Genomic DNA, 54,796 nt, shown 5'->3' with positions numbered 1-54,796 from the left:
CAGATCGAGATCGGCGAAGACGCGGCGCTTGAGCCGGATGCTGAGCGCCGTGCCGGGCGCAGCCGCGAGCGCGGGCGACACGCCGGCGCCGCCTCCGAACTCCAGGCCATGATCGTTACGCAGGAACAAGGCGCGATGCCCCCCGAAAACCTCGTCGTCGAATGTGCCGAAACCCCCGGCCAGACCCGAATCACTGTGGAAGAGCGCAGTTAAAGTCAAATTAAGCAGCCCCGTCCGTTCCCTTCCCTGCGGCGACCTGTGCCGGCGCTGAGATAAAGGGAGTCCATGGTCAAAATCGCTTATAATCCAACATGGTTAAGCAAGTTCTGCAATCAGGGGGTGTTGCTTAAGGGCTGACTCGGAACGATGTTGGCGGGTGACATGAGCCAGTTCGCGCGTTCGCCGATCACTGCGGTGCTCGGCCCCACCAACACCGGAAAGACCCACCTCGCGGTCGAGCGGATGTGCGGCCATGCCAGCGGCATGATCGGCTTCCCGCTGCGGTTGCTGGCGCGCGAAGTCTATGACCGCGTTGTCCGGATGAAGGGTGTGGAATCGGTCGGGCTGATCACCGGCGAAGAGAAGATCCTGCCGCCCAAGGCCAAATGGCTGCTGTGCACGGCGGAGAGCATGCCGCTGGAGCGCGAAGTGGCGTTCGTCGGGCTCGACGAGGCGCAGCTCGGCGCCGATCCCGAGCGCGGGCATGTCTTCACCGATCGGCTGTTGCGCGCGCGCGGCTTTGCCGAGACGATGATCCTGGGATCGGATTCGCTCAAGCCGATGCTCAAGGCGCTGGTCCCAGACGCCGAGGTCATCGGCCGGCCGCGCTTCTCGACGCTCAGCTATGCCGGCGCCAAGAAGCTGTCGCGGCTGCCGCGGCGCTCGGCGATCGTCGCCTTCTCGGCCGAGGAAGTCTATGCCGTGGCCGAGGCGCTGCGGCGATTGCGCGGCGGCGCCGCGGTGGTGATGGGGGCGCTGTCTCCGCGGACCCGCAATGCCCAGGTGGCGATGTTCCAGGCCGGCGAAGTCGATTATCTGGTCGCCACCGATGCGATCGGCATGGGGCTCAACATGGACGTCCACCATGTCGCCTTCGCGTCGCTTTCCAAGTTCGACGGCCACCGCCAGCGCCGGCTGACCATCGCCGAGATGGCGCAGATCGCCGGGCGCGCAGGGCGCCACCAGAAGGACGGCACGTTCGGCGCATTGCACGAAGAAGGGCCAAGCGCCTTCACGCCCGAGGAAGTGCTGGCGATCGAGGCGCATCAGGTGCCGCGGCTCGAACGGCTCTACTGGCGCGAGGGCGAGCCCGATTTCGCCAGCATCGACGCATTGGTCGCCAGCCTGGAGACCAAGCCGCACGCAGAAGTATTGCGTGCGGCGCCGCAAGCCACCGACCTCGCCGTGCTGAAGCGGCTCGCCGAGGAGGATTGGGTTCGTGCGCGCGTACGTTCGCCGCGGATGGTGGCGCGGCTCTGGGCGGCGTGCGGGTTGCCCGATTTCCGCAAGCTCGGCGTCGATCCGCATGCGCGCTTCGTCGGGCGGCTGTTCGGGCATCTCTCCGAAGCCAATGGCCATGTCCCGCACCAATGGTTCGCCGACGAGATCGCGCGGCTCGACAATATGGACGGCGATGTCGAGACGCTGGCCGGTCGGATCGCCGCGGCGCGCAGCTGGGCCTATATCGCGCATCGTGCCGACTGGCTGCAGGACCCGGTCCACTGGGCCGAACGCACCCGGGCGATCGAGGAGAAGCTCTCGGACGCGTTGCACGCCAGCCTGACCCAGCGCTTCGTCGACAAGCGGACGACGGTGCTGCTGCGGCAAATCGGCGCGGATGTTTCGAACCTGCCGGTGACGATCGGGCCCGAGGGCGAGGTCAGCGTCGAGGAGCATCCGCTGGGCCGGCTCGAAGGGTTTCGGTTCACGGTCCAGCCCGATGCGCGGGCGGGGGACAAGAGGATGTTGCTGGCGGCCGCCGAGAAGCGGCTGGTGGGAGAATTCCGCAAGCGCGGCGAGGCGCTGATCGCGGCGGCGGATGAAGCACTTTCCCTCTCCACCGTTCGTCCTGAGCCTGTCGAAGGGCAGCCCTCGGCTCTTCCGGAGCAGAAGAGCGGTGCTTCGACAAGCTCAGCACGAACGGTGTTGTGGGGGGCAGTTGCGGTCGCCACCCTCAAGCCCGGCGCCAATCTGGTGCGCCCGCAGATCGTGCTCGATCGCTCGCTCGACGTGCTCGACCCGCAGGTGCGTGGCGCAGTGAAGGCGCGGCTGGAGGCGTGGTTCGCGGGACAAGTCGCGCGGCATCTGCCGGTGCTGGCGAAGCTCGACACGGCGAGCCGCGATCCGGCGGCCGGCGGGCAATTGCGCGCGCTGGCCAATGCGCTGCTCGACGGCGGCGGGCTGCTGCCGCGCCGCGCTGCCGGCGCGCTGGTCGAGGGGCTGGATGGCGATGCACGCAAGCGGCTGCGCGCGATCGGCATCACCATCGGCACACTCGACCTGTTCGCCCCCGGCCTGCTCAAGGCTGCGCCTGCGCGCTGGCGGCGCGAGCTGATGGGGCTAGCCGATGCCCCGCCCGAGGGTTCGACGGTGCTGGCGCGCACCGCGGCGGGCGCGGAGCTGATCCACGGCTTTCGTCCGCTGGGCGCGCAGGCAGTGCGTGTCGACCTGGTCGAGCGGATTGCGCGCGCGGCGCATGATGCGCGGCAGGGGCGCAAGCCGTTCGCGCCCGATCCGGCGCTGGCGACGTCGATCGGCCTGACGCCCGAGACGCTGGCGCGGCTGATGGCGCAACTCGGGTTCAAGACCGCCAAGGCGCAGCAAGGCGAATTGCCGCGCTGGATCTGGCAGGGGCTCACCCCCGTCGCCAAGCCCAAGGCGGCGCCGGCCGACAATGTCTTCGCGGCGCTTGCGGGATTGCGCGGTGGCTGACGCGGCGAGCATCCGGCTCGACCGCTTCTTGTGGTTCGCCCGGCTGGCCAAGTCGCGCAGCGCCGCGCAGGCGATCGCCGAAAAGGGCACGCTCCGGCTCGACGGGCGGCGGATCGAGCGTTCGGCAGCCCCGGTGAGGGTCGGATCGATCCTCGTCTTCCCGCTGTTCGGCAAGGTATTGGCGCTGCGCGTGGAGGCGTTGCCGAAGCGGCGGGGACCACCGGCCGAGGCAGCGCAGCTTTACACGCGCTTAGAAACCCAAGCGCCCAGAAACGTTGACGGCGCAGAACCGCAGGCATAGCAGGGGCCCAAGTTCAGACCTTTGCCGCTCGAGGGAGCCGATCTGCCATGACCTATGTCGTCACCGACGCCTGCATCCGGTGCAAGTACATGGACTGTGTCGAGGTGTGCCCGGTCGACTGTTTCTACGAGGGCGAGAACATGCTGGTGATCAATCCCAGCGAGTGCATCGATTGCGGCGTCTGCGAGCCGGAATGCCCCGCCGAGGCGATCCTGCCCGATACCGAGAACGGCCTCGAAAAATGGCTCGAGCTCAACAAGACCTATTCGGAGGAATGGCCCAACATCACCCAGAAGGGCGATGTTCCCGCCGATGCCGACGCGATGAAGAGCGAAGAAGGCAAGTTCGAGAAATACTTCTCGGCGGAGCCCGGCACCGGGAACTGACCGGCGCGCGTTACGCAGCGAATCTTCGCCGCAGTGCACATAAATGCGCAGCGGCGATGACGGGCGGCTGGTAATTTTATTGCAAGCGTGTTAAACAGGCTGCGACGAAGGCGATAAAACGCCCTTCGCGCGGAGAAGCATACGTTGTTGTCCCGAACCGCCTGCCCGACGCCTAGCGCGTCAGGGCCGACGCCGCAATCGTTCGGGACCTGTTATTCACGGAAAGGTCTCTAGCACATGGCTGCCAAGGCGCTGTCCTTCGATGTCGGCGATTATGTCGTTTACCCCAAGCACGGCGTGGGCCGTGTGATCGAGCTGCAAAAACAGGAAATTGCGGGCATGCAGCTCGAGCTCTACGTGCTGCGCTTCGAAAAAGAGAAGATGACGCTGCGCGTTCCCACCAACAAGGCCGAGAGCGTCGGCATGCGCAAGCTTTCCAGCGACAAGACGCTCAAGGAAGCGCTCGAGACGCTCAAGGGCAAGCCCAAGGTCAAGCGGACCATGTGGTCGCGCCGTGCGCAGGAATATGAAGCCAAGATCAATTCGGGCGACCTCGTGTCGATCGCCGAAGTGGTCCGCGACCTGTTCCGTGCCGACGACCAGCCCGAGCAGAGCTATTCGGAGCGCCAGATCTTCGAAGCCGCTGCATCGCGCCTCGCGCGCGAGCTCGCGGCGATGGAAGAGGTCGACGAGCCGACTGCGCTCGAGAAGATCCTCGACATCCTGCGCAAGGCCGCAGCGGTGTGGAACAAGGACAAGGTTCCGGCCTGACGCATCGCGTCACGGTTGGGATCCTAGCAAGGGGCGAGCCGGGCAACGGCCGCCCCTTTTCCTTGATCCGCTCTTGGTGTATTGCGATGCCAATACACAGGTTCGGGAGAAGAGAATGCGTATGTTGCTGATCGTCGCGTTGCTGCCGTTGGCGGCGTGCCAGTCCAATGCGGAAAAGCAGGGCCAGGCGGCGCAGGCGAGCGGCACCGGCGCGACGCGCAGCTTTGCCGCGACGGGCTTCACCGGCGTGGCGCTGCAGAGCTCGGACGATATCGACGTCAAGACCGGCCAGGCCTTCTCGGTGACTGCCGAGGGCGATTCCAGGGTGCTCGACCTGCTCGACATCAGCGTCGTCGACGGCACGCTGCGGGTCGCGCGCAAGGAAAGCGTCGCGGGCAAGGATAGCAGGGACGGCTGGTTCGGCGACGATCACGGCGCGCGCATCCATGTCGTGATGCCCAGGCTGACGGCCGCGGCGGTGGGCGGATCGGGCGACCTCACCGTCGATCGCGGTGAAGGCGATTTCACCGCCGGGGTCTCGGGATCGGGCAACCTCCTCATCGCCGATCTGCGCGCCAATGCCACGAACTTGTCGGTCGCGGGCTCGGGCAATCTCAAGGTGGCGGGCAGCGCGGCCAAGCTCTCGGTGGCGGTCGCCGGATCGGGCGACATCGATGCCAGGAAGCTGACGGCGACCAGCGCGGACATCTCGATCACCGGATCGGGCGACGTGCTCGGCACCGTGAAGGGGCCGGCATCGGTCTCGATCGTCGGTTCGGGAGATGCCGAGCTTGGCGGCGGCGCCAAATGCTCGGTCAACGCCGTCGGTTCGGGTGAGGCGCGCTGCAGCTAAAGCTTGCCTGCGCAGGCGCGACGGGCGAGGGTCGCGCCATGCGCTCGCTGCTTCTCGCTCCGCTGCTGTTGCTCACTGCCGCCGCTCCGGCGCAGGAGCGCCGCTTCATGGTCAGCGATTTCGATAGGCTGCGCGTCGACGGGCCGTTCGAAGTCGAGCTGGTCACCGGGGTTCCGGTGGCCATCGCTTCGGGCAGCCGGCTGTCGCTCGATCAGGTCACGGTGCGCGTCAACGGCGATACGCTGGTGGTGAGCAGCGGGCCGCTGTCCTCGGTCGCGCGCGGCGGCGACGCGACAGCGCTTCCAACGTTGCGCATCGCGGCGCGATCGCTGCGCGGCGTCGTGCTCAATGGCGGCGCCAGGGTGCGCGTGGCGGAGATGCGCGGCGCTCGCGTCGATGTGATCCAGACAGGCGCGGGGACGCTCGATATCGCGTCGCTGCGGGCCGACGACCTGACTGCGACGCTCACCGGCACCGGCGCGATGACGCTGGCAGGCACCGCGGCGCGGGCGCGGGTGCGCAATCATGGCGCGGGCTCGATCGACGCGGGCCGGCTGACTGCGGGCGACGCGACGGTGAGTTCGGACAGCAGCGGCGATATCGTGCTCAACGTCCGCTACACGGCGCGGGCGACGGCACTCGGCAGCGGCGGGATCAGCATCACCGGCAAGCCTGAATGCATCCTGCGCGGCTCCGGGCCGACGACATGCACGGGGACGATCCGGCGCTAGGCGGCGACCGGGAAGCGCAGCAGGCGGTCTTCGAGGGCGACCAGCGCCTCGGCGCCGCGGCCGACGGCGCGGACGATCTCGGGATGGTGCGCGTCGAGCCCGCCGGTCAGTGCGCCGAATGCCGGCAGGATCAGCTTGGTCGCGGTGGCGACGAAGCAGCGCCGCGCGACATGCCGGCCGCGCACGTTGATCCGCAGCTTGGGATGGAAATGGCCCGATAGTTCGGGGCGGCGCTCTCCGGGCTCGGCTTCGTGGCGAAGGATGAGCCCGTCGACCTCGGCTTCCTCGACGATCGTGCCGCCGCAATGATCGACCAGCATCGAATCGTGATTGCCGGTGATCCAGCGCCAGTCGAGCCGGGCGGTGAGTCTGGTGAGCAGCGCGCGGGCGTCGGCGGGAAGCCGCTCGCAGCCCGCCGAATCGTGGAAGCTGTCGCCCAGGCACCATAGCTCCGCGGCCTGCGTCCGGTCGACCAGCGCCGACAACGCAGTGAGCGTCGCCAGCGAATCATAGGGCGGCAGCATCTGGCCCTTGCTGGCGAACCAGCTGCCCTTTTCGAAATGCAGGTCGGCGACCAGCAGGGCGCGGCGCGCAGGCCAGTAGAGCGCGCCGTCGGCGAGCGCCTGGAAGTCGTGACCGCCGAACGAAAGGGGAACCATGCCCTGCCTATCCGGCCTTGGGCCGGGCGCTGTCAACTCCGAAGACGGCTCAGGCGGCGGCGGGTTCGGTCGCTTTCGCCGGCACCATTTCGCCCAGCTTGCCGAGGATGCGCACCCAGGAACGGATGCCCTTGTGGAAGCTGTTGAGGTCGTATTTCTCGTTGGGCGAATGGATGTTGTCGTCGTTGAGCGCGAAGCCGACCATCACGCTGTCCATGCCCAGGATCGAGCGGATCGAATTGACCACCGGGATCGATCCGCCGCTGGCGAGCAGCGCCGACTTGCCCCATTCGGCGTCGAGCGCGGCGCGGGTGGCGGCAAGCGGCGGGCTGTCGCTTGCCAGGCTGATCGCGCGCGATCCCCCGCGGACATTGAACGCGGCGGTGCAATCGGCGGGCAGATGCGCGCGGACATGGTCCTCGAACGCCGCCCAGACCTGGTCGGGATCCTGGTCGCCGACGAGGCGGAAGCTGATCTTGGCATGCGCTTCGGCGGGGATCACCGTCTTGAAGCCCTCGCCGGTATAGCCGCCCCAGATGCCGTTGATCTCGGCAGTCGGCCGCGCCCAGCTCTGTTCGAGCACGCCGACGCCCTTTTCGCCGGCGGGCACGCTGAGGCCGATATCGCCGAGAAAGCCCTTGGCGTCGAAGCCGAGCGCGTCCCAGCTCTGCTGGACCTCGGGGCTCAGCGGATGCACGCCGTCATAGAAGCCGGGAAGCGTGACATGGCCGTCGGCGTCCTTGAGGTCGGCGAGGATATTGGTCAGCACCTGGATCGGGTTGCGCGCAGGGCCGCCATACAGCCCCGAATGGAGATCGCGCGAAGGGCCGCGTACGGTCACCTGGCCGCCGGCCATGCCGCGCAGGCCGATGGTGAGGCCGGGGGTGGCGGTATCCCACATCGACGTGTCGCAGATCAGCGCGAAATCGGCCCTGAGCTCGTCGGCATTGGCATGGAGGAACGGCTCGAGGCTCTCCGAGCCCGATTCCTCTTCGCCTTCGAACAGGATGGTGACGCGGACGGGCAGGCGGCCCTGCGTCTCCTTCCACGCGCGGCATGCCTCGATAAAGGTGCGTAGCTGGCCCTTGTCGTCCGATGCCCCGCGGCCGACGATCGCCTTGCTGCCGTCGGCGCGCGTCTCGAGCACCGGATCGAACGGATCGCGCTTCCACAAATCCAGCGGATCGACCGGCTGGACGTCGTAATGGCCATAGAACAGCACGTGCGGGCCGTCGCCGTCATGATGCGCGACTACCATCGGATGCCCGGGCGTCGGCGCGACGCGGGCGGCGAAGCCGAGCCCGGCCAGTTCGTCGGCGAGCTGCTGCGCCGCGGTCCGGCAATGCTCGGCATAAGCCGGGTCGGTGGAGATGGAAGGCACGCGCATCAGCGCGAACAGGCGGTCGAGGCTGTCGTCGAGATGGGCCTCGACATAGTCGAGCGGGGTTGCGGAGTCGGTCATGGGGGCGGGCTACGCCCGGACAGCCGATGGGGCAAGGGCATGCGTGCGGCGGCTGCCACAGCCTATTCATGCGACATCTGCACGATTAGTGGGGCGCTATAACAATCAATAAAAGCTAACAACTGTTAACCAATTGTTAAACAATTAACTATACATATGTCGTATAGGGTAATTGTTTCAGCACTTGCTTCCGCTAAAGGAATGGCGGAATGTGTATCCCAAGAAATCGATGCTTTCCCGAGCGTTGTTATCTTTAGACGGGTAGTGGCTTACAGTGACTCAAGTTTTATCAGTTTCGCCCGATACGCTGCGTATCAACTTCGATAGGCCCCATATCGCGGCCGAAGCCCCGGCGACTGAGCAGCATCGCATCTTCAGGAACGCTCTTCGTGCCGGCCGGTAGCGACTCGCTCGCCCGTCTGCTGCGCGATTGCGAGGCGCGCCTTATCGAAAGCCGCCGCTCGGTCGACGATGCACTGGATCTCGTCCGGCGTGCCGGGGAGCTGGCCCAGGAAGCGTCCGGCCCCGATGCCGCGCCCGGGATTGAGGCGATGCTCGACTCGCACCGCGAAGAGCTGGTCGGAATGGTGCTGTCCGCGCTCGAGAGTGGGACCAAGACGCGCGATACACGCGCCGAATATTTCAATTCGCTGGTCTATCGCGAAGACGAGAACCAGTATCGCGTCGGCCGGCGCCAGGTCGGGCTGACCGAGTCGGAAAAACATGTCCTCGACTTGCTGTGGCAGGCGATGCCGCAGCCGGTGTCGCGCCGGAACATCCACCAGGCGCTCTATGCCGGCAGCGAGCAGGCGACCATCGGGACGATCGACGTGTTCGTGTCCAATCTGCGCCAGAAGCTCAAGCTGGCCAGCGGCGGCCGCGATTTCATCCAGTCGGTGCGGGGCCAGGGCTGGGCGCTCAAGCCCGAATATTGCCGCAACCGGCCCGCGCAGGGCGATTCGGCCGTGGAGGCCGGGCGCCAGCGCGCCTGAGTCTCGCGACTCCAGTCTCAGGCTTTTCCGCCGTTGACGATGCGAAGCCGGGCCCTGGGCCGGGCGCGGTCGGGACCGGCGCGCTCGAAACCCTCGGCATAACTGCGGATTCGATTGCCCAGCGCGGCGGCGACTTCGGGATGGCGCTGCAGGGGGCTGGCGGCGATATCGCCCAGCGCGTGCAGCCGCCGGCCGGCGGCATCGGCGTCGATCAGCCCGAGATTGACCAGGTCGACATAGATCGACGAGGCAAGCATTGCCTGCGCCTCGATCAGCGTGTCGACGATCTCGGCGAAATCCTTGGGCTCGACGGGCGTTTCCATCCGTCCAACTAAGAACCGTTCCGGAATCCGCGCAAACGGTTTCCGGAAGCCGGCAGGTTCAATCCGGGACAGTCGGGCCCGCCACTCTGCCGGCGCGGGCCCGACCCGGCCCTTCAGGACGCTTCGATGTTGAACTCGAGGCGGTCGGTGTCGAACCCGGCGGCGCCCGGTTCGGCAAAGACTTCGCGGTCGCGGATGCGCGGACCCGGCGTCTGGCTGATCACCGCGCGGCCCGAACCGTCGAGAACGACGCGCTCTTCACCGACGGCGACGACTGCGCCCTTCATCGAACCCGGCGCATAGTTGACGACGAGCGCATAGCCGCTGGGGGCATTGCAGAACTCGCGCAGCGCGCCGAGGCGATAGCCGGTGCCCGCGGCGCTGATCGCGCTCTGGTGGCTCACCGTGCAGACGAGCGGAACGGTCAACCGCACCGAAAACGTGCCTGTCGAAAGCGATTCCGCGCTTGCAGCGGTCCCGCACATCAGCAGGAGCACCGCAGAGAACTTGGGTAGAGATCTGATCGGCATCGTAACACCTTTGCTGATGGATCAGGCCTGATCTCACTTCCCGTTGAAAATATGATTGATACGCAAGGTTAATGATCTAAGGATGTATCAACGCCGGGCGAAAAGAGGCCGTTCCAAAATGGTCCGCCGCCTGCGGTGAAGCGTTAATGCGGCTCGACGGGTTGCCGAGTCGCGCACAGGGGAATTGGGCCGCGACGGTCTATTCCGCCTGCTATCGGTCGTACTTTAAGAAAAAATTTACGCCGCAACCGTTTGAATACGCTCCGTAAAATCCCGGATGTGCGCTTCCGGGACGGCTTAACCACTTAATTCCATCGACTCGTCGCAGATTAAGTCCTTATTAAAGGCTTAATCGGTGAGGGGAGTTGAGGGTTATGTGCTCCGGGGGGAGCCGCCCGCGCCGTCCGCACAATGATCGTCTTCGTGCCTCTGGCGCGTCGGCGATTCGTGTTGTGGACGCAGCGGCGGACTATATAGCGGGGAAGGCGCCTGAGGGCGCGTATCGCCAGACATCGCTGGTTGGATTTGCGGCTCGGGCCCTTGGCCCGGCGCGTCTTCGCCTGTCCGGTGTGGCGAGTGCTGCCGTGCTGCTGGCTTGCGCCCTTGCGACGCCTGCCGCGGCGCAGGAAATCTCCAATGCGAAATCCGTCGACATCTCGGTGCAGGGCAGCATTGCCCAGCGCTGCCAGATGGGCGCGATCCCGACGGCGGACTTCGGCGACCTGACGCGTCCGGGCAAGGTTGCCGCGGCCAAGGTCGCGCTCGACTGCAACGTGCCCTTCACGATGCTGATCAAGGCGCAGAACGGCGCGCTCGTCCATTCCGACATGCCGCACGGCCAGGGCCCCTATGCGGGTACGGTACCGTACAGCCTCGACATCGAGCTGCCGGTGCGCCGCCCGGCCACCGAGATGATCTCCAAGGTGTTCGAGGGGCGTGCGCTGCTCGGCGGCCAGGCGATTTCGAGCGCGGGCGGCATTGCGATGGACGGGCTTCTGTTGAAGCTAAGTCTTGGCAGTGTTTCCAGCGAGGCTGGCCTGTTGGCCGGTCAGTATGGGGAAGTGATCGAGATCACGATCGCGCCCAACTGAAGACCAGTATTTAACCATCCAGAGTAGTGGGTAGAAATTCGGACGTACTGAGACTGTACAGTATTGTCCAAACGGCATCACCATTGTTTCAGAACTGAAATTATGGTGGTTAACGCAAACTAAATAATTGTTGAATGTTTGCGGATACTTGTTAAACGTCAATTGTCGGTGAACGACTCGGCAATGATGCCGGGGGGCGCCGAGACCAGAAGTGGGGATTTGCAAAATGAAGAAGCTTCTTTCGGCAGCCGCTGTTGTGCTGCTTTCGACCGCCGGCGTTGCGCAGGCTGACGACATCGCGTTCTCGGGCCAGACCCCGGGCGTCTTCGGTGGCACGTCGAGCCACTCGTCGGTCCTCGGCTACGGCATCGGCCTCGTCCTCAGCGGCAACGTTGGCTACAACCAGTTCGGCCTGAACTCGGGCAACACGCAGACCGCGTCGCCGACCGTCACCAACACCTGGCTGATCAAGGGCACCGTGACCAAGGATTGCTCCTACTATGGCGGCAGCAGCACGGCGCACACGCTCGACTTCGGCACGATCGGCGTCAACACCAACTCGAACACCAACGTGAACAACGCGTTCGACATGGTCTCGCCGGCAACCGCAGTCGTCAACTCGACGACCGCTGGCTGCAACTTCAACAACACCGTGACCCTGTCGAAGGCGAACGGCGCGCAGGGCCTGCTCAACAGCGCAGCCGGCGGCTATGACTCGAACGAGTTCCAGGCGAACATCCCGTACCAGGTTGCGGCGACGTTCCAGGGCACGACCAACACCTCGGCCGGCGCAGTCGGCAGCACCCAGACCGTGACCGCCGCCACCGGCGACGCGTCGAAGGTCTGGACCGGCGGTGCATGGCGTTCGGACATGTCGCTCGCGATCCTCGCGCCGACCCCGGGCAAGGCGCTGGTCGCCGGCAACTACCAGGACACGCTGACCGTTGAGCTCAAGGCTCTCTGATCCAGCCGTCCCAGCAGTAATGCTGACTTAAGAGAGGGGGGGGGGAGACTTCCCTCCCCCTTTCGAGTATTGCGTAAGAATGCGCGCGTAGTCCGCGCGCAGTCATAGGGGTGGGGGCCTCGCCAGTGTTCAGCAACTTCCAGCGGACTGCCGTCCGCTCGGCCTTTGTCGCGACCGCGCTCGTCGCCGGCGCCGCCTCGGTCTATGCGATGCGCGTCTCGCCGATGATCGTCGAGATGACCACGACCGGCAGCGATGCCGTGGCGCGCGTCGAAGTGCAGAATCTCAATGCCGGCAAGTTGCCGTTCGAGACTCGTATCACCCGCCTGAGCTTCGACGAGAACGGTGTCCCCAGCGAGACGCCCGCCGATGCCGACTTCATCGTCTTTCCGCCCCAGGGCATGCTGCCGCAGGGCGCGCGCCAGGTGGTTCGCCTGCAATGGGTCGGCGGTGCCGATATCCCGACCTCGCAGGCTTATTATCTCTCGATCAATCAGCTGCCGATTCCGGTGGACCAGACCGCAGGCGCGCAGGCCGCGCAGGTGCAGGTCGTCTATCACATGAAGGCGCTGGTCGTGGTCGCCCCGCCGAACGCGCAGCCCAATGTAGCCGCCACCGCAGTCAAGACCATCGACTATCAGCCGCCCGCGGCGAAGCAGGGCGATCCGCTGCCGCCGACCGTGCCGGGCGTCGAGATCACCATGAAGAACACCGGCCGTCGCCACGCGATGATGTCGGCGCTCAAATGGGTGCTCGAAGGCAAGGATGTTGCCGGCAAGTCGATGCGGATCCTGATTTCCGAAGAAGATCTCAATCGCGTCGTCGGCAGCGGCTATGTCCCCGGCGGCGGGGGCACGCGCATCTTCCGCGTGCCGCTGGTAAAGGCGTTCGGACCAGGCCCGATCACCGTCAAGTTCGTGAAATGAACCGATCCAGGCTGCTCAGCGCCACGGCGTGGTTCTGCCTGACCAGCGGTACAGCGGCGGCCCAGGTCTCGGTCCCGCTGCCGCGGACTCAGCCGGGCACGCCGCCTCAGACGGTGCCGCTGCCGACGCAATCGCCGACGCCGCCGCAGCAATCGACGTCGGTGCCGCTGCCCGGCGGCGCCAAGCCCGACATCGACGCGCTGCCGACGGTCGGTCAGACGGGCACGTCGAGCCTGCCGATCGGCAAATTTGGCCGGCCGGACATCAATCCGTACGACCGCGATCTCGACATGACCGTTCCGCTGCTGTTCAAGCAGCGCGCGCTGGGCGACATGCCGGTACGGCTGACCTATGACGACCGGCTCCAGGCCGAGCGCAAGCCGTTCGAGGCTCTGATCGGGCCGTTGCTCAACCAGGAAGCTCGCGACCGGCTGCTCAAGGCCGCGGCCGGCAAGGACCGGCTCGAATCGGACGATCTCAAGCCACTGGGCATTTCGTTCGAATATGATCCGAGCAGCCTCGCCGTGGTCGTGCTCACCATCGATCCGTCGAACCGCGCGCTCGAGCAGCTCTTCTCGCCGCCCAATCCGGGCGACGAGAATATCGATCTGGTGCCCGCCGGGTTCGCCGCGTTCCTGAATATCAACGCGTATTATGCGCGCTCGTGGAACAGCAGCTTCAACAGCCCGCCTTCGGTCGCGCTCAACGGCGCGATGCGCTATGGCGGGATCGTCCTCGAAGCCGACGGCCAGTTCGGAAATCAGGGCTTTGGCGGCGGCGCCTATCGCTTCGATCGCAACTATGCGCGCTTCGTCTATGACGAGCCCGCCGATTACCGCCGCTGGTTCATCGGCGATCTGACGCCCGAGGTTCGCGGCCAGCAGGGCTATGTCCAGATGGGCGGCGTCGGCGTCAGCCGCCAGCGCCAGCGCTTCGATCCGTATCGGTCGTCGGTGCTGCAGGGCAATCGCCAGCTGGTGCTCCAGCGCGACGCCAGCGTGCGGATCCTGCGCAACGGCGTGCTCTATCGCGAGCTTCGGCTCGATGCGGGCTCGTATGATTTCAGCTCGCTGCCGCTGCTGGCGGGCAGCAACGACGTCCAGATCGAAGTGCGCGACAATTCGGGATCGGTCCAGTCGATCGCGTACAGCCAGTATCTCGATCCGATCGATCTGATGCCCGGCGACTTCGAATATGCCGCCTATATCGGCCCGACGAGCAACAATTTCGGCCGTTCGCCGGTCTACAACGGGCCGGTCGCGTTTTCGGGCTTCTTCCGCAAGGCGTTCGTCGATGCGCCGGCGGTCGGAGTCGGGCTGCAGGCGAGCGCGCAGGTCCAGACGCTGACCGGGCAGACCCAGTTCGTGCTGGGCGGCGGATCGCGGCTGCTGCTCGATGGCGGCCTCAGCCATTCGCGCGACGTGGGCGAAGGCTATTCCGCGGGCATCGGCCTCGACCAACTGATCGATCGCGGCGGGCTGGTCGATTCGGCGAGCATCCGCGCTGACTATCTGTCGCGCCACTATGCCTTCCTGTCGTCGCCCGAGGCGGATAATTCGAGCTCGATCTCGATCAGCGGCCAATATACCCGCCAGATCGACCGTCGCCTCTCCGCACTGATCACCGGCAGCTACCTCAAGAGCCGCAACCGCAACGACAGCTACCGGATCGGCGTCTCGGGCAATTATTATTTCGATCGCCGGGTCAGCGTCCGCGCCGGCGTCGAATATTCTAAGTTCGACAGCAGCATCGGTCGCGGCCGGGGCATCGGCTTCAACATCGCACTGGTGTTCCAGCCGACCTTCCGCGATCGCTTCGAGGCGCGGCACGAGAGCAGCACCGACACGAGCTCGCTGTCGTACCTGCACGCCTCGTCGAACCGGATCGGCAGCTTCGGCTATGGCGCAGTCGCGACGCGCGACGAGCGCACCGTCGCCGGCCAGGGCTTTGTCGATTATATCGCCAACCGCTTCGATGCGACGGTCAGCCATTCGAGCTACGGCCCCAACCTTGGCGGGTTCGGCCAGGTCAATGTCTCGTCGGTGCGCGTCGGCACGTCGATCGCGTTCGCCGATGGCGTCGTCGGTGTCGGGCGCCGCGTGAACGACAGCTTCGCGCTGCTCTATCCGCACAAGAACCTGAAGGGGCACAGCGTCGTCGCCGGCCAGTCGCTGGTCAGCAGCGACTATATGAGCAAGAGCGGCACCTTCGGCGCGGCGGTCAACGGCTATCTCAACAGCTACGTCAACCAGCCGATCCAGTACGATGTCGAGAACCCGCCGGTCGGCTATGACATCGGTGCTGGCACGGCGCGGGTAAACCCGCCCTATCACAGCGGCTACAAGCTCAAGATCGGCACCGACGCGTTCGTCAGCGCGGCAGGCGTGCTGGCCTTCCCGGACGGCAAGCCGGTGGCGCTGGCAGGCGGCCGCGTGATTGCCAAGGACGGCAAGGACAAGGAGCCGTTGCCGTTCTTCACCAATTCGGTGGGGCGTTTCGCGATCCAGAACCTGCGGCCCGCAGTCGATTATCGCGTCGAACTCGGCGCCGGCCCGACGGTGTTCGAGTTCAAGGTGCCGGCCGATACCACTGGTCTGGTCGATCTTAAGACTATAGTGCTGAAGCCGGCGAATTGAGGTGACAATGAAGACCCTGATTTCGGCCTCTCTGGCAACCGCCGCGGCGCTGGCTTCGGCCGGCCCCGCCTGGTCCCAAACCGCATCGCTGGCGGCACGTTCGGAGTGCGCGCTGCGCATCGAGGGCGGCGTCACCAACTGGGTCATCCAGGGCTATGATCCCTTCGCGACCAACGTGCCGATCGCGACCTATGACGTGGTGTTCAACAATGAGGGCGGCGCGGCGTGCACCTTCGACCCCGTCTTCGTCGTCGATCAGGAGCCGTTCGGCCTGGCGCCCGACGGCCGGCAGGGCCGCGTTCCCTATACGCTGCTCGACCAGTTCTCGAACAGCAACGCGACGCCCACCTCGGGACGGACGATCGCGCGCGCGACGCAGCGCGCGGTGGTGGTTCAGCCGCACAGCCAGCAGCTGGTGCGCTTCCAGTTCGCCGTGAACGAGGACGGGCTGGTCAATGACGGGCTGTACAGCCAGCGCGTGATGCTGGTCGCCGAACAGAAGGGCCGCGGCAATCTGCTTGCGTCGCGCGCGTTCGTGCTCGGCGTCAACGTGCTGCCGTCGGCGGTGCTCGGGCTTTCGGGCCAGTATCGCCGTAACGGCGGCCAGGCGCTGGTCGATCTGGGCGAGCTGAGCGAAGGCATTGCCAAGGTGCCGCTCAACATGACCGTGGCGAGCACGCGCGCGTATCGGCTTGAATTCGTTTCCAAGAACAATGGCCAGCTTCGGATGGCCGATTCGAACTGGAGCGTGCCGTATCAGCTCATGATCGGCGAAAAGACGCTCTCGCTCGGCTCGACCGCAAACTACACCTCCTCCAACACCGACCCGACCCGCGAATCGCTGCCGATGCGCTTCGTGATCGGCAGCGTCGCGGGCAAGCGCGCGGGTTTGTACAGCGATCTCATCACCGTATCGATTGCGCCGCGATGATGGGTTGAGCGTATCGCGCGCCGGCGGCCGACCAGCCAGCAAGGTGCGCAACGTTCGAGGCGAAGCCGGGGGACTTCGCACATCACACAGGTTTTCCGACAGCTGCCGCGTCATCTCCCCCCGGATGACCCGAGCGCGGCAGCGCGGGCGCTCTCTTGCCTCACCGCAGTGAGAGCGCCCGCTTACTCTTAGGGTCGTCAGGTTAACGGTAGCTTGACGCTCGGACCTACCGGTCCTCGGCGCTGATTGCTCAGCGCAGCGGCTTGCCGCTGTCCTTCCACTTGTCGAGGATCTGCGAGTCGGCGTCCGATGCGGTGTAGCTCGCAGTCGGCGTGCCGCTCTGGACATAGGCGGGCTGGACTGCCTCGCGGCCGGTCGGGACGGGCTGGGCCGCGGCCTGTGGGAGCGCTGGAGCCGCCGCCGCGACCGTCGTCGCGCTGGCGTGCGGTGCCGGAAGCGGTTCGCCGCCCAGATAGGCCTGGCGGAACGCCGCGGCCATGCCCCACCAGCCCTTCCAGCGGTGGAAGAAATGCGCGCCGTAGACGCCGGTCATCACTAGGCTGCGGTTCCACGATGGCGTGACCGCATAGGTGTGATAATGCGTCGCCATGCCGACGGGGGCGAACACGCTGCCGGCAAGGGCGGACTCGGCGACGCGCGCGGCGCGTGCCCATGCGGTGCGCGACGGGATGCGCGCCATCGCGCCGTCACAGGCGAAGCTGAACTGGCAGCCGCGCTTCTCCGAGCCCTGGAACACCACGCCGCAGACGGTGGCGGGGAAGGCGGGATGGCGGACGCGATTGAGCACGACCTGCGCGACGGCGCGCTGGCCGTCATCGGGTTCGCTTGCCGCTTCATAGTAAATCGCGGTGGTCAGGCACTGCAGCGCCCGGGCATTATCGATTGCAGTGCCGGCGACGCGAAACGGCACGGCGGGCTGGATCGAGGAATCGATCACGGCATTTGCGGGCACCGGCATCTCGGGAAGCGCGATCGTGCCGGTGGTGCCGGTCGCTGCGCCGGCTTCGTCGGAGACTGCCGTGTAATAGGCCGCGCCGGGGAAGTGATCGTCGGCTTCATAGCCGGCGAGCGCCGGCTTGTCGGACCTGGTCTCAGGTTCGGGGCTCAGCGCCTGCGCCGAGAAGCCTGCGCCGACCAGCGATACGATCGCCGCCGTCGCCAGCCCGCGCGCCTGCATCCGAGTAAACCGCCGCCAGAACAATATCGCTGCCCCATGGAGCCCCGACGGCTCCGATCGGCAGTCCATATATCGCGAAACGTTAAACGATGCGCCCGTCGATTCCGGGCAGTCCCGCGACGAAACAGAAGATGGTTAAGCTAAGCCTTGGGCGCGGTGCGATAGTCGCGGCGGAAGTCGTTCGCGAAGGCGCTCAGCCGGGATTCGCCGATCGCCGCGCGCAGATCGGCCATGAGCTGCTGGTAAAACCAGAGATTATGCTCGGTCATCAGCATCGCGCCGAGGATTTCGCCGGCGCGGACGAGATGGTGGATATAGGCGCGGCTCCAGCCCGTGCAGGTCGGGCAGGCGCAGGCGGGATCGAGGGGGCCGTCGTCCTCGGCGAATTTTGCGTTGCGGATGTTGATCGGGCCGGTGCGAGTGAAGGCCTGGCCGGTGCGGCCGCTCCGCGTGGGGAGGACGCAATCGAACATGTCAACACCGCGCTCGACGGCGCCGACGATGTCGTCGGGCTTGCCGACGCCCATCAGATAGCGCGGTTTGGCCACATCGAGCTGGCCGGGGGCGTAGTCGAGCACGCCGAACATCGCCTCCTGGCCTTCGCCGACCGCGAGGCCGCCGATCGCATACCCATCGAAGCCGATGTCGAGCAATGCATCGGCGCTGGACTTGCGGAAGCTTTGGTCAAGCGCGCCTTGCTGAATGCCGAACAGCGCGTTGTTCGCGGCATGCTCTCCGCCCGCGTCGAAGCCGGCGCGGCTTCGCTTCGCCCAGCGCATCGATCGCTCCATCGCCGCGGCCTGGACGTCGCGAGTGGAGGTGGTAGGGACGAGTTCGTCGAACGCCATGACGATGTTCGAGCCAAGCAGCCGCTGGATCTCCATCGAGCGTTCGGGGCTGAGCATATGCCGCGAGCCGTCGAGGTGCGACTTGAAGACAATGCCTTCCTCGCTGCGCTTGGTCAGCTCGGACAGGCTCATCACCTGATAGCCGCCCGAATCGGTGAGGATCGGGCGGTCCCAGCCCATGAACTTGTGCAGCCCGCCGAGCTTGTGGACGCGCTCGGCGGTGGGGCGGAGCATCAGGTGATAGGTGTTGCCGAGCAATATGTCGGCGCCCGAGGCGCGGACGTCCTGCGGCTTGACGGCCTTGACCGTGGCGGCGGTGCCGACGGGCATGAAGGCGGGGGTGCGGATCTCGCCGCGCTGCATCGCGATTGTGCCGAGACGCGCCTTGCCGTCGGTGGCATGGATGGTGAACTGGAAGCGGGGCATGAACATTGCCTTGGCGCGAGTGGCGGGCGGAGTCTACTCCCTCTCCCGTTGTGGGAGTGGAAGGGTGAGGGGGCATGAGTCTCACTCCCCCTCACCCTTCCGCCGACTAAAGTCGGTTCCCTCCCTCTCCACAACGGGAAAGGGATCTGGAGTAACGCATGCCGAACGAGACGACCGACAAGCTCCGGGAGATGGCGGCGCATCGTGGGCTCAGCCTGCTCAGTTCGCGGCGGCGCAAGCCGGGCGGCGACTTCGGCAAATACGGGTTGAACGATGCGCAGGGCGCGGCGGTGTTCGGCATCGGAGAGGACGGCCTCACCGCCAGCGCCGAAGCGATCGAGGACTACCTGCGCGGCGCGGCCAGCAACGCGTGGAGCAAGTCGGCGGGCTCGGTCAAGGCGCGGCCGAAGCTCAAGGTTGCGCCCGCGCCGAAACCCAGGCCCAAGCCGCGATTCAAGGTGAAGGTCGCCAATCTTCTGGCGAAGCTGCCCGCGGCAGAGCGCGCCGAGGCATTCAGCGAAGTGCTGGCGCGCCCGGGCATCCGGATCGAGCGGATCGTCTCGCGCGGGCAGGCGACGCCGCAGGACGAACCGATGGTGCAGGAGCAGGACGAATGGGTGCTGCTGCTGGAGGGTGCGGCGGGGCTGCGGATCGAAGATTCGGCTGAGGTCGCGCTCGCGCCGGGCGATCATGTGTGGATCGGGGGCGGGCAGGCGCATTGGGTGACATGGACGGCAAAGGACCGCGCCACCGTGTGGCTGGCGGTGCATCTCGATTGAGCGCTAGGGCCGGTGTGCGGCGATATAGTCGAGAATGTCCTGCGGCTCGCGGAACAGCGCATCGGGCTCGAGCGCGCCCAGCGCGGTCTCGCTGGCATAGCCCCACAGCACCGATCCGGCGCGCATCCCCACTTCGCGCGCGGCATCGACATCGCGGGTCTCGTCGCCGATCGCCAGCGCCTGCGCGGCGGGGATGCCCATCTTCTTGAGGACGCGGCGGAACTTGGGCGCCTTGCCGAACAGCGAGGAGCCGCAGGCATAGAAATCGATCCGCGCGGCATGTCCGTCGCCGAGGATCTTGCGCGCATTGGCTTCGGAATTCGACGTCACCAGTGCGATCTTAACGCCGGTGTCGGCCAGCCGCTCCAACAGATCGGGCGTGCCCGGGAAGAGTTCGATCTGATGCGCGTTCAGGCCGACCAGCTTACGCAGGTGGCGCGCGATCAGCGGCATCTTCCAGCGCGAGATGCCGAGAAAATCGATCACTTCGCGCGAGCTCTTGTGGCGCAGCATCTCGACCTGGTCGGGCGCGACGGTACGGAAGCGGAAGCGCCGGGCAAGTTGATCGACGACCGACAGGAACCAGTCGCCGCTGTCGGACAGCGTGCCGTCGAAATCGAAGATCACCAGCCGGATCGGGGCGGCCCGTGCAATCGGTGAGGCCTGGGCGGATGCCGTATCAGCCATGGGCGTGCCCGTGCATCCGGCACTCGGCGCCGTCGCCCAATTCGATCTGGACAGTGGCGTGGTCGATGCGGAAATCATGCGCGAGGCGATGCTGGAGGTCCCTGAGAAAGGCATCGCCGGGGTGGCCGCCCGGCATGACGAGGTGCGCAGTGAGCGCGGCCTCGGTGGTGCTCATCGGCCAGATATGGAGATCGTGTACCCGCGCCACGCCGGGCAGGCGGGCCAGCGTGGTCCGCACGGCATCGGCGTCGATCCCGTCGGGTACGGCCTGAAGCACCATAGTGAGCGATTCGCGCGCCAGGCCCCAGGTGCTCCACAGGATTACCGCGACGATCACCAGGCTGATCGCTGGATCGATCCATTCGGAGCCGGTCCACAGGATCAGCGCGCCTCCGATCACCACGCCAGCCGAGACCGCGGCGTCGGCGGCCATGTGCAGATAGGCGCCGCGGATGTTGATGTCGTTCTTGCGGCCGCGCGCGAACAGCAGCGCCGTGGAGAGGTTCACGACGATGCCTGCGGCGGCGACGATCATCACCGTGGTCCCCTCGATCGCCGGGGGATCGGAGAAGCGCCCGGCCGCTTCCCAGGCGATCGCGCCGACCGCGACGAGCAGCAGCACCGAATTCGTCAGCGCGGCCAGGATCGAGCTGCTGCGCAGGCCATAGGTGAAGCGCTTCGACGCAGGGCGCTTGGCGAGCTCGACTGCCGCCCAGGCGACGAGCAGCCCGAGCACGTCGGAGAGATTGTGGCCTGCATCGGCGAGCAGCGCGACCGAATCGGTGAGAAACCCCGCAGCGCCTTCGATCAAGACGAAGCCGACGTTGAGGACCGTGCCGATCGCGAAGGCGCGGCCGAAATCGGCCGGCGCGTGCGCGTGAAGATGATCGTGGTCGTGATGTCCGGCCATGTCTGCCGTTTAACCGCGCATGCGCCTGAGATGCTAGACGTTCAGTTGCGCGGTGCCGCGGGGGCCGTGTCGCGGCCGCGGCGGCGCGGGTCACCGAACATCTGCGGCCTGACGGTCAGCAGCTCGTTGCGCGTGATCGTGCCGTCCTTGTTGGTGTCGAAGCGATCGAACAGCAGCACGAAACGCGCGGCGAGCTCGGCATAGGTGATGCGGTTATCGCCGTCGCGATCGGTCTCGAACGGACTGGGCAGGGTGTTGCGGTCGCCCAGCCAGCGCTCCGACCAGTCGGAAAAGGCGATGTAGCCGAGCGCGCCGGTCTTGCGGGTATCGACGCTGTCGAAGCTCTGGCGCAGCCCGGCTTCGAACTCGGCGCGAGAGACCTTCGCATCGCCATCGCGATCGAACGCGGCGATCATCACTGCGACGGGTTCGGCTGCTAGGGTAGGTGTAGGCTGGGCGCGGGCGGCCGGGACGGCCGGAACCACGGGTGGCGCCTGCTGCGCCAGCGCGGGCGTGGCGACGAAAGCGGCGAGCAGCAGAAACAGGCGCATCCTTGTCCTTCCGTCAGGGCAGCAACAGGCTGGCGTCGCCATAGCTGTAGAAGCGATAGTCGGCGGCAATCGCATGGGCATAGGCCGCCTGCATGCGCTCGCGCCCCATCAGCGCCGATACCAGCATGAACAAGGTCGAGCGTGGCAAGTGAAAATTGGTGACGAGCCCGTCGATGCCCCTGAACCGGTAGCCCGGGGTGATGAAGATCGCGGTGTCGCCGTCGAACGGCCGGATGACGCCGTCCTCGCCCGCGGCGCTTTCGATCAGGCGCAGACTGGTGGTGCCGACCGCGATCACCCGCCCGCCCGCGGCACGAACCGCGTTGAGCCGGTCGGCAGTGGCGGCGTCGATGCGGCCCCATTCCGCGTGCATCTTGTGGTCGGCAGTATCCTCCGCCTTCACCGGCAGGAAGGTGCCCGCGCCGACGTGCAGCGTCAGCGTGGTGTGGCCGATGCCGGCGGCGTCGAGCGCGGCGAGCAGTTCGGGCGTGAAATGCAGCGCAGCAGTGGGCGCGGCGACGGCGCCGGGCCGGCTGGCGAACATCGTCTGGTAATCGTCGGCATCGCGCGCATCGGTGGGGCGCTTCGAGGCGATATAGGGCGGGAGCGGCATCCGGCCGCAGCGTTCGAGGAGCAGCTCCACCGGCTCCTCGCCGGCGAAGTCGAGCACGAAGCTGCCATCCCCGGCGCGGTCCGACGCCAGCGCAGTCACGCCCTGGCCGAAATCGACGCTCTCGCCTTCGCGCAGCTTCTTGGCATTGCGGATGAAGGCGCGCCAGCGGCGCGGCCCCTCCCGCTTATGCAGCGTCGCGCCGATGCGCGCCTCGCCGCGAAGCCCCTCGAGCTGCGCGGGGATGACGCGGGTGTCGTTGAACACGAGCAGGTCGCCGCTGTGCAGGAACGAGGGCAGGTTGCCGACCGAAGCATCGTGCGTGCCGGCCCGATCGAGCACCAGCAGGCGCGCGGAATCGCGCGGCGCCGCGGGGCGCAGCGCGATCCGTTCGGACGGCAGCTCGAAATCGAAAAGATCGACCTTCACTTATTGCGGCAGCGTGACCTTGGTCTCGCCCTCCGGAAGCGCGGGCGCGACGACCGGGGCCGGCTGATACGCCGGAGGATTGTCGGCGGCGATATAGGCGTGGACGATGCGGGTCGGGGATGCGGGCGGCTCGCCGCGCTCGATCTTATCGACCCATTGCATGCCCTCCGAGACGCGGCCGAACACGGTATAGTCATGGTCGAAGCCGAGGCGCGGGCCGAACATGATGAAGAACTGGCTGTTGGCGCTGTCCGGTTCCTTGGTACGCGCCGCCGAGACCGCGCCGCGGACGTGCGGCAGGTTGTTGAACTCGGCAGGAACGTCGGGAAGGTCGGATTCGCCGCCGCCGGTGCCGGTCGGGTCGCCGCCCTGCGCCATGTTCTCCGAACCGTCGATCACGCGGTGGAAGATGACGCCGTCATAGAATTTGCGGCGAGTGAGCGTCTTGACCTGCGCGACCATCTTGGGCGCGACATCGGGGCGCAGGCGGATAGTGACGCGGCCGCCCGAAGACAGATCGAGGATCCAGGTATTCTCGGGATCCGCGGCAACAGCAGTTGCGATCGCAGCCTTGGGATCGGCGGCGACGCCCTTGAACGTCTCGATTTCGGGCTTGGCGGCAGGGCCCTTCTGCGCGGCGGCGGGCATGGCAATCAACATGGCGGCAGCAGCGGCCAGGGCGGCAACGAAACGCATCAACATCCCCACTCGGATTCTTCTTGTCGGGCAACGGTCTAGAGCAAAGGTGTGGCGGCGAAAAGGCAGCGTTTCCGCCGGTGCTCAGGACCCCTTGCGGCCGATCTCCGAGACGCGGCGGGCGACATCGGCCTCGACTGCGGCGCTGACGAACTTGTGGATCGCGCCGCCATAGAGCGCGATTTCCTTGACCAAGCGGCTGGCGATCGGCTGGAGCGACACATCGGCCATCAGGAACACCGTCTCGATGCGGTGGTTGAGCTGCTGGTTCATCCCCGCCATCTGATATTCATACTCGAAATCGGCGACGGCGCGCAGGCCGCGGACGATCATGCTGGCGCCCGAGCGCTCGGCGAAGTCCATCAGCAGCGAATCGAAGCTGACGACACGGATGTCGCCTTCGATGTCGGCGGTCTCGCGCTTCACCATCTCCATCCGCTCTTCGATGCTGAACATCGGCGACTTGGACGGATTGGTGGTCACCCCGATCACCAGCCGGTCGACCAGCTTCGCGCCGCGGCGGATGATGTCCATATGGCCGCGGGTGATCGGATCAAAGGTGCCGGGGTAGACGCCGGTGCGGATGGTCATCGGTCTCTCTCCAGCGTGTAGCGGGCGATGTCGCGCAGCAGGTCCGCCTCGGCGCCATAGGGCTTGAGGTGGGCGATCGCCTGATCGACGAGCAGGCGTGCCTGTTCGCGGGCGCGATCGAGACCGAGCAGGGAGAGGAACGTCTCCTTGCCCGCCGCTTCGTCCTTGCGCAGCTTCTTGCCGGCCAGTTCCTCGTCGCCCTCGGCATCGAGGATGTCGTCGGCGATCTGGAAGGCGAGGCCGACATCGCGGGCATAGCCGCGCAGCCCGGTGCGCCCCTCTGGCGGGAGACGGCCGAGGATTGCGCCCGATTCGACTGCGCATGAGATCAGCGCGCCGGTCTTCATCGCCTGCAGCCGGGTAACGGTGGTCAGATCGTAGCTGGCCTTCTCGGCCTCCAGATCCATCATCTGCCCGCCGGCCATGCCCGCGGGTCCCGAAGCATGGGCGAGTGCGCCGACCAACTCGATGCGGACGAAAGGATCGGGATGGGTAGCTTCGGAGGCGAGCAATTCGAACGCCAATGCGTGGAGGCAATCGCCGGCCAGGATCGCCGTCGCCTCGTCGAATGCCTTATGCACCGTCGGCTTGCCGCGGCGCAAATCGTCATCGTCCATCGCGGGCAGATCGTCGTGGATCAGCGAATAGACATGAATGCATTCGAGCGCGGTAGCGACGCGGGCGATGGCCGCGCGATCGACGCCGAACAGCCCCGCAGTGCCGAACACGAGCAGCGGCCGCAGCCGCTTGCCGCCGCCGATCGCGGCGTGGCGCATCGCGCGGTACAGGCCCTGGCGGGGATCGTCGGGGATCGCCAGCAGCAGATCGAACTGGCGGTCGATCTCGGTGGAGACCTGCCGCAGCGCTGCCTGGAGCGCGAGGGACGCATCGGCCACGCCCGCCAACCCGGTCAGGCGGCCGCGAACGGCGCGGTGCCGGCGGCCCGGCCCTGCGCATCGGTGCGGATCGCCTCAATGCGCGACTGGGCGGCATCGAGCCGGGCGGCGCATTGGCGGCGGAGCTGGTCGCCGCGCTCATAGAGGTCGATCGCCTCCTGGAGCTGCGCGTCGCCGCTTTCGAGCCGCCCGACGATCCGTTCGAGTTCCTTGAGGGCGTCCTCGAACGAGAGTTCGGAGATTTGCGCTTCGTCTGCCATTCGCCCGCTATGCGGCAGGGCGGGCGGGGATTGCAACCGCCGAACCACGTCACATGTTGGGGCTGCGTTTCGAGGAGATCCCATGTTCACCAGCATCAATCCCGCGACCGGCGAGGCCGGCGAGACCTTCAAGGAGCTCGACGCGGACGGCATCGAACTGGCGCTGACGCGCGCGCAGACCTGTTACCAGTCGTGGCGTACTTCGCCGCTGGAGCAGCGCACTGCTTTGCTAGGCGCGATCGCCGACCAGTGGGAGGCGAACAAGCAGCATCTCGCCGAGATGGCGGTCAAGGAAATGGGCAAGACGATCACCGGCGCGCTCGCCGAGGTCGAGAAGTGCATTTCGGGGTTCCGGCACTATGCCGAGCGGGGTCCGGGCTATCTGGAGCCGAGCGAAGTCACGACCCCGACTGGCCGCGCGGTGGCGCGCTGGCTGCCGATGGGGCCGGTGCTGGCGGTGATGCCGTGGAATTTCCCGTACTGGCAGGTGATCCGCTTCCTCGCGCCGACGATCATGGCGGGCAATGTGGCGCTGTTGAAGCATGCGTCGAGCGTGCAGGGCTGCGCGGCGCTGATGCAGCAGCTGGCGAGCGCGGCGGGCGCGCCCGACGGACTGTTCCAGAACCTGGCGATCAAGTCCGACAAGGTTTCCGATATCATCGCCGACAAGCGCGTGGTCGCGGTGACGCTGACCGGCAGCGAAGGCGCGGGTGCCAAGGTGGCGGCGGCGGCAGGCAAGGCGCTCAAGAAAGTGGTGCTCGAGCTGGGCGGATCGGACCCGCTGATCGTGATGCCCTCGGCCGATCTCGACCTGGCGGCGAAGACTGCGGTGACTGCGCGGGTACAGAATGCCGGGCAGAGCTGCATCTGCGCCAAGCGGATGATCGTCCATGCGGAGGTGTATGACGCGTTTCTGGAGAAGTTCTCCACGGGGATGAAGGCCGTGAAGATCGGCGACCCGATGGCGAGGGACACCGGCATGGGGCCGCTTTCGAGCGAGGCGCAGCGCGACACGGTGCTGGAGCAAGTCGAGCGGGCGACGGCGGCGGGGGCGACCTTGCTGTTCGGTGCCGAGAAGATCGCGCGCGAGGGCGCGTGGATGACGCCGGGGGTACTGGTCGGGCTCGATCCGGAGAGCGACGTGGCGAAGGAGGAGATTTTCGGGCCGGTCGCGGCGGTCTACAAGGCCGACGATATCGACGCTGCGATCGCGCTGGCGAACGACGTGCCCTATGGGCTGGGCTCGGCGGTGTGGACCAACGACGAGGAAGAGATCGAGCGGTTTGCGCGGGATATCCAGTCGGGGATGACCGCAGTGAATGCGTTGCTCGCCTCGACACCGGAGGCGCCGTTCGGGGGCGTGAAGCTGTCCGGGCACGGGCGGGAGCTCGGGCCGTGGGGGATGCACGAGTTCATGAACCTGAAGGCGGTGATGTACGGCGCGGGGAAGCCGGGGGACTGAGGGCGGATCGCCGTTCCGGGCGCCAGATCGGCGAAGCTGCCTCGCGCGCGCTACCGCGGACAAGCCATGCGGAGGCTATCCCTGGCAGCGGCGATTGGCATATCGAGCAGGACGCGCCTCGACACCGATATATCAAGGACAATCACGTGACCGACCTGGCTTCCCCCGACCAGCTGACCGAGGCGCGCGCGGCGCTTGCCGAAGCGATGGCGCTGCACGAACAGGGGAATCTCGAAGGCGCCGAAGCGGGCTATCGTACGGTGCTGGCGCAGGGGTATCGCGCGGCAGAAGTGCTGCCTTTGCTGGCGGGCCTGCTCGGGAATCTCTCGCGCCCCGAAGACGCCCTCGCCGCGTGGGACCAGCTTCTCGCAATCGAGCCCGACCATGCCGTGGCGCTGCACGAACAGGGGCTCACCCTGCACTGGCTCGGCCGCACCGCCGAGGCGATCGCCACGCTCGAGCGCGCCTGCGCGATCGACCCCGACAATCCGATCGCGATCGGTAACCTGGCCGTGGTCCTGGCAGATGCCGGGCGAAACCTGGAAGCGATCCGGCACTTCCGCCGCGCGCTTTCGCTGCAGCCCGACAATCTGCACCTGCGCCATCAGGTTCGACGGCTCGGCTCGAGATCGGTGCCCTTCTGGCACATTCCGATGATGAACGACGTGCCGCGCAACGACGCGTTCGAGGCCGCCATAAAGGCCGCGATCGGCGCCGCCGGCCCAGCGGCGCGGGTGCTCGATATCGGCGCGGGCAGCGGTCTGTTGTCGCTGATGGCCGCGCGGGCCGGGGCACAAAACGTCGTGGCGTGCGAAATGGAGCCGATGATCGCCGACATGGCGCAGCAGATCGTCGCCCGGAACGGCTATGCCGATCGCATCACGGTCCACGCCAAGCCTTCGACCGAGCTCGCCATTGGCGCGGAGCTCGACGCGCCGGCGGATATCCTGGTCTCGGAAATCCTCTCGAGCGATCTACTGACGGAGAAGGTGCTCGACACGTTCGAGGACGCGCATCGCCGCCTGCTCGCGCCCGACGCGATCGTGATACCGCGCGCGGCGAGTGCGATGGGATGCCTTGTGGCGAGCGAGAACCTGGCCGGCTATTCCTTTGTCGGCGCGGTTTCGGGGTTCGATCTCTCCGCCTTCACTGCCTTCGCGCCGCAGCGCCTGCCAATCCACGGCACGATGACCGCATGGGACCGCCTGTCGGACGATCTGGAATTGGTACGCCTCGACCTGACGCAGAAGAAACATGACGCCACGCTCGCGCGGCTGCGGATAAAGGTCACCGCGAGCGGGCGTGCCATCGGCATCGTCCAGTGGATGCACATCGATCTGTGGCAAGGCGTGGCGTTCGACAACCACCCCGACCGCTACACCGATGGCGGGTGGCTACAGGTCCTGCACAGCTTTCCTGAACCGATCGATGTGGTGGCGGGCGAGACGCTCGATATCGCGGTCGGCCATGATCGGATCACGCTGATCCTGTTGCCGCTCGCCGAGGCGCGCGCGTAGCCCGCACCGGGTTCTGAACGCAAAGGCCGCCGGTCCGGTGTGCGTCCCGTCAATCCCGACGGCTCGTCCGCTGCGTCACGCCGCAGCGCTGGCGCTGACCTCCGCGATCAGATCCTTGCGGCTCAATTTGCCGATCATCGTCTTGGGCAGGCTCTCGCGGATCACGACCTGGGCGACGCGCTCGTGCTTGCCGAGCTGGGCGTTCAGCCAGAGGCTGAGATCGGGGCCCGAGATCGGCTCGGCATCGGCGTCGAGCACGACATAGGCGTGGGGCAGCTCGCCATGGTACGCGTCGGGCAGGCCGATCACGAGGGCCTCCTTCACGGCCGGGTGGCGATACAGGACCGCCTCGATCTGGCTCGGGAACACCTTGAACCCGCCGACGGCGATCATGTCCTTGAGACGGTCGACGATGCGGATGAAGCCGTCCTCGTCGATCGTGCCGACGTCGCCGGTGCGCAGCCAATGGTCATCGACGAAGGTTTCCGCGTCGGCATCCGGGCGGTTCCAATAGCCCTGCATGATCTGCGGGCCGGAGACGACGATCTCGCCGGGCTCGCCGGGGGGCGGGGGACGCGTGGGGTCTTCCTTGTCGACCAGGCGGACGCGGGTGGCGGCGAGGGGCTGGCCGATCGTGCCGGACTTGTTGAGCCCGGCATAGGGATTGGTCGAGACCACGCCCGAGCTTTCGGACAGGCCATAGCCCTCGATCACCCGCGCGCCGGTGATGCGTTCCCACTCTTCCTTGAGCTGGGCGGGGAGCGGGGCGCCGCCCGAGATGCAGTAGCGCAGGCTGGAAAAGTCGCCGGGCTTCATCCCCGGCGCGTCGAGCAGCGCCTGGTACATGGTCGGCACGCCGGGGAGCGAGCGCGGGCGGGTGCGGCGGAGCGTGGCGAGCGCCTGCTTGGCGTTGAAGCGCGGCAGCATTGCGATCTGGCCGCCGGTCAGCACCGTGCGGTTGAGCACGCAGGTGTTGGCGAAGACATGGAAGAAGGGGAGCACGCCGAGGATCGAATCGGGGACCTTGCCGAGATCGGGATCGAGCCGCGCGACCTGCCGCGCATTGGCGGACAGGTTCTGGTGAGTGAGCACCGCGCCCTTGGGGACGCCGGTGGTGCCGCCGGTATACTGGATCAGCGCGACGTCTTTCTCGGGATCGAGATCGAGCGGCGCGCAGGTGCCTTCATTGGCGATCAGCTGCGAGAAGGCGAGGATGCGCGGGTCGTGCGGCCGGGGGGCGACTTCCTTTGCCTTGAACCAGCGATAGAAAAGCGACTTGGCGGGCGGCAACGCGCCCGCCACCGAACCGATCACCAGCCGCTCCAAGCCGCTTTGTTCGAGCACCTTGAGCGCGGTGGGCAGCAGCGCAGTGGCGGAGAGGGTGAACAGCAGCCTAGTGCCCGAATCCTCGACCTGCGCGGACAATTCCTCGACCGAATAGAGCGGCGAGAAATTGACCACCGTCGCGCCGAGCTTGAGGATGCCGTAATAGGCCGCGACATAATGGGGGACGTTGGGCAGGAACAGCCCGATGCGGTCGCCACGGCCATAGCCGAGCGCCTTGAGCCCGCAGGCGACGCGATTGGCGCCGTCCAGCGTCTCGGCGTAGCTGTACTTCCGGCCCATGAAATCGAGCAGCGGCGCTTGCGGATGGGCGCGGGCACTTTCCTCGAACAGCGTGACCATGGTGGTGGGCGGGAACGAATCGTCCCACTTGCCCGGGTGATGGAACGCGGTGCGCCAGACGTGCTCGGGATCAGTCATTGACATTGGTGTAAGCAAGCCTCGCTTGCGGTTCAATAGTCCAGGCGCTTGCTCCACGTCACCAGCAGCGAGACCGAGGCGAGGCCGATATCGACGATCGCCTGCATCTTCTGCGGTGCCAGATCATCGGGCCGGTGCGCGAGGACGCGGATGTCGGCGCGGTGATCGGGTGACGAGACCACGAGCAGAACAAGGGCGGCCGAGGCGGCCACCAGATAGATGCGGCGGCGCTTGAACATCGGCCGGTTCATACGCAGCGATCGCGTGCCGGGCAAGCCGCGGACGCCGCTCAGGCGGCTTCGCGAAATGCGTGGCGGACGCGGTCGCGCCCGGCGGACTTGGCATCGAACAGCGCGGCGTCGGCGACGCGGTACAGCGCCTTCCACTCGACTTCGCTGGTGAGCATGCCGCGGCACGTGCCGATGCTGGCGGTGACCTTGATATCGAAGGGCATGCGCATCTGGCGCAGCCGGGCGAGGACGGTCTCGGGCTCGATCGGCTGGTCGGTGGGCGTGAGGACGGCGAATTCCTCGCCGCCGATGCGCGCGACCAGCGTGCCGGCAGGCAGCGAAGTGCGCAGCATGCGGGCGAAGACGCGGAGGACTTCGTCGCCGCCGTCATGGCCGAGCGTCTCGTTGACGCGCTTGAAGTGATCGAGGTCGATGATCAGCAGCAGCTGCTCGCCCGGCCGGCCAATCGCCTGGTTAAGGAAGGCGCGGCGATTGAGCAGCCCGGTGAGCGGATCGGTATCGGCGAGGCGGCGCATCATCACTTCGCGCTCGATCGCGTCGTCGCGCTCGTCGCGCAGCAGCTTGATGCGATAGGCGACGGCGAGCGAGGACACGACGGCTTCGATCATCATCGCGAGGATGGTCGAATTGTCGATCCAGAAGCTCCACGGCAGGATGTGGAGGTTGGAGAGCGCGCGCAGCGCCGCCGTGAGAATCGGCGCGCCCCACGCGATGGCGAACAGCCAGAGATAGTTGCTGCGCAGCCGCCACGCGCGCCACAGCATCGGCACGACGGCGATGGACAGCGCGACGAACGAGCACGTGAACGCAGTATCGACCGCGTGGATCGCGAACGGCGCAGTGAGGAAATAGAACAGGCCGATCCCGCTCATCGCACAGCCGACCGCCGTGGCGTAGCGGCCGAGCCAGCCGGCGAAGACACGCTCTTCGAAGAAGCTGCGTGCGAAGATCAACGCAGCCGTACCGGTACTGCCCAGCAGCAGGAAATTGATGCGCAGCCGGGTGTTGTTGGCAAGCTCGGGCCAGGCCCAGGCGAGGGCGCCGGAGGAGGAAAAGGTATAGGCCAGCAACAGGGCGACCATCAGGCAATAATAAAGCTGGAAGCGGTGGCGCAGCGCGCCCCACAGCGCCAGATTGTAGATGATCAGCGCGATCGAGAGCCCGGCGAACCCGGCATAGAGCGCGGCCATCGCCAGATTGGCGTGCTCGCTCTGCGCGCCGGTGGACAGGCGCGCGCCGAGCACGATGCCGCGCATGTTGGTGGCGCCTTCGACATGCCACATCAGCCGCACGACATTGGCCTGGCGGCGCGGCAGCGACTGTTCGACGATCGCGCCGAGCTGGATCAGCGGCGCGACGCCGCGCGCGTCGGTCGACTGCGACACGATCTTGTCGTCGGCATAGAGGACGTGGAGCGCCAGCCCCTGCTGCCACAGGCTGGCCAGCCGCACGTTGAGCGGCGCGCGCGACCGCGAGCGCTGGTCGATATCCTGCGAGATCGCCCAATAGCTGCCCGGGCCCAGCCTGTGCTGATCGGTGGTGCAATCGAAGCGGCCGGGCTGGCGGATCAGCGCGGCGGGATCCATCCCGCCGGTATCGCGCAGCACGCAGACCCTAAGCGGCTGCCCGGCGAAGCCGGTCTGCGCATGCGCGGGCACGCCGCACAGCAGCACGGCGCCCGCGAAGCATGCGAGCAATATCCGGATGAGTCCCCCGACCATGGCCGAAAGCTACGCCCGCATCCCAAACAACCCGTAAAGATCGTGGGCATATGTTTGATTTCAGGGGCCCGCCCGCTAAGCCGTCGAAAAAACGGGGAGCAGGGAATGCAGCACGCAGCGACGACCGGAAGCGGGGGCCAGGACAGGCGGCTCGAATCGGTCGACATCGTGCGCGGCTTTGCGCTGATGGCGCTGTTCCTGGTCCATATGATCGAGAGCTACGAGCTCTACTGGGCCGATCCCAAGACCGGGCCGATCTCCGACACGGTGTATCTGCTGTTCATGGGCAAGAGCTTTTCGTTGCTGGCGCTGTGTTTCGGGTTCAGTTTTTTCATCCTGATGGACCGTGCGGCACAGCGCGGGGTGGACTTCACGGCGCGGTTCGCGTGGCGGCTGGCGGTGCTGTTCGGGATCGGTTTTGGCCATGCGGTGATCTATCGCGGCGACATCATCCAGCTGCTCGCGCTGATGGGGTTCGTGCTGCTCGCCTTCCACCGGGTGCGCAGCAACCGCGCGCTGATCGCGGTTGCGATAGTGTGCTTCGTCAGCCCGATCTCGCTGGTCCAGCTGGCCGCGGCGATGTCGGGCGCGGGCTGGGCCAACCAGCCGCCCAACCATTTCTCCGACCCGGCGATGGCGGTCTATCTGCACGGCAACCTCGCCGAGCATCTGCGCGCCAATTTGTGGGACGGGCAACTGCCCAAATGGTGGTTCATGCTCGAATCGGGGCGGATCACCCAGATCCTCGGCCTGTACCTGGTCGGCATGGTGCTGGGCCGGATCGGCTTCTTCGCGCGGCTGGGTGAGTTCGCGCGGGCCCGGTGGATCGCACTGGCGCTCGCCGCGGCGAGCGCGCTGGCGCTCTATTTCCTGCGCGACGGCTTCAAGGCGTGGTTCGCCGCGCAACAGCACGGCGCGGCGTCCGACCGGCTGCTGTCCTACCTGCTCGGCAGCTGGTTCGAGCTGGCGGGGACCGCGGTGTGGCTGCTGGTGCTGCTCGCGCTGTTCCAGAGCCCGGCGCGGCCGCTGCTGCGCCCGCTTGCCGGCGTCGGGCGGACGACGCTGACGCTCTACATCCTCCAGTCGATCGTGTTCGTGCCGGTCTTCTACGGCTTCGGGCTGGGGCTGTACGACGACTGGAACCAGGCAACGCGGCTCTGGGTCGGGCTGGCGGCGATCGCCGGGCAGCTCGCGCTGGCGCATTGGTGGCTGGCGCGCTTCCGCTACGGCCCGGTCGAATGGGTGTGGCGCGCGCTGACCTATTGGCGGCGGGATATCCCGTTCCGCGGCGCCGCTAGCGCCTGACCCGATGGATCGCCGCGGCGATCGCGAGGACGGCAAGGATCGCGCCGGTATCGGCCAGCCAGTCGCGCCAGTCGGCGCTGCGATGGAGCGCGGGGATCGCCTGGACCAGCTCGATCAGCGCGCCGAAGCCCGACAGCGCCAGCAGCAGGCGGAGCCGCGAGGCGGCGGGCCATGCGGCGCAGGCTAGCGCGGTGAGGACGGTGAAGGCGAGGACGTGCTGGATCTTGTCGGTCGGCTCGCCGGGCAGCTGGGGCGGGTGCGGCAACACCGCCATGACGAAGGCGAAGGCGAGGGCGGCCCAGAAGGCGAGGCGGAGCAGGCGTTGCATCGCCGCGCCCATGGCATGGAGGGCGATCGTTGGGCAATCGCAGAGGCGAGCGGCGAAGGCTGCGCCGATCAATAGGCTGAGCCGTTCAGTTCTACCCGATCGAAGCGCCGTGCCGCCAAATCTTCGGGCCGTATCCAGAACTGATACACACCTTCGCCGAAGAAATGGGCGATCTGCTCATCCGACGACATTTCGAACAGCAGCCGCCATTCGCCAAGCCGCTCCTCGGCATCGCCTTGAACATAGCTTGGCGTGCCGAGCAGATGGTCGGGCGTGTTGATGTGGAGACCGTGCTCGCCACGGGTGCCGAGCGCGTGGCGGCTGCTGACCAGCGCCAGGGCTTCGGCGGGCAGGATGCGCTCCGGGCTCGGGTTCGATGCCACCGTCGCGTTGATCGACTCAGTGACGACGTTGCCGAGAGCGAAATGGGCGATCTCCTGAAAATCGAGAAAGACCTGCCACACACCATCGCTGTCGGCAGCATCCAGAGGCGCGGAAGGCGCCGCGCGATCGGCACGCTCCGTCCATTGTCCGATCGCGGCGTGCAGGGCGACCATGAAGGCATCCCGCTCGGCCTCGGACATGTCTCCGCGCGCCACGAAACGGTTCAGGTGGCCGCGCGTCGCCTGTCTCGCCAGTTCAGACATTGCGATGCGAACGGTGTGCCAGTCGTGCGGGAAATTGGCGAATGGCCGCAGCAGGCGACGGTCGCTGTCATAGGCGTTCTGATAGTATCGTGACTCGACGATCCCGCCGTCGATGGCGGCAAGCGCCGCTGGCACGTCGATCGTTCCCGGCCAGAATCGGCGTTCCGCCTCGTCGTCCTCGTCCACGGGAGGGCCCATACCCCCTCCGCTCACCACCATGGGGTCGAAACTCCAGCGCGGCAGCAGGCGCGGCCAATCCTCGTCGCTGCGCACCCAATCCCACACTCCGCGGTCGCCATAGGCGGGCGGGAGCGTGGCCGGCACGGTCGCGGGCGCGAACAGGCGCGGATCCCCTTCCACATGAAGGACCCGGCTTTCCCAAAAGCGGCCCCAGTCCAGATCCACGAAAAAATACAGCACGCCCTGCCCGGGCAGGCCGATCCGGTCTGCGTCCGGAATGGCCGCACAATCGACCTGCATGATGAAATGAAGCGCACGCTCGACACCCTCGGGCGTGGTGAAGGAGGGCCAGGCGAAACCCTCCGGGACGAGGGGAACGCCACCCCAGTAGCTCAATGCCTCGAGCGTCGGGGGAAAATGCCGGCGAAACAGGACCGAGTGATCGGCGTCAGCGACTTGCGCCGGACTGTCTGGCCGGGACGGCGGGATGGGAGTCCCCGGCATGTGGACTTCACGGGATGTCCGGGCAACCAGGCGCGTCAGCCGGGCCTGCATCTCTTCCGGCGCCTGCGCTTCGGCGGGCGATCCGAGCGGTTGCGCCGGCCCATTCGCAGGACGCGCTTCTCCTCTCGCGCGAAGCATATGCCGCAGCGCAAGTGCCGATAGGCCGAAGCCGATCACCAGGAGAGCAAAGACGCCGAGGCTTACGGGGCCGCCATCGCTTGCCCCGACCGATCCGAGCCAGGCAAGTAAACCCGCCTCCACGCGAGTCCGGTCGTAGCGTCCGCATCTTCTTCCGCGCACTTTGGTACTCCCGTCCACCCGGTGCGACAGAGAAACTAAACCGGATTATATGAAAAAAGGTGAAATCACTCGCAAGAGAAGGCGTCCTATCCGCCGAAGGACGGATACAGGTTGCAAGTCGATACTCAGTAGCCTTGGTTGGCCACTTAACAGGATGGCCCCGTTATTATCACGAGGGGGCGAAAGGCGGCTTGAGTCGGGCATGGGATGTGAGCGTTTGTCGGCTTTCGAGCTCGGCGAACTGAAGTGAAGGTCGCTACTGGGGCCCTGGCCACGGTGCGGCGTGGGAAGCCTTCTCGCCTCCTGCCCGATACTTGCGGCGCGGTGGACCCCGGAACAAGTCCGGGGTGACGGAGCGCTTTCATTCGCTGATCGGCGTTTGGTCCGCGATGATCGGTCGTGCCTGCAGTCGAGCGGGAAGGGTGAGGCTGGGTCGCGCTGCGATTCGCCTCACCCTTGCGCCGGCCCGGCCCCTTCGCGGGAGGAAGGGGCGGGCCTTGATTACTTCGCCTCGGCGCGGACGGCGTTGGCGATGTCGGCGTAGAAGTCGCCATGGTAGCGCGAGTTGACGAGCATCCCGACGCTGACGCCGTTGTTGAAGGTCAGCGCCAGCGCGCGCAGTTCGCCGCCATTGGCGGGGGGGAAATAGCCGTTATGGCCATAGGCCGTGAGGCCGCCGCCAAAATCGGAATACATCATGCCCTGGCCTTGCTGGCGCATCTCGGCGACGGTTGCGGCGGGCAGCAGCTTGCTCGTCGCCCATAGCGCATTGGCGAAGGTGGCGAGCTGGCGCGAGGACAGGTTCCAGCCCTGCGATCCGCAGACGGGGGTGTTGTCGCCCCAGTCCACGCCGGGCTTGAGCGTCGTGAAATCATAGTTCGCCGCGACGGTGCTGTTGTAGACCAGATTGTCCTTGGTCGAGACGTAGCTGAGCGCGGGATTGGTCGGCGAAGCGCAATCGGCGCCGCCCATGCCCGCGGGCTTGATCACCAGATCGTTGACGATCACCCAGTAGCGTGGCCCGGCCAGGGTTTCGCTGGGCACCTTGCCATCGACGATGCGGGGAAGGATCCAGCGCAGATAGGCGTAATTGGCGTTCGAATATTTGGTGTAGATGTCGATCGCGGTGTTCTTGTCGGCCGCCTTCCAGTCCTTTGCCGCGCAGGTCTTGAGCTCGGCATTGCTCGGCCCGCAATCGCGGATGCCGCTGTTGTGCGTCAGTAGCTCTCGCACCGAGATCGTCTTGAACGCAGCCGAATAGGTCCAGTCAGCGGGGAGCAGCGTATAGGCCTTGGTATCGAGGCTGGTGCCCTTGGCCGATGCGGCGCGGACGATTGCGACTGCGGTGATCGTCTTCGACACGCTGGCGATGTTGATCCGGTCGCTGTCGGTCCAGGCGCGCGGATTGGCGTCGGGCGCCGATCGCGCCATGCCCGAGACCGTGCTGGCGCTGGCGCCGCCGGGCATCACCACGGTGACGGCGAAGCCGACCGACTTGCCGGCCATGTTCGAATTGATCCGCTTGGCGATGTTCGCGGCGATGGTCTGCGGCAGCATCCGCAGCAGGCTGGGATCGATCTTCCACTGGCTGGGCGATGCTTTGACGTGCTTGCTGAGGTCCGCAATGGGCGGCACGCGCGTCTGGATTTCGGTGACCCGCAGCTTCGGGTTCACCTGGGCGGCGGCGGGCGTGCAGAGCGCGCAGCCGGCGAGCAGGATCGGCAAGGCGTGTTTCATGGATTCCCCTCAGAAATGCGTTGGTTTGGGTGGATGTCTGCCATGCGCGAGCCCGGCGTCCTGGCGGATCGTTGCAGGGTAAGACGGCAGGCGGTCGCAGAAGCGGACATGGCCGTATCGTGCCGGATAAATAACCAAATAGGCACATAATGCTTGACATCGTCACGCTGATATGGCACTAATAGTGAACGCTGAAGAATTGCGAGTCGGGGCCTTCGGGTTTCCCGGATGGGTCGGGCACCGCGGGGTGGGCCGGCCCTTTTCGTTGGGGGAGGGCAGCATGGCGGGACGGAAGGTGCGTTGGACGCGCGCGATGCGCACGGCGTTTCTCGATCACCTCGCCGGTTCGTGCAACGTGCGCGAGTCGGCGGCGGCGGCGGGAGTCGCGGCGGTCAACATCTATGAATTACGGCGCAAGGATGCGCGCTTCGCCGCCGAATGGCAGGAAGCGTTGCTGGCCGGCTATCAACTGCTCGAAACCGAACTGGTCGGCTATGCGCTGGCCGGCGGCAACGCGGCGCAGGACATTGCCGGCGCAACCCGCCGCGTCGACGTGGACATCGCGGTGAAGCTGCTTGGCCTGCATCGCAACGCGCTGCTCGGCCTGCGGCGCCCGAAGCCGCTAACGAAGCGGGCGACGAGCGAGGAGACCGACCGCGCGATCCTGAAAAAGCTGGACGCGCTCGATCGTGCACGGAAGCGTCGTGATGACTCGGCGGCGGCCTGATCCGGGCGCGCTGCTGGTGCGCGTGCTCAACCTCCCGCCCGAGGAGCGCAGCGTCGTGCTACGGTCGCTGAGCTGGCCGCAGAAGCGCGAGTTCGACGAGCGCTGGTGGCAATGGGCGCATATGGGGCAGCGCGCGCCCGCCGGGGAATGGCGCGTGTGGCTGATCCGCGCCGGGCGCGGATTCGGCAAGACCCGCGCGGGCGCCGAATGGGTGAGCGAAGTCGCGCGCGCGGCGCCGGGTTGCCGCATCGCGCTGGTCGGCGCGACGCTCGACGATGCCCGCAAGGTGATGGTCGAGGGGCCGAGCGGCCTGCTCGCCGTGGCGCAGTCGCACGAGAAATTATTCTGGCAGCCGGGGACCGGCGAACTCCGGTTCGACTCGGGCGCAGTCGCGACGATCTATTCGGCCGAGACGCCCGACCGGCTGCGCGGGCCCCAGCATGGCTTTGCCTGGTGCGACGAGCTGGCGAAATGGCGCGGCCGGGTGGCCGATGCGGCATGGGACAATCTGCTGATGGGGCTGCGCGAAGGCGAAGCGCCGCAGCTGGTGGTGACCACCACACCGCGGGCGGTGAAGCTGATGCACCGGGTGCGCGCGCTGCCGGGGTGCCGTGAGACGCTGGGCAAGACGCGCGACAATCCGCATCTGCCGGGCAGCTTCGTCGAGGCTATGCTGGCGGATTATGCCGGGACGCGGCTGGGGCGGCAGGAGCTGGACGGCGAGCTGCTGGAGGATGTGGAAGGCGCGTTGTGGACGCACGGGCTGATCGAGCGGGTGCGGGTGGGCGTGGCGCCCGAGCTGACGCGCGTGGTGGTGGGGGTCGATCCGCCGGCGAGCGCGGGAGGCGATGCGTGCGGGATCGTCGCGGTCGGGCTGGGGCGCGACGGGCGCGGCTATGTGCTGGAGGATGCGAGCGTGTCGGGCGCGTCGCCAGAGGGCTGGGCGCGCGCAGTGGCGGCGTGCGCGGCGCGGCATGGCGCCGACCGGGTGATCGCCGAGAAGAACCAGGGCGGCGACATGGTGGCGAGCGTGCTGCGCGGCGCCGATACCGGGCTGCCGGTGACGTTGGTCCACGCCGCGCGGGGCAAGAGCGCGCGGGCCGAGCCGGTGGCGCTGCTCTACGAGGCGGGGAAGGTGCGCCATGTCGGCGCCTGGCCCGCGCTGGAGGATGAGATTTGCGGGCTGCAGGCGGGGGGCGGCTATGAAGGGCCGGGACGCTCGCCCGACCGCGCGGACGCCGCGGTGTGGGCGCTGACCGAGCTGATGCTCGGCAAGCGGGGTGCGGCGCGGGTCACGCTGATGTAGGGGCGGCGGCAACCAAGGAGTTTTTGCATGGTCCCGCGCGAATTGATCGATACCGCAGAGGTGCCGGGCGGCGATCCGCTGCGGCTGTTCCGGCGGGGCGACGACTTCATGATCGTGCTCGACCGCAACGAGCTGATGAACAGCCGGATGAGCGGGTCGGAAGAGGCGCTGGCCGAGATGACGATCGACCGGCTGCGGGTGCAGGCGCCGCATCTGCTGATCGGCGGATACGGCATGGGGTTCACGCTGCGCGCGGCGCTGAAGCGGCTCGATCGGGACGCACGGGTGAGCGTGGCCGAACTGGTGCCCAAGATCATCGACTGGGCCAAGGGGCCGATGGCCGCGCTGACCGCGGCGTGCCTGGACGACCACCGCGTCGAACTGGTGATCGAGGATGTCGGGGCGATGATCCGGCACGCGCGCGGCGGCTATGACGCGATCCTGCTCGATGTCGACAATGGCCCGGACGGGCTGACCCGGCCGGGCAATGACGGGCTGTATTCGATGCGCGGGCTGGCGGCGGCGCGATCGGCGCTGCGGACGGGCGGGGTGCTGGCGATATGGTCGGCGGCGCCCGATGCGCGGTTCGCGGCGCGGCTGCGCGATGCGGACTTCGCCGTCGAGGAAGTCGGCGTGAAGGCGCGGTCGAACGGCAAGGGGCCGCGCCATGTGATCTGGTTCGCTACCCGGCGGTAGCGGCAACCCTCTCCTGATGGGAGAGGGTGGGCGCCGGCTTCAGTCGGCGGAAGGTGAGGCAGGTTCGCCACATCCTCTGCCCTCACCCTTCCCACCGCCTTCGGCGGCGGGCCCCTTCCCTCTCCCGATGGGAGAGGAAGGACGTTTCAGGAGACAGGCATGAAATGGTTCGGACGCAAGTCCGCGCGCGATGGCGCGCGGCCGGCGCTGGCGCGTGGGGGCGGCATTGCCGGCCTGGGCGAATGGCCGCGGAGCTACGAGGCGCAGGTGCGTGAGGGCTATTGCCACAATCCGGTGGCGCAGCGCGCCGTCAAGCTGGTGAGCGAAGGGGCGGGGTCGGCGCCGCTCAAGGCGAGCGACCCGGCGCTGGCGGCGCTGGCGGCGGCGCGATCGGGCGGGCAATCGCTGATCGAGACGGTGGCGGCGCACCTGCTGCTCCACGGCAATGCCTGGGTGCAGATCCTGACCGACAGCGAGGGCGTGGTGCGCGAGCTGTTCGCGCTGCGGCCCGAGCGGGTGACGATCGAAGCGGATGCGGGCGGCTGGCCGGTGGCGTATCGCTATCGGGTGGGCGCGCATGTCAGCCGGCTGGCGGCGGAGGATGCCGGCGGGCGGCCGGCGGTGGCGCATATCAAGGCGTTCAATCCGATCGACGACCATTATGGGCTGGGCTGCCTGGGCGCGGCGGCGGGGGCGATCGCGATCCACAATGCCGCGACGCGCTGGAACAAGGCGCTGCTCGACAATGCGGCGCGGCCTTCGGGCGCCCTGGTCTATGACCCGGGCGAGGGCGGGGTGCTGAGCGCGGACCAGTTCGCGCGGATCAAAGGCGAGCTGGAAGCGGCGTTCGCCGGCGCCGCTAACGCCGGACGCCCGATGCTGCTGGAAGGCGGGCTCAAATGGCAGGCGATGAGCATGACGCCGGCCGACATGGATTTCATGGGATTGAAGGCGACCGCGGCGCGCGAGATCGCACTGGCCTTCGGCGTGCCGCCGATGCTGATGGGGCTGCCGGGGGACGCGGCGTTCGCCAATTATCGCGAGGCCAACCGAGCGCTGTGGCGGCTGGCGATCCTGCCGATCGCGGACACGATCCTGACCGGGCTTAGCCAGGCGCTGCGGGGGTGGTTTCCCGATGCGGCGCTGCAGGTCGATCTCGATCGGGTGACCGCGCTGGCCGAGGATCGCGAGCGGTTGTGGCGGCAAGTGAGCGGCGCGGACTTCCTGAGCGACGACGAGAAGCGGGCTATGATCGGATTGTCGTGACCGGGAGCGCGCAGACGCGCGCTTCCTGCTCCCAGACGCCGCCGGCGTCGAGGCATTTGTCGATCAGAATATAGTCGGTCGACCAGGCCCAGACGAGCAGCGCGGCGAGCGCGGCGATCAGCAGAACGAGCAGGGGAAAGAGCCAGCGGGGCATCATTTCCGCCTAGGCCGGGACGGGCGGCCGGGCAATCGGGAGAGTGACATGCGTAACGAGACTTTGCTCGCGCAATTGATCGAGCAGGCGAAGGCGGACGGGGCCGATCTCGCGACATTGCGGGCGATTGCCGAGGAAGCGGGCGAGGCCAGCGCGCAGCGCGCGCTGGCGCGGCTGGGGCTGGAGGATGTCGGCGCGGCGAAGGACATGGCCGAGCTGCGCGAACTGCTAGGGGCGTGGCGCGACGCCAAGAGATCGGCGCTCAAGGCGGCGTTTTCCTGGGCCGGGCGGATGGGCGCGGCGCTGGTGCTGGTCGGGCTCGCCGTAAAGCTGGGGTTTCCGGGGTGGCTCAAGTGACGCCTTTGGAGAGGGAGGCTCGCCTTCGGCTCGCACCCAGCCCAGACCCATCGCTTGCAGGGAGGGGAGTCAGATTTGCCGGCTATGCGGCGGTGTTCGACGTGCCGGACCGCGGCGGCGACGTGGTGCGGCGGGGGGCGTTCCGCCTCGCCGGGCCGGTGCCGCTGCTGTGGCAGCATGGCGGCGCGCCGATCGGCACGATCGAACGGTTGGCGCAGGATTCGCGCGGGCTGCGCGTGGTCGGGCGGGTGGCGGCGCCCGAACTCGCCGACGCCGTGGCCAAGGGCGCAGTGACCGGGCTGTCGTTCGGGTATCGGGTGACCGAGGCACGTGGTGCCGCGCGGCGCGAGATCAAGGCGCTGGAGCTGATCGAAGTGAGCCTGGTGGCGAGCCCGATGCAGCCGCTGGCGCGGGTGCACGCAGTGGCGGCGGACTAGCCGGGAAATCATCAAATCGGGGCCTTCGCCTGTGGCGGCCCCTCCACCACCGGCCTGCGGCCGGCGGTCCCCTTTCCCGAGACGAACTCGGGGAGGAATTTTCTGTGTGGGAGACGAACATGGACGATGTGAACCTGGATGGCTTCGAGGCGAGCTTCGAGGCAGTGGAAAAGGCGGGGCTGCCGCCGGTGCGGCCGATGCTGGCGGGCGGGCGGCCGCTGGGCAGCGCGGCGTTCGAGGGGTTCCTGCGCGCCGGCAGCGGCGGGATCGAGATGAAGGCGATGTCGGGGACGAACGATGCCGCAGGCGGCTATGCCGTGCCCGAGGAGATCGACGGGCTGATCGACGCGACGCTCAAGGCAGTGTCGCCGATCCGGACGATCGCCAATGTCGTGAAGGTCGGGTCGAGCGGGTATCGCAAGCTGGTGGCGAGCGGCGGGATCGCTTCGGGCTGGGCGGCGGAGACCGCGGCGCGAGCCGAGACGGCGACTCCGGTGTTCAATGAAATCGCCCCACCGAGCGGCGACCTCTATGCCAATCCGGCGGCGAGCCAGGCGATGCTCGACGACGCGGCGTTCGATGTCGAGCAATGGCTGGCGCAGGAAATCGCGCGCGAGTTCGCCGCGGCCGAAGGCTCGGCGTTCGTGAGCGGCAACGGCACCAACAAGCCGCGCGGGTTCCTCGCTTCGCCGACCGCGGCGACCGGCGATGGCGTTCGCGCGTTCGGGACGCTGCAATATGTCGCGAGCGGCGCGGCGGGCGCGTTCGCGGCCAATCCCGACGAGAAGCTGATCGACCTGGTCCAGAGCCTGCGCGCGCCGTATCGCCAGGGGGCGAGCTGGGTGATGAATTCGTCGACGCTGGCGCGGCTGCGCAAGCTCAAGACAGTCGACGGGGCGTTCCTGTGGCAGCCTTCGCTCGCCATCGGCCAGCCGGCGACGTTGCTCGGCTATCCGGTGGTCGAGGCCGAGGACATGCCCGACATCGCCGCCAATTCGCTGTCGATCGCGTTCGGCAACTTCAAGGCGGGCTATCTGATCGCCGAGCGCGGCGAGACCCAGATCCTGCGCGATCCGTACAGCAACAAGCCGTTCGTGCACTTCTACGCGACCAAGCGGGTCGGCGGGATGGTGAGCAATTCGGAGGCGATCAAGCTGCTGAAGTTCGCGGCGGCTTGATTTGAACGCTTCCCCTCCCTGCTTGCAGGGAGGGGACCGAGGGGTGGGTGCGAGAAGCGCAGCTTCGAGCTGGCGCTATCGGCGAGCGAGGGAGCTCGCCTTTGGCTCGCACCCACCCCCAGCCCCTCCCTTGCAGGGAGGGGAGTCTTTCAGAGGAGACACTTATGCTTGCTCCGCCCTTTCCGGCGGCGGCGATCGCGGCCGTGCGCGATGCTGCCAAGCTTCATTTGCGGATTACCGGGGCGGCCGAGGATGGGCTGCTCGAGAGCCATGCCGCGACGGCGCTGGCGCTGTGCGAGGCGTTTACCGGCCAGGCGCTGATCGTGCGGGCGTGGCAGGCGGTGGTGCCGGCGCACGCCGCGTGGCAGCGGCTGGGCGGCGCGCCGGTCGCGGCGATCGACAGCGTCGAGGGGCTGAGCATGTCGGGCAACGGCTTTGCGCTGCCCGCCGAAGCCTATGCGATCGACATCGATGCGGCGGGCGAAGGCTGGGTGCGCGGCAGCGGCGGGATTGCGGCGGGGCGGCTGCGGGTCGGCTATGCCGCGGGGCTGGCCGCGGATTGGGCCGCGCTGCCGGCGCCGCTGGCGCAAGGCGCGCTGCTGCTGGCGGTGCATTTGTTCGAGGCGCGGGCAAGCGGCGGGGCGCCGCCGGCGGCAGTGGCGGCGCTGTGGCGGCCGTGGCGGCGGGTGCGGCTGGAAAGCGCGAGGCGATCGGCATGAAGAGTCTGGAAGCGCGGGCCGAGGCGATCGGCGCGCGGGCAGCGGTGCGCGCGGCGGCGCGGGTGGCCGATGCCGCGCGGGCGGCGCTGCCCGGGGTCTCGGTCGAGGCCGAGCCGGGGCGAGTGGTGGTGTCGGGACGCGGCCTTGCGCGGCGCTGGCTGCGCGATCCGGCGATCCGCTGGCTGGGAGGGCTGCTGCGATGAGTGCGCACGCGATCCTGTCCGCGGCGCTGGTGCAGGCGCTGGCCGGACATGCGCCGCTGGCCGGGGCGCTCAACGGCGTGTTCGATGCGGCGCCGGCGCGGGCAGTGCGGCCCTATGCCGTAGTCGAGGAGGCAGTGCTCGTCGACTGGGGGACCAAGGACATGGCCGGGCGCGAGGGGCGGCTAGCGGTCGGGCTCTTCGAGGCGGGCGAGGACCGGGCGCGGCTGCGCGTGCTGACGGAGCATGCCGCGGCGGCGGTGGCCGGGCTGCCGCGCGAGCTGGGCGAGGGGTGGCGGATCGCCAGCCTCGCCTTCGTCCGCAGCCGGATTGTCCGCGAGGGCGACGGGCTGTGCGCGGCGGTGGTCGAGTTCCGGGTGCGCATGCTTCGGGTGAATTGACTCCTTCCCGGAACGGGGAGGGTCTTGAAGGAGAAATGACATGGCGGCGGAGAAGGGTAGCGCGTTCCTCCTCAAGGTGGGGAACGGGGGGTCGCCGGTGGGCTTCACCACGGTGGCGGGGCTGCGGACGACGCAGCTGAGCGTCAATGGCGAGGCCGTGGTGATCACGTCGAAGGATTCGGGCGGGTGGCGCGAATTGCTTTCCGGGGCGGGAGTGCGTTCGGTGAGCGTTTCGGGCGCCGGGGTGTTCACCGGATCGGCGGCGGAGGGGCGGGTCAAAGCCAATGCGCTTTCGGGGCTGATCGACGATTACCGGCTGAGCTTCGAGAGCGGCGAGAGCATGACCGGACGCTTCCTGGTGACGCGGCTCGACTATGCCGGGGATTTCAACGGCGAGCGTAGCTATACGCTGAGCCTGGAGAGCTCCGGGCCGGTGGTGTCGGCGTGAGCCTTGGTCCCGGTGAGACACCGACCCACCCCCAGCCCCGCCCTGGGAGGGAGGGGCGTTCCAATCCGGCGCGGGGCGAGGCTGAGCTTCGTGTTGGCGGCGAGATGCTGGTGCTGCGGCCGAGCTTTGCGGCGCTGGTCGCGGCGGAGGGCGAGCTGGGGCCGTTGTTCGCGCTGGTCGAGCGGGCGGCGGAAGGGCGGCTGGGGCTAGGCGAGATGGTCGGCCTGTTCTGGCATTGCCTTCGCGAGCGGCCCGAGGGGCTGACGCGCGAGGACTTTGCCGAGGGGGTGGCCGCGCGCGGGCTGGCGGCGAATGCGCCGGTGCTCAAGGTTCTGCTCGGGCAGATATTGGCGGGGCGATGATGGGGGAGGAATTCGCGGTGGCCGCCGTTCGGCTGGCCGGGGCAGTCGGGCTCGCGTTCGGGTGGGTGCCCGACACTTTCTGGAATGCGACGCCGGCGGAACTGGGGGCGCTGGTACGGGCGCTGCGCGGCGAGGATGCCGATCCCGTGGGTGGCGATGAAATTGCGCGGCTGAAGGAGCTTTTTCCCGATGGATGAGGAAATCGAACGGCTGATCGTCAGCGTTCGCGCCGACACGCGCGGCTTTGCCCGCGACGTGGCGGAGATGCGCGGGCAGATCGAGGGACCGCTGGAGGCAGGGGCCGACCGCGCCGGTCGCGCGATCGAAGGCGCGCTGCTGCGCGCGGCAAGGACCGGCAAATTCGGATTCGAGGATCTCAAGAAGATCGCGCTGTCGGTGCTCGACGAGATTGCGGCGTCGGCGCTGCACCAGGGGATGAAGGCGCTGGGCGGCGGCGGCGGGGGCTTGCTTGGGGCGATCCTCGGGATGTTCGGCGGGGCGCCCGGGCGCGCGACCGGCGGGCCAGTGAGCCCCGGGCGGCCCTATTGGGTCGGCGAGCGCGGGCCCGAGCTGTTCGTGCCGTCGAGCGCGGGGGCAGTGGCGCCGGCCTCGGGCAGCGGACCGCGCGAGGTGCGGGTGTCGATCACGGTGAATGCGGCGGCGAACGAGGCGCCGCGGGCGCTGGCGCAGTCGAGCCGGCAAGTGGCGCGGGCAGTGAAAGCGGCGCTGGCCGGGGTGGAATAGCAGGGTCGCGGATTCAGAGAAGCGACCAGATCGCGGCGAGCAGGAGCAACAGGCACAGCAAGCTGCCCCATGCCAGGCGGGCAGGGCCCATTGTGACGGGGTGGCCGTTGCGGAGCACGCGTGGTTTCACCAGTGGCGGGATCGCGCAGCCCGCCCCTGTGGACACATTCGTCCAGCGATCCGCTTCGCGCAGTTGCAGGACGGTCCAATATGGCTGTTTCCGGCCGACCGCATAATAGAGCAGCGCACGCGCTTCGCCGGTTATCAACCCATCGACCGCGGCACAGACGCGCTCCCAATTTTCAGGATCGTCGAGCGGAAACACGTCCGCATACCACCGGTCTCCACCGAAGGTCAGCTCGTCATCACTGAATGAAAACCAGAGTTCAAAATCCAGGCCCGGCTGGCGAGGCCAGGTGCAGGACAGGGCGACCGGAACGTCTTCGCTCATTCGACGCGAAGCGAATGCCGCGCCGCGATCTCGGCAAGCATGTCGCGGACGCGGGTGAGAAGGGCTTCTTCCCGTCCTTCCTCGCGGACCGGCCATCTAGCCATGGGACAGCGCGTGACGGGCGAACATGTCCTCACCGTAGCAGCCGACGATGAATCGTGAAGAGCGCCAATGCAAAGGGGGCAGGGAATGGCACACTGGCTGGCCGAGACGCGGCGCGGGCAGATGGAGGGCGTGATTTCGCGCTTCGATCCTGCCTATTGGACGGTCAATTTTCCGCGTCCGATGATGGCGAGCGTAACGACGACGGCGCCCGATGCGCTGCGCGTCGATGCGGTGTTCTATCGGCAGGACGATCTTGCCGGGCTGATCTGGGAGAGCGAGGACCGGCACGACCATGTGCTGCTGCGCTACGCGACCGGCCGCGATTATCGCGGGTGCCGGTTGCGATTCCGCTGGCGGTCTTCCGGGGTGGTGGCGCTCGATGCGATCCACGGCCCGGTGCTGACGATCGAGGGGCGCGATGCGGGCGGCAATCCGCGCGCCTGGTATGTGCGGCTGTGGAACTACGCCGTCGGGACGCCCGAGGAGGCGGTGGTCACGATCGACTTCGCCGATGTCGCGGGCGGGTTCGTGCTACCGGACGAGGCGGATGCGGTGTTTGCGGGCGATGTCGACCGGATGTTCGTGTCGCTGGTGCCTGCCGGGTACAGCGCAAGCGATGCTCCACTGCCGACGCCGGTCGAGGGCTGGGTCGAGCTTGGTGACATGGTTTGCGAGGGGCCGGGTTCCGTGCTGGCGATCGGCGATGTCGTGGTGCCCCAACACGGGCTGCAGATCGCCAATGGCTATGACGATTGCTACCATCTGACCCCGGCGCGGGTGCTGCGAAACGCGCTCCAGCTCGGCTATCGTGGAAGCATCCTGCATTATGTGGGCATGAGCCATTATTTCCGGCTCGAGGCCAATTCGGGAGGCTATTATGCCAGCCTGGCCGGCGGCACGCTCAATATGGCGTGCGCGGCGTGGCATGGCGATTTCGCGCGGCGGGCCGGGGCGCTCGGCTATGAAGTGATCTGGTCGCTTTCGTACGAATTGCTCGACCAGCATTGCTGGAACGACTGGAAGCAGCGCGCGGCGGACGGGTCGCCGGGGCTTACCGGCTGGAGCCCGCCCTCGGCGCTGCTGTCACCGGCGCATGACGGGGCGATGTATTATCTGCGCGTGGTGGCGCTGGCGTTCGTCGGAATCGCGCAGGCGGCGGGGCTGGCGGTGAAGTTCCAGATCGGCGAGCCGTGGTGGTGGGTGATGCCTGACGGGCGGCTGTGCATCCATGACGATGCGGCGCGCGTCGCCCTGGGCGATCCGGCCGAGCAGAATGTGCGCGGGAGCGTCGATACCGAAGTGCTCGATGCGGCGGGGGCGCTGCTGGCGGCGTCTACGCTGGCGCTGCGCGACGTGGTGCGCTGGGCGCCGGGGGCGGAGGTGCTGCTGCTGGCATATCTGCCGACGGTGCTCGACCGGGCGATGCCCGAATTGCAGCGCGCGAACCTGCCGGTGGGCTGGGCGGCGCCGGCGTTCGATATACTCCAGCTCGAGGATTATGACTGGGCGGCGGCGGGGAACGAGGCCGCGAGCGGCAAGGGGCTGGCATTGGCGCAGGCGCGGCTGGGTTATCCGGTGAGCGACCAGCATTATCTGGCGGGGTTCGTACTGAACCCGGCGGACAAGGCGCAGTGGCGGCCGATCGCCGCGGCTGCCGAACGCGGGAGGCGGCGCGGTGTCGCGGCGACGTTCGTCTGGGCGCTGCCGCAGGTGCTGCGCGACGGCTTCGTACACTTTGATCAGGAGAGTGATGTGGACGCGTTCGACGACGTGGTGTTTCCGCTCGCGCTGGGACGCGAGGCCGAAGTGGCGCCCGAGGTCTCGACGGCGATCGTGACCAGTGCGGGCGGGCGCGAGAACCGCAATGCCGAATGGGCCGAGGCGCGGCTGCGCTACGATGTCGGCCCCGGGGTGCGATCGGAGGCGGACATCGCCGCGCTGATCGGTTTCTTCCGGGCGCGGATGGGGCCGGCGCGGGGGTTCCGGCTGCGCGATCCGTTCGATGCCGAGGGTGTAGATGAAGTGCTGGGGACGGGCGACGGCGCGCAAGCGCGGTTCCAGCTGGTGCGGCGCTATGGCGACGTGGTGCGGCGGATCACCCGGCCCGTGGGCGGCAGTTTGCGCGTGGCGGTGGACGGACTGGCGACGGCGGCGTTCACGCTGGGTGCGGGCGGGGTGGTGACCCTGGACGTGCCGCCGGACGTGGGCGCCGTGGTGAGCGCGAGCTTCGACTTCGACGTGCCGGTGCGCTTCGCCGAGGATCGGCTGACGGTGAGCCGGGCGACCTATCTTGCGGGGGCGGCGGCTTCGGTGCCGCTGGTCGAGGTGCGCGAATGAGCTGGCTGGAAGGCGAGGTCACGACGTTGGCCTTGTGCTGGCGGATTGAGCGGCGCGACGGAGTGACGATCGGAGTCACTGCGCATGACCGCGACCTGGAGATCGACGGCCTGGTCTATCGCGCGGCGCCGGGGATGACGCCGAGCGCGATCAGCCGCAGCGCGAGCCTGGACGCGGACAGCATGGACGTGACCGGCGCGCTGACCAGCGCGGCGATCAGTGAAGCGGACTTGCTGGCCGGGCGCTGGGACGGGGCGCGGGTGGCGCTGTTCGCGACCGACTGGTCGGCGCCGGGGGAGCAGGTTCCGCTCGGCGAGGGGACGATCGGCGCAGTCGAGACGCGCGGCGACGTGCTGACCGCCGAGCTGTGCGGGGTTTCGGCGGCGCTGGAGCGGGCGGTGGTCGAGGAGACGTCGCCCGGGTGCCGCGCCGAGCTGGGCGACCAGCGATGCCGGGTGCCGATGGCAGGGCGGCGGCGGTTCGCGCGGGTGATTGGAGCGGACGGCGCGGTGCTGCAGCTCGATGCGGCGGAGCCGGTGGGCAACGCTTATGGCGGCGGGCGGCTGCGCTGGTTCGGCGGCGCGAATTCCGGGCTGGAAGACGCCATTGCCCGCTCGGACGGGGTGACGGTGACGCTGCGGCGGCCGACGCGGTTCGCGGCGGTGGGGGCGCTCGTGGAGCTGGTGCAGGGGTGCGACAAGAGCCTGGCGACCTGTGCGGCGCGGTTCGGAAATGCCGTCAATTTTCGGGGCGAACCGTTCCTGCCGGGGATCGACCTGCTGACGCGCTATCCCGGCGGATGACGCCTGGCGAACGCGCCGTCGCGGCGGCGCGGGCGGCGCTGGGCGTGGGGTTCCGGCTGCATGGGCGGGGCGCCGACGGACTCGATTGCGTGGGGCTGGTGGCGCTGGCGCTGCGCGCGGAGGGGTTCGCGGGGTCGGTGCCGAGCGGCTATCGGCTGCGGAGCGGCGACGCCGGGCGAATCTGTGCGGCGATCGCGGCGACCGGCCTGGTGCCGGTTGCCGATGACCAGGCGGGCGACCTGCTGCTGATGCGGCCGGGGCCCGGGCAGCTGCACTTCGCGATCCGGACTGAGACGGGAATGATCCACGCCGACGCGATGCTGCGGCGCGTGGTGGAGCGCGACGAGCTACCCTGGCCGGTGGTCGGGCGCTGGCGGATCGCCGGGGGAGACTGACATGGCGACGATGGTATTGATGGTCGCCGGCACCATGGTCGGCGGTCCGGTGGGCGGCGCGATCGGCGCAATGATGGGCAATGCGTTCGACCGCGAAGTGCTGTTCAAGCCCAAGGGGCGCGAGGGGCCGCGGCTGAACGAGCTGCGCATCCAGACATCGTCGTACGGAACGCAGATTCCGAAGATATTCGGAACGATGCGCGTGGCGGGATCGGTGATCTGGTCGACCGACCTGATCGAGCACCGCAGCAGCAAGAGCGGCGGCAAGGGGCGTCCGAGCACGACGAGCTACAGCTATACCGCGTCGTTCGCCGTGGCGCTGTCGTCGCGGCGGATCCTGGACGTCGGGCGGATCTGGGCGGACGGCAAGCTGCTGCGCGGTGCCGCGGGCGACCTCAAGGCACGCAGCGGACTGCGGATCCACCATGGCAGCGAGGCACAGCAGCCCGATCCGCTGATCGCAGCGATCGAGGGGGCGGGGCAAACGCCGGCGCATCGGGGACTTGCCTATGTCGTGTTCGAGGATCTCGAGCTCGCCGATTTCGGCAATCGGATTCCCTCGCTCAGCTTCGAAGTGATTGCCGATCCGGCGCCGCTGCCGGCGGGGGGGATCGCTGCGGAACTGGGTGCGGAGCTGCTTGCTAGCCCCGAGGCGACGGTGTCGCTTGCAGGCTTTGCCGCGGCGGGCGCGAGCGTGCGCGCGGTGGTGGAGACGCTGGCGGGCGCGGCGGGGGGCTGGTTCCGGGCCGATGCGCAGGCGCTTACCTTGTTGCACGGCGGCGGCGGGGCGGCGATTGCGCTGGCCGATGTCGGCGCGGGCGAGGGGCAGCGTGGCGGCAGGCGGCGCGACATCGCTGCGGCGGAAACCGCGCCGCGTACGCTGACGCTCGCGCATTATGAGCCTGCGCGTGAGTATCAGGCCGGGGTGCAGCGCGCGGTGCGTCCGGGTGCGGGCCTGCGCGACGCCCGGATCGAGCTGGCCGCGGCGATCGATGCGGGTGCGGCACGGACGATGGCGGAGGCGGCGCTGATGCGGCTCGACGTCGAGCGCGAGCGGCGGACGCTGGCATTGCCCTGGCGCGCTCTGGCGGTCCGTCCGGGCGAGCGGGTTACGATCGAGGGTGCGCCGGGAATATGGCGAGTCGACCGCTGGCGGCTGGAGGCGATGGTGGTGGTGCTCGAGTGCGTTGCGGTCGCGCCCGGCGCGCTGGCCGAGACGGCGAGCGGCGGCAGGGTGCTGCCGGCGCCCGACCTCGCAATGGGCGAGACGGTGGTCCATGCCTTCGACCTGCCGCCGCTGGGCGGCCTCGCGACGGCGCCGCGGCTGGCGATCGCTGCGGGTGGAACCGGGCCGGGCTGGCGAAGCGCGGGGCTGCTGGTCAGCGTGGACGATGGCGCGAGCTGGACGCCCGCGGGCGTCACGCCGATGCCGGCGGTGCTGGGGACGGTGGTGACGCCGCCGGGCGCGGGGCGGAGCGATTTGGTGGATCGTGTCAATGTCGTCGAGGTCGAGCTCGCCAACGGGGCGATGCTGCTGGGCGATGCCGATGCTGCTGCATTGGCGGCCGGATCGAACCTCGCGATGGTCGGCGACGAGCTGCTCCAGTTCGCGCAGGCGGTGCCGCTCGGCGCACGGCGATGGGCGCTCAGCGGGCTGTGGCGCGGCCGGCGCGGCACCGAACCGGCGATCGGCAGGCAGGCGACGGGGGACCGGTTCGTATTGATCGAGGCCGAAACGCTGGTGACGCTGGAACTCCCGGCGCAGACGATCGGCTCGGTGGCGCGCGTGCTGGCGCAAGGCGTGGGCGACAGCGACGCGGCGGAAGCGCAGGCCGAGATGCGCGGCGTCTCGCTGGTTCCGCCCGCGCCGGTCCATCTGCGTGCGCGCCTGTTCCCTGACGGGACGACCGAAATTCGCTGGGTGCGCCGCAGCCGCAACGGCTGGGACTGGATCGACGGCGTCGATGCGCCGCTCGGAGAAGAAAGCGAGCGCTACCGGCTCGGCCTCACCGGCGGCGGCGGCGATGTGCGCGTCATCGAGGCGAGCGAGCCGCGGATCGTGCTGAGCGAAGACGCGCGCGCGGGTGTCGTTGCCGTCGCCGTGCGCCAGATCGGCGCGCACGGCCTGTCGCCGCCGGCGACGCTGGATTTGCCGCTGCCCGGAGAAGCCTGATGACCGACTACATGACTCACCGCCTTGCGCTGCCGCTGCTCCAGCCGGGACAGGCGCAGAAGGAGATGGCCCATAACGAGGCGCTCGCGCTGCTCGATATGGTTGTGCAGGGCGCGGCAGTTGAGGCGGGACTCGATGTGCCGCCCGCTTCGCCCGAATTGGGGGCGAGCTGGATTCTGGGCGCTTCCCCGAGCGGCGCGTGGACGGGACATGCGCACGAGATCGCGGGTTGGACGGGCGCGGGTTGGATTTTTATGCCGCCACGGGAGGGAACCCGGCTCTGGCTGGGCGCAAACCGGGGCATGGCGGTGTTTTCCAGCGGCGAATGGAGGCTCGGAGAGGTCCATGGAAAAGTTTTTGTCGAGGGAGATCAGGTGGTTGGCCCAAGACTCGATTCGATCACGGAACCACTGGGTGGGGTGACTGTTGATGCCGAAGCGCGAGCCACGATCGTTTCGATACTGGAAGCAATGCGTGCACATGGTTTGATCGACAACGATTGAACCTGTGACGTTCATGCAACAGTATCGGGTTTTGTGCGCTTGCGCAGAAACTTTCGTTTCGGTAGTGAGTTTGTCGCTGTCCGTAGTGACAACTTTGAAAGGGGATTAATATGCGGAAGCTTGCCGTAACTCTGGCACTTGCGACGACCGCGCTCAGCACGCCCGCTCTTGCACGCGACGATGCGTGGTATGTGGGTGTCGAGGGCGGCGCCATGCTGGTCGAAGACATCGATTGGGACGTGAATGCTGCAATCGACGCCACCACCGTCGATCACCGCGCCGGCTTCGACGTCGGCGGTACTGTCGGCTACGATCTCGGCGTTGTCCGCCTCGAGGCCGAAGTCGGCTATCGTGCAGCCAACGTGACCGGCCTTCGCTCGACCACCACGACTCCGTTCGTGACCGGTTCGGGCGGCACCGCCTTCGCGGCAGCCGGCAGCTATGACTATGCGGGTGGCCGTACTTCGGCGCTCAGCTTCATGGTCAATGCGCTGTGGGACTTCGGTGATGACGACGGCGTCCAGGGCTTTGTCGGCCCGGGTCTCGGCGTTGCTCGCGTGAAGAGCCGTCTGGGTCTCAACACCAATGGCGACGCAGTGGACGATTCGGACACGGTCGTTGCCTGGCAGGCAATCGCGGGTGTCCGCGCGCCGATCTCGGACAACATCGACGTTTCGCTGAAGTATCGCTTCTTCAACGCACCCGGTGTCGAGCTCGTCGATATCGCGGGTCGCCAGTGGTACGGCCGTTTCCGGTCGCACAGCATCATGGGTGGCCTGACCTTCAACTTCGGCGCGCCTGAGCCCGAGCCGGTCCCGACTCCGGAACCGACCCCGGCACCGGCCTACACGCCGCCGCCGGCTGCCGAGCCGGTCGCACCGGTCGTGCAGTGCACCCCCGGACCGTACATCGTGTTCTTCGACTGGGATAAGTCGGACATCACGCCGGAGGCCGCGAGCATTCTCGACAACGCCATCAGCAACTACCAGACCTGCGGTAACGCACAGGTCATGCTGGCGGGCCACGCTGACCGTTCGGGTTCGGCGAGCTACAACGTCGGTCTGTCGCAGCGTCGCGCTGACTCGGTTAAGACCTATCTGTCGGGCCGTGGCATCTCCGACGGTGTCATCTCGACCGAAGCGTTCGGCGAAAGCCGCCCGCGCGTCGAGACCGCCGATGGCGTCCGCGAACTGCAGAACCGTCGCGTGGAAATCATGTACGGCCCGGGTTCGGGTCAGTAAGCCACGCGGGTTCTTCGGAACTGCAAGGATTTGGGGAGGTCGGGAAACCGGCCTCCCTTTTTCTTTGGTGACGCTTCCGGCGAAGTTGCAGGAAGCCCGGCCCCATGAGCAATAGGATGGCCCTGCGCATCGTCGCGATCGTGGGAGCGCTGTATTTCACGATGCTCGGGGCACTGTTCGCCGGGCAGCGCGCGCTGATATTTCCCGCGCCTCGCGACGCGACCACTGCGCCGCCGCCGGGCTTTTCGGGCGTGGTGCTGGAGACCGAGGATGGCCTTCGCCTTGCGGCCGCCTATCGGCGCGGGTCCGCCACGCTTCCCACCCTGTTGTTCTTCCACGGCAATGGCGACCGCCTGACCGGCGCGGCCGCCGCGGCGCGTGGGATCGCAGCGGCGGGCTATGGCGTGCTGCTAGTCGAATATCGCGGCTATGCGGGAAATCCCGGCAGTCCCGGCGAGCAGGGGCTGTATCGTGACGGACGCGCTGCACTGGCGTGGCTGGAGCAGCGCGGGATCGCGCCGCGCTGTGTCGTCGTGATCGGCAACTCGATGGGATCGGGCGTCGCGACCGAAAATGCCGGCGGCGCGCCGGTGGCCGGGCTGGTGCTGGTCTCGGGCTTCACCAGCCTGCCCGATGTCGTCGCGCCGCTTTATCCCTGGCTGCCGGTGCGGATGCTGCTGCGCGACCGTTTCGACAATCGGGCGAAGAT

At 67.6% G+C, this 54,796-nt stretch carries 60 protein-coding genes (2 of these 60 cut by a window edge); 37 read left to right on the top strand and 23 right to left on the bottom strand.

All coding sequences use genetic code 11. The annotated features are described in order from the left end of the window. Positions 1-129, bottom strand: partial view of a M23 family metallopeptidase gene (locus BXU08_RS12960; RefSeq protein ID WP_077510439.1) — the start only. 1,359 nt of this gene lie to the left of the window's left edge; 129 of the gene's 1,488 nt are visible here — the first part of the coding sequence; it begins with the start codon at positions 127-129; the stop codon falls past the left edge of the window. Positions 130-381: 252 nt separating this feature from the next. Here BXU08_RS12960 and BXU08_RS12955 point away from each other — a divergent pair, with 252 nt between their 5' ends. The 6 genes from BXU08_RS12955 (at position 382) to BXU08_RS12930 (ending at position 5,973) form a co-directional block, all read left to right on the top strand. Then, positions 382-2,931, top strand: a complete 2,550-nt coding sequence (locus tag BXU08_RS12955; protein ID WP_077510438.1) for a helicase-related protein — start codon at positions 382-384, stop codon at positions 2,929-2,931. Then, the gene (locus BXU08_RS12950) at positions 2,924-3,232 is read left to right on the top strand and encodes a S4 domain-containing protein (protein ID WP_077510437.1); all 309 of its coding nucleotides are present in this window, start codon (positions 2,924-2,926) and stop codon (positions 3,230-3,232) included. Before BXU08_RS12955 ends, BXU08_RS12950 begins: the two co-directional genes overlap by 8 nt. 47 nt (positions 3,233-3,279) lie before the next feature. Next, a complete protein-coding gene (fdxA, locus tag BXU08_RS12945) occupies positions 3,280-3,618 on the top strand; it encodes a ferredoxin FdxA (protein WP_077510436.1) in 339 nt (112 codons plus the stop codon). Positions 3,619-3,855: 237 nt separating this feature from the next. After that, positions 3,856-4,389 carry a CarD family transcriptional regulator gene (locus BXU08_RS12940; RefSeq protein ID WP_077510435.1) on the top strand — a complete coding sequence of 178 codons (534 nt, stop codon included), beginning with the start codon at positions 3,856-3,858 and terminating at the stop codon, positions 4,387-4,389. 115 nt (positions 4,390-4,504) lie between these two features. Continuing rightward, positions 4,505-5,242, top strand: coding sequence for a head GIN domain-containing protein (locus tag BXU08_RS12935; protein ID WP_077510434.1), 738 nt, complete (start codon positions 4,505-4,507; stop codon positions 5,240-5,242). A gap of 38 nt (positions 5,243-5,280) precedes the next feature. Further along, entirely contained in the window at positions 5,281-5,973 is a 693-nt protein-coding gene (locus BXU08_RS12930; protein ID WP_077510433.1) for a GIN domain-containing protein, read from the top strand. Here BXU08_RS12930 and pdeM read toward each other — a convergent pair. Both pdeM and BXU08_RS12920 read right to left on the bottom strand, forming a co-directional pair. After that, entirely contained in the window at positions 5,970-6,632 is a 663-nt protein-coding gene (gene pdeM, locus BXU08_RS12925; RefSeq protein ID WP_077510432.1) for a ligase-associated DNA damage response endonuclease PdeM, read from the bottom strand. The two genes, BXU08_RS12930 and pdeM, sit on opposite strands and share 4 nt — an antisense overlap. 49 nt (positions 6,633-6,681) lie before the next feature. After that, positions 6,682-8,094 carry a M20/M25/M40 family metallo-hydrolase gene (locus tag BXU08_RS12920; RefSeq protein ID WP_077510431.1) on the bottom strand — a complete coding sequence of 471 codons (1,413 nt, stop codon included), beginning with the start codon at positions 8,092-8,094 and terminating at the stop codon, positions 6,682-6,684. Positions 8,095-8,483: 389 nt separating this feature from the next. On the opposite strand from BXU08_RS12920, the gene BXU08_RS12915 reads away from it, so the two are divergent. Continuing rightward, positions 8,484-9,086, top strand: coding sequence for a helix-turn-helix domain-containing protein (locus BXU08_RS12915; protein ID WP_077510430.1), 603 nt, complete (start codon positions 8,484-8,486; stop codon positions 9,084-9,086). Positions 9,087-9,103: 17 nt separating this feature from the next. On the opposite strand, the gene BXU08_RS12910 is transcribed toward BXU08_RS12915, so the two are convergent. Both BXU08_RS12910 and BXU08_RS12905 read right to left on the bottom strand, forming a co-directional pair. After that, positions 9,104-9,409, bottom strand: a complete 306-nt coding sequence (locus BXU08_RS12910) for a hypothetical protein (RefSeq protein WP_077510429.1) — start codon at positions 9,407-9,409, stop codon at positions 9,104-9,106. Between the two features lie 113 nt (positions 9,410-9,522). Next, on the bottom strand, positions 9,523-9,843 hold the full coding sequence (locus tag BXU08_RS12905) for a hypothetical protein (protein WP_253190369.1): 321 nt from the start codon (positions 9,841-9,843) through the stop codon (positions 9,523-9,525). Between the two features lie 680 nt (positions 9,844-10,523). Here BXU08_RS12905 and BXU08_RS12900 point away from each other — a divergent pair. From BXU08_RS12900 to BXU08_RS12880, 5 genes are all read left to right on the top strand, one after another. Beyond that, positions 10,524-11,030, top strand: coding sequence for a hypothetical protein (locus BXU08_RS12900; protein WP_253190368.1), 507 nt, complete (start codon positions 10,524-10,526; stop codon positions 11,028-11,030). Between the two features lie 226 nt (positions 11,031-11,256). Continuing rightward, the gene (locus BXU08_RS12895; RefSeq protein ID WP_077510427.1) at positions 11,257-11,994 is read left to right on the top strand and encodes a hypothetical protein; all 738 of its coding nucleotides are present in this window, start codon (positions 11,257-11,259) and stop codon (positions 11,992-11,994) included. Between the two features lie 125 nt (positions 11,995-12,119). Beyond that, positions 12,120-12,920 carry a fimbria/pilus periplasmic chaperone gene (locus BXU08_RS12890; protein ID WP_253190367.1) on the top strand — a complete coding sequence of 267 codons (801 nt, stop codon included), beginning with the start codon at positions 12,120-12,122 and terminating at the stop codon, positions 12,918-12,920. Then, positions 12,917-15,556, top strand: a complete 2,640-nt coding sequence (locus tag BXU08_RS12885) for a hypothetical protein (RefSeq protein ID WP_253190366.1) — start codon at positions 12,917-12,919, stop codon at positions 15,554-15,556. The genes BXU08_RS12890 and BXU08_RS12885 overlap by 4 nt, the downstream gene beginning before the upstream one ends. A 7-nt stretch (positions 15,557-15,563) precedes the next feature. Beyond that, positions 15,564-16,487, top strand: coding sequence for a hypothetical protein (locus BXU08_RS12880; protein ID WP_077510426.1), 924 nt, complete (start codon positions 15,564-15,566; stop codon positions 16,485-16,487). Between the two features lie 250 nt (positions 16,488-16,737). On the opposite strand, the gene BXU08_RS12875 is transcribed toward BXU08_RS12880, so the two are convergent. Then, the gene (locus tag BXU08_RS12875; RefSeq protein ID WP_253190365.1) at positions 16,738-17,709 is read right to left on the bottom strand and encodes a cell wall hydrolase; all 972 of its coding nucleotides are present in this window, start codon (positions 17,707-17,709) and stop codon (positions 16,738-16,740) included. Between the two features lie 116 nt (positions 17,710-17,825). Beyond that, positions 17,826-18,959: a tRNA guanosine(34) transglycosylase Tgt gene (gene tgt / locus BXU08_RS12870; protein WP_077512366.1), complete on the bottom strand. Its 1,134-nt coding sequence runs from the start codon at positions 18,957-18,959 to the stop codon at positions 17,826-17,828. A 158-nt stretch (positions 18,960-19,117) separates the two neighbouring features. Here tgt and BXU08_RS20360 point away from each other — a divergent pair, with 158 nt between their 5' ends. Beyond that, positions 19,118-19,738, top strand: a complete 621-nt coding sequence (locus BXU08_RS20360; protein ID WP_253190364.1) for a hypothetical protein — start codon at positions 19,118-19,120, stop codon at positions 19,736-19,738. 3 nt (positions 19,739-19,741) lie between these two features. Here BXU08_RS20360 and BXU08_RS12860 read toward each other — a convergent pair whose 3' ends face one another. From BXU08_RS12860 to BXU08_RS12825, 8 genes are all read right to left on the bottom strand, one after another. Next, the gene (locus BXU08_RS12860; protein WP_077510424.1) at positions 19,742-20,425 is read right to left on the bottom strand and encodes an HAD-IA family hydrolase; all 684 of its coding nucleotides are present in this window, start codon (positions 20,423-20,425) and stop codon (positions 19,742-19,744) included. After that, a complete protein-coding gene (locus BXU08_RS12855) occupies positions 20,418-21,335 on the bottom strand; it encodes a cation diffusion facilitator family transporter (RefSeq protein WP_077510423.1) in 918 nt (305 codons plus the stop codon). Before BXU08_RS12855 ends, BXU08_RS12860 begins: the two co-directional genes overlap by 8 nt. 41 nt (positions 21,336-21,376) lie before the next feature. Further along, positions 21,377-21,886 (bottom strand): EF-hand domain-containing protein, encoded by a 510-nt coding sequence (locus tag BXU08_RS12850; RefSeq protein ID WP_077510422.1) that lies wholly within the window; start codon positions 21,884-21,886, stop codon positions 21,377-21,379. 13 nt (positions 21,887-21,899) lie between these two features. Beyond that, the gene (gene queA, locus BXU08_RS12845; RefSeq protein ID WP_077510421.1) at positions 21,900-22,925 is read right to left on the bottom strand and encodes a tRNA preQ1(34) S-adenosylmethionine ribosyltransferase-isomerase QueA; all 1,026 of its coding nucleotides are present in this window, start codon (positions 22,923-22,925) and stop codon (positions 21,900-21,902) included. Then, complete coding sequence (locus tag BXU08_RS12840) at positions 22,926-23,621, bottom strand: peptidylprolyl isomerase (RefSeq protein WP_077512362.1); 696 nt, start codon at positions 23,619-23,621, stop codon at positions 22,926-22,928. Positions 23,622-23,705: 84 nt separating this feature from the next. Continuing rightward, entirely contained in the window at positions 23,706-24,206 is a 501-nt protein-coding gene (gene coaD / locus BXU08_RS12835; protein ID WP_171982608.1) for a pantetheine-phosphate adenylyltransferase, read from the bottom strand. Positions 24,207-24,208: 2 nt separating this feature from the next. Continuing rightward, entirely contained in the window at positions 24,209-25,117 is a 909-nt protein-coding gene (locus tag BXU08_RS12830; RefSeq protein ID WP_077510419.1) for a polyprenyl synthetase family protein, read from the bottom strand. A gap of 5 nt (positions 25,118-25,122) precedes the next feature. Then, on the bottom strand, positions 25,123-25,368 hold the full coding sequence (locus tag BXU08_RS12825; RefSeq protein ID WP_077510418.1) for an exodeoxyribonuclease VII small subunit: 246 nt from the start codon (positions 25,366-25,368) through the stop codon (positions 25,123-25,125). Between the two features lie 82 nt (positions 25,369-25,450). Here BXU08_RS12825 and BXU08_RS12820 point away from each other — a divergent pair, with 82 nt between their 5' ends. After that, entirely contained in the window at positions 25,451-26,830 is a 1,380-nt protein-coding gene (locus BXU08_RS12820; RefSeq protein ID WP_077510417.1) for an NAD-dependent succinate-semialdehyde dehydrogenase, read from the top strand. Between the two features lie 146 nt (positions 26,831-26,976). After that, the gene (locus tag BXU08_RS12815) at positions 26,977-28,347 is read left to right on the top strand and encodes a protein arginine N-methyltransferase (protein WP_077510416.1); all 1,371 of its coding nucleotides are present in this window, start codon (positions 26,977-26,979) and stop codon (positions 28,345-28,347) included. A gap of 75 nt (positions 28,348-28,422) precedes the next feature. On the opposite strand, the gene BXU08_RS12810 is transcribed toward BXU08_RS12815, so the two are convergent. From BXU08_RS12810 to BXU08_RS12800, 3 genes are read right to left on the bottom strand one after another with little or no spacing between them, the layout of a single operon-like run. Then, complete coding sequence (locus BXU08_RS12810; protein WP_077510415.1) at positions 28,423-30,111, bottom strand: long-chain fatty acid--CoA ligase; 1,689 nt, start codon at positions 30,109-30,111, stop codon at positions 28,423-28,425. A 32-nt stretch (positions 30,112-30,143) separates the two neighbouring features. After that, a complete protein-coding gene (locus BXU08_RS12805; protein WP_150125530.1) occupies positions 30,144-30,350 on the bottom strand; it encodes a hypothetical protein in 207 nt (68 codons plus the stop codon). A gap of 50 nt (positions 30,351-30,400) precedes the next feature. Then, a complete protein-coding gene (locus BXU08_RS12800; RefSeq protein WP_077510413.1) occupies positions 30,401-32,083 on the bottom strand; it encodes a diguanylate cyclase in 1,683 nt (560 codons plus the stop codon). A gap of 105 nt (positions 32,084-32,188) precedes the next feature. On the opposite strand from BXU08_RS12800, the gene BXU08_RS12795 reads away from it, so the two are divergent. Further along, positions 32,189-33,388 carry a DUF418 domain-containing protein gene (locus tag BXU08_RS12795; RefSeq protein WP_077510412.1) on the top strand — a complete coding sequence of 400 codons (1,200 nt, stop codon included), beginning with the start codon at positions 32,189-32,191 and terminating at the stop codon, positions 33,386-33,388. Here the strand turns inward: BXU08_RS12795 and BXU08_RS12790 are convergent. The 3 genes from BXU08_RS12790 to BXU08_RS12780 form a co-directional block, all read right to left on the bottom strand. Next, positions 33,378-33,716: a hypothetical protein gene (locus BXU08_RS12790; RefSeq protein WP_077512360.1), complete on the bottom strand. Its 339-nt coding sequence runs from the start codon at positions 33,714-33,716 to the stop codon at positions 33,378-33,380. The two genes, BXU08_RS12795 and BXU08_RS12790, sit on opposite strands and share 11 nt — an antisense overlap. A 68-nt stretch (positions 33,717-33,784) precedes the next feature. Continuing rightward, complete coding sequence (locus BXU08_RS12785; protein WP_077510411.1) at positions 33,785-35,224, bottom strand: DUF1963 domain-containing protein; 1,440 nt, start codon at positions 35,222-35,224, stop codon at positions 33,785-33,787. 624 nt (positions 35,225-35,848) lie between these two features. Beyond that, positions 35,849-37,084, bottom strand: coding sequence for a serine hydrolase (locus BXU08_RS12780; protein ID WP_077510410.1), 1,236 nt, complete (start codon positions 37,082-37,084; stop codon positions 35,849-35,851). A gap of 313 nt (positions 37,085-37,397) precedes the next feature. Here BXU08_RS12780 and BXU08_RS12775 point away from each other — a divergent pair, with 313 nt between their 5' ends. From BXU08_RS12775 to BXU08_RS12760, 4 genes are all read left to right on the top strand, one after another. Beyond that, positions 37,398-37,811 carry a hypothetical protein gene (locus BXU08_RS12775; protein WP_171982512.1) on the top strand — a complete coding sequence of 138 codons (414 nt, stop codon included), beginning with the start codon at positions 37,398-37,400 and terminating at the stop codon, positions 37,809-37,811. Then, positions 37,792-39,117, top strand: coding sequence for a DNA-packaging protein (locus tag BXU08_RS12770; protein ID WP_077510408.1), 1,326 nt, complete (start codon positions 37,792-37,794; stop codon positions 39,115-39,117). Before BXU08_RS12775 ends, BXU08_RS12770 begins: the two co-directional genes overlap by 20 nt. A 27-nt stretch (positions 39,118-39,144) precedes the next feature. Further along, positions 39,145-39,813, top strand: coding sequence for a spermidine synthase (locus BXU08_RS12765; RefSeq protein ID WP_077510407.1), 669 nt, complete (start codon positions 39,145-39,147; stop codon positions 39,811-39,813). Positions 39,814-39,972: 159 nt separating this feature from the next. Next, positions 39,973-41,079: a phage portal protein gene (locus BXU08_RS12760; RefSeq protein ID WP_077510406.1), complete on the top strand. Its 1,107-nt coding sequence runs from the start codon at positions 39,973-39,975 to the stop codon at positions 41,077-41,079. Here the strand turns inward: BXU08_RS12760 and BXU08_RS20080 are convergent. Then, the gene (locus BXU08_RS20080) at positions 41,060-41,233 is read right to left on the bottom strand and encodes a hypothetical protein (protein WP_171982511.1); all 174 of its coding nucleotides are present in this window, start codon (positions 41,231-41,233) and stop codon (positions 41,060-41,062) included. The two genes, BXU08_RS12760 and BXU08_RS20080, sit on opposite strands and share 20 nt — an antisense overlap. Before the next feature lie 48 nt (positions 41,234-41,281). On the opposite strand from BXU08_RS20080, the gene BXU08_RS12755 reads away from it, so the two are divergent. From BXU08_RS12755 to BXU08_RS12710, 10 genes are all read left to right on the top strand, one after another. Continuing rightward, positions 41,282-41,590 carry a DUF6127 family protein gene (locus BXU08_RS12755; protein ID WP_077510405.1) on the top strand — a complete coding sequence of 103 codons (309 nt, stop codon included), beginning with the start codon at positions 41,282-41,284 and terminating at the stop codon, positions 41,588-41,590. A 5-nt stretch (positions 41,591-41,595) separates the two neighbouring features. After that, entirely contained in the window at positions 41,596-42,027 is a 432-nt protein-coding gene (locus BXU08_RS12750; RefSeq protein WP_077510404.1) for an HK97 family phage prohead protease, read from the top strand. A gap of 119 nt (positions 42,028-42,146) precedes the next feature. Beyond that, a complete protein-coding gene (locus BXU08_RS12745; protein ID WP_077510403.1) occupies positions 42,147-43,205 on the top strand; it encodes a phage major capsid protein in 1,059 nt (352 codons plus the stop codon). Between the two features lie 164 nt (positions 43,206-43,369). Beyond that, the gene (locus tag BXU08_RS12740) at positions 43,370-43,924 is read left to right on the top strand and encodes a hypothetical protein (RefSeq protein ID WP_077510402.1); all 555 of its coding nucleotides are present in this window, start codon (positions 43,370-43,372) and stop codon (positions 43,922-43,924) included. Next, the gene (locus BXU08_RS12735) at positions 43,921-44,127 is read left to right on the top strand and encodes a hypothetical protein (RefSeq protein ID WP_077510401.1); all 207 of its coding nucleotides are present in this window, start codon (positions 43,921-43,923) and stop codon (positions 44,125-44,127) included. Before BXU08_RS12740 ends, BXU08_RS12735 begins: the two co-directional genes overlap by 4 nt. Then, positions 44,124-44,525, top strand: a complete 402-nt coding sequence (locus BXU08_RS12730; protein ID WP_077510400.1) for a DUF3168 domain-containing protein — start codon at positions 44,124-44,126, stop codon at positions 44,523-44,525. The genes BXU08_RS12735 and BXU08_RS12730 overlap by 4 nt, the downstream gene beginning before the upstream one ends. 40 nt (positions 44,526-44,565) lie before the next feature. Next, complete coding sequence (locus tag BXU08_RS12725; protein WP_077510399.1) at positions 44,566-44,973, top strand: phage major tail protein, TP901-1 family; 408 nt, start codon at positions 44,566-44,568, stop codon at positions 44,971-44,973. Next, complete coding sequence (locus tag BXU08_RS12720; RefSeq protein WP_290439626.1) at positions 44,970-45,335, top strand: gene transfer agent family protein; 366 nt, start codon at positions 44,970-44,972, stop codon at positions 45,333-45,335. The genes BXU08_RS12725 and BXU08_RS12720 overlap by 4 nt, the downstream gene beginning before the upstream one ends. Continuing rightward, positions 45,332-45,532, top strand: coding sequence for a phage tail assembly chaperone (locus BXU08_RS12715; RefSeq protein WP_077510397.1), 201 nt, complete (start codon positions 45,332-45,334; stop codon positions 45,530-45,532). Before BXU08_RS12720 ends, BXU08_RS12715 begins: the two co-directional genes overlap by 4 nt. Next, positions 45,525-46,079 carry a tail tape measure protein gene (locus tag BXU08_RS12710; protein ID WP_077510396.1) on the top strand — a complete coding sequence of 185 codons (555 nt, stop codon included), beginning with the start codon at positions 45,525-45,527 and terminating at the stop codon, positions 46,077-46,079. The genes BXU08_RS12715 and BXU08_RS12710 overlap by 8 nt, the downstream gene beginning before the upstream one ends. Positions 46,080-46,092: 13 nt before the next feature. Here the strand turns inward: BXU08_RS12710 and BXU08_RS12705 are convergent, their stop codons facing one another. After that, entirely contained in the window at positions 46,093-46,530 is a 438-nt protein-coding gene (locus tag BXU08_RS12705; protein WP_077510395.1) for a hypothetical protein, read from the bottom strand. Between the two features lie 189 nt (positions 46,531-46,719). Here BXU08_RS12705 and BXU08_RS12700 point away from each other — a divergent pair, with 189 nt between their 5' ends. From BXU08_RS12700 to BXU08_RS12670, 7 genes are all read left to right on the top strand, one after another. Further along, the gene (locus tag BXU08_RS12700) at positions 46,720-48,972 is read left to right on the top strand and encodes a DUF2460 domain-containing protein (RefSeq protein WP_077510394.1); all 2,253 of its coding nucleotides are present in this window, start codon (positions 46,720-46,722) and stop codon (positions 48,970-48,972) included. Next, positions 48,969-49,775 carry a DUF2163 domain-containing protein gene (locus BXU08_RS12695; RefSeq protein WP_077510393.1) on the top strand — a complete coding sequence of 269 codons (807 nt, stop codon included), beginning with the start codon at positions 48,969-48,971 and terminating at the stop codon, positions 49,773-49,775. Before BXU08_RS12700 ends, BXU08_RS12695 begins: the two co-directional genes overlap by 4 nt. After that, the gene (locus BXU08_RS12690) at positions 49,772-50,170 is read left to right on the top strand and encodes an NlpC/P60 family protein (RefSeq protein ID WP_077510392.1); all 399 of its coding nucleotides are present in this window, start codon (positions 49,772-49,774) and stop codon (positions 50,168-50,170) included. The genes BXU08_RS12695 and BXU08_RS12690 overlap by 4 nt, the downstream gene beginning before the upstream one ends. Position 50,171: 1 nt before the next feature. Further along, positions 50,172-52,343: a phage tail protein gene (locus BXU08_RS12685; RefSeq protein ID WP_077510391.1), complete on the top strand. Its 2,172-nt coding sequence runs from the start codon at positions 50,172-50,174 to the stop codon at positions 52,341-52,343. Continuing rightward, complete coding sequence (locus BXU08_RS12680; protein WP_077510390.1) at positions 52,343-52,846, top strand: DUF2793 domain-containing protein; 504 nt, start codon at positions 52,343-52,345, stop codon at positions 52,844-52,846. Before BXU08_RS12685 ends, BXU08_RS12680 begins: the two co-directional genes overlap by 1 nt. A 110-nt stretch (positions 52,847-52,956) precedes the next feature. Next, positions 52,957-54,087: an OmpA family protein gene (locus BXU08_RS12675; RefSeq protein WP_077510389.1), complete on the top strand. Its 1,131-nt coding sequence runs from the start codon at positions 52,957-52,959 to the stop codon at positions 54,085-54,087. A 116-nt stretch (positions 54,088-54,203) separates the two neighbouring features. Beyond that, positions 54,204-54,796, top strand: the 5' portion of a protein-coding gene (locus BXU08_RS12670; RefSeq protein ID WP_171982510.1) for an alpha/beta hydrolase. The gene runs 319 nt beyond the window's last position; the window shows 593 of its 912 coding nt (coding positions 1-593); its start codon is at positions 54,204-54,206; its stop codon lies beyond the right edge, outside the window.

It is taken from the genome of Sphingomonas sp. LM7 (assembly GCF_002002925.1).
Taxonomy (GTDB): Bacteria; Pseudomonadota; Alphaproteobacteria; order Sphingomonadales; family Sphingomonadaceae; genus Sphingomonas.
This window is presented reverse-complemented; position numbering and strand designations above follow the sequence as displayed.

Coding starts and splice junctions, on each gene's coding strand:
- BXU08_RS12725 (WP_077510399.1), top strand. CDS start 44,566: ATGGCGGCGGAGAAGGGTAGCGCGTTCCTCCTCAAGGTGGGGAACGGG.
- fdxA (WP_077510436.1), top strand. CDS start 3,280: ATGACCTATGTCGTCACCGACGCCTGCATCCGGTGCAAGTACATGGAC.
- tgt (WP_077512366.1), bottom strand. CDS start 18,959: ATGCCCCGCTTCCAGTTCACCATCCATGCCACCGACGGCAAGGCGCGT.
- BXU08_RS20080 (WP_171982511.1), bottom strand. CDS start 41,233: ATGCCCCGCTGGCTCTTTCCCCTGCTCGTTCTGCTGATCGCCGCGCTC.
- BXU08_RS12790 (WP_077512360.1), bottom strand. CDS start 33,716: ATGCAACGCCTGCTCCGCCTCGCCTTCTGGGCCGCCCTCGCCTTCGCC.
- BXU08_RS12755 (WP_077510405.1), top strand. CDS start 41,282: ATGCGTAACGAGACTTTGCTCGCGCAATTGATCGAGCAGGCGAAGGCG.
- BXU08_RS12855 (WP_077510423.1), bottom strand. CDS start 21,335: ATGGCCGGACATCACGACCACGATCATCTTCACGCGCACGCGCCGGCC.
- BXU08_RS12700 (WP_077510394.1), top strand. CDS start 46,720: ATGGCACACTGGCTGGCCGAGACGCGGCGCGGGCAGATGGAGGGCGTG.
- BXU08_RS12680 (WP_077510390.1), top strand. CDS start 52,343: ATGACCGACTACATGACTCACCGCCTTGCGCTGCCGCTGCTCCAGCCG.
- BXU08_RS12955 (WP_077510438.1), top strand. CDS start 382: ATGAGCCAGTTCGCGCGTTCGCCGATCACTGCGGTGCTCGGCCCCACC.
- BXU08_RS12675 (WP_077510389.1), top strand. CDS start 52,957: ATGCGGAAGCTTGCCGTAACTCTGGCACTTGCGACGACCGCGCTCAGC.
- BXU08_RS12880 (WP_077510426.1), top strand. CDS start 15,564: ATGAAGACCCTGATTTCGGCCTCTCTGGCAACCGCCGCGGCGCTGGCT.
- BXU08_RS12765 (WP_077510407.1), top strand. CDS start 39,145: ATGGTCCCGCGCGAATTGATCGATACCGCAGAGGTGCCGGGCGGCGAT.
- BXU08_RS12885 (WP_253190366.1), top strand. CDS start 12,917: ATGAACCGATCCAGGCTGCTCAGCGCCACGGCGTGGTTCTGCCTGACC.
- pdeM (WP_077510432.1), bottom strand. CDS start 6,632: ATGGTTCCCCTTTCGTTCGGCGGTCACGACTTCCAGGCGCTCGCCGAC.
- BXU08_RS12820 (WP_077510417.1), top strand. CDS start 25,451: ATGTTCACCAGCATCAATCCCGCGACCGGCGAGGCCGGCGAGACCTTC.
- BXU08_RS12795 (WP_077510412.1), top strand. CDS start 32,189: ATGCAGCACGCAGCGACGACCGGAAGCGGGGGCCAGGACAGGCGGCTC.
- BXU08_RS12840 (WP_077512362.1), bottom strand. CDS start 23,621: ATGCGTTTCGTTGCCGCCCTGGCCGCTGCTGCCGCCATGTTGATTGCC.
- BXU08_RS12850 (WP_077510422.1), bottom strand. CDS start 21,886: ATGCGCCTGTTTCTGCTGCTCGCCGCTTTCGTCGCCACGCCCGCGCTG.
- BXU08_RS12860 (WP_077510424.1), bottom strand. CDS start 20,425: ATGGCTGATACGGCATCCGCCCAGGCCTCACCGATTGCACGGGCCGCC.
- BXU08_RS12910 (WP_077510429.1), bottom strand. CDS start 9,409: ATGGAAACGCCCGTCGAGCCCAAGGATTTCGCCGAGATCGTCGACACG.
- BXU08_RS12935 (WP_077510434.1), top strand. CDS start 4,505: ATGCGTATGTTGCTGATCGTCGCGTTGCTGCCGTTGGCGGCGTGCCAG.
- BXU08_RS12695 (WP_077510393.1), top strand. CDS start 48,969: ATGAGCTGGCTGGAAGGCGAGGTCACGACGTTGGCCTTGTGCTGGCGG.
- BXU08_RS12710 (WP_077510396.1), top strand. CDS start 45,525: ATGGATGAGGAAATCGAACGGCTGATCGTCAGCGTTCGCGCCGACACG.
- BXU08_RS12690 (WP_077510392.1), top strand. CDS start 49,772: ATGACGCCTGGCGAACGCGCCGTCGCGGCGGCGCGGGCGGCGCTGGGC.
- BXU08_RS12745 (WP_077510403.1), top strand. CDS start 42,147: ATGGACGATGTGAACCTGGATGGCTTCGAGGCGAGCTTCGAGGCAGTG.
- BXU08_RS12810 (WP_077510415.1), bottom strand. CDS start 30,111: ATGACTGATCCCGAGCACGTCTGGCGCACCGCGTTCCATCACCCGGGC.
- BXU08_RS12760 (WP_077510406.1), top strand. CDS start 39,973: ATGAAATGGTTCGGACGCAAGTCCGCGCGCGATGGCGCGCGGCCGGCG.
- BXU08_RS12730 (WP_077510400.1), top strand. CDS start 44,124: ATGAGTGCGCACGCGATCCTGTCCGCGGCGCTGGTGCAGGCGCTGGCC.
- BXU08_RS20360 (WP_253190364.1), top strand. CDS start 19,118: ATGCCGAACGAGACGACCGACAAGCTCCGGGAGATGGCGGCGCATCGT.
- BXU08_RS12780 (WP_077510410.1), bottom strand. CDS start 37,084: ATGAAACACGCCTTGCCGATCCTGCTCGCCGGCTGCGCGCTCTGCACG.
- BXU08_RS12800 (WP_077510413.1), bottom strand. CDS start 32,083: ATGGTCGGGGGACTCATCCGGATATTGCTCGCATGCTTCGCGGGCGCC.
- BXU08_RS12940 (WP_077510435.1), top strand. CDS start 3,856: ATGGCTGCCAAGGCGCTGTCCTTCGATGTCGGCGATTATGTCGTTTAC.
- BXU08_RS12705 (WP_077510395.1), bottom strand. CDS start 46,530: ATGAGCGAAGACGTTCCGGTCGCCCTGTCCTGCACCTGGCCTCGCCAG.
- BXU08_RS12825 (WP_077510418.1), bottom strand. CDS start 25,368: ATGGCAGACGAAGCGCAAATCTCCGAACTCTCGTTCGAGGACGCCCTC.
- BXU08_RS12775 (WP_171982512.1), top strand. CDS start 37,398: ATGCGCACGGCGTTTCTCGATCACCTCGCCGGTTCGTGCAACGTGCGC.
- BXU08_RS12930 (WP_077510433.1), top strand. CDS start 5,281: ATGCGCTCGCTGCTTCTCGCTCCGCTGCTGTTGCTCACTGCCGCCGCT.
- BXU08_RS12715 (WP_077510397.1), top strand. CDS start 45,332: ATGATGGGGGAGGAATTCGCGGTGGCCGCCGTTCGGCTGGCCGGGGCA.
- BXU08_RS12770 (WP_077510408.1), top strand. CDS start 37,792: ATGACTCGGCGGCGGCCTGATCCGGGCGCGCTGCTGGTGCGCGTGCTC.
- BXU08_RS12895 (WP_077510427.1), top strand. CDS start 11,257: ATGAAGAAGCTTCTTTCGGCAGCCGCTGTTGTGCTGCTTTCGACCGCC.
- BXU08_RS12805 (WP_150125530.1), bottom strand. CDS start 30,350: ATGTTCAAGCGCCGCCGCATCTATCTGGTGGCCGCCTCGGCCGCCCTT.
- BXU08_RS12740 (WP_077510402.1), top strand. CDS start 43,370: ATGCTTGCTCCGCCCTTTCCGGCGGCGGCGATCGCGGCCGTGCGCGAT.
- BXU08_RS12735 (WP_077510401.1), top strand. CDS start 43,921: ATGAAGAGTCTGGAAGCGCGGGCCGAGGCGATCGGCGCGCGGGCAGCG.
- BXU08_RS12920 (WP_077510431.1), bottom strand. CDS start 8,094: ATGACCGACTCCGCAACCCCGCTCGACTATGTCGAGGCCCATCTCGAC.
- BXU08_RS12685 (WP_077510391.1), top strand. CDS start 50,172: ATGGCGACGATGGTATTGATGGTCGCCGGCACCATGGTCGGCGGTCCG.